59 protein-coding genes and 4 pseudogenes (2 of these 63 cut by a window edge) are annotated in these 54,976 nt (G+C 69.3%); 30 read left to right on the forward strand and 33 right to left on the reverse strand.

Annotation, left to right across the window (positions count from 1 at the left end):
• A protein-coding gene (mycP, locus tag G6N45_RS26215; protein ID WP_163726850.1) for a type VII secretion-associated serine protease mycosin crosses the window boundary here: on the forward strand, window positions 1-638 show its end. It extends 679 nt beyond the left edge of the window; only the last 638 of its 1,317 coding nucleotides appear in the window; the start codon falls outside the window, past its left edge; it ends in the stop codon at window positions 636-638.
• Here mycP and eccB read toward each other — a convergent pair.
• Together eccB and G6N45_RS26225 are read right to left on the reverse strand one after the other, a co-directional pair.
• Window positions 603-1,988 (reverse strand): type VII secretion protein EccB, encoded by a 1,386-nt coding sequence (gene eccB / locus G6N45_RS26220; RefSeq protein WP_163726853.1) that lies wholly within the window; start codon window positions 1,986-1,988, stop codon window positions 603-605. The two genes, mycP and eccB, sit on opposite strands and share 36 nt — an antisense overlap.
• Before the next feature lie 45 nt (window positions 1,989-2,033).
• Window positions 2,034-2,585 carry a CGNR zinc finger domain-containing protein gene (locus G6N45_RS26225; protein ID WP_057151072.1) on the reverse strand — a complete coding sequence of 184 codons (552 nt, stop codon included), beginning with the start codon at window positions 2,583-2,585 and terminating at the stop codon, window positions 2,034-2,036.
• A 94-nt stretch (window positions 2,586-2,679) separates the two neighbouring features.
• Here G6N45_RS26225 and G6N45_RS26230 point away from each other — a divergent pair, with 94 nt between their 5' ends.
• Genes G6N45_RS26230 through G6N45_RS26245 form a run of 4 tightly spaced genes read left to right on the forward strand, consistent with a single transcriptional unit; the run spans window position 2,680 to window position 5,787 of the window.
• Window positions 2,680-3,699, forward strand: a complete 1,020-nt coding sequence (locus G6N45_RS26230) for an EamA family transporter (protein ID WP_163726857.1) — start codon at window positions 2,680-2,682, stop codon at window positions 3,697-3,699.
• On the forward strand, window positions 3,696-4,355 hold the full coding sequence (locus G6N45_RS26235) for a cutinase family protein (RefSeq protein ID WP_163726860.1): 660 nt from the start codon (window positions 3,696-3,698) through the stop codon (window positions 4,353-4,355). The genes G6N45_RS26230 and G6N45_RS26235 overlap by 4 nt, the downstream gene beginning before the upstream one ends.
• 24 nt (window positions 4,356-4,379) lie before the next feature.
• A complete protein-coding gene (locus tag G6N45_RS26240; protein ID WP_407664254.1) occupies window positions 4,380-5,045 on the forward strand; it encodes a cutinase family protein in 666 nt (221 codons plus the stop codon).
• Window positions 5,046-5,085: 40 nt separating this feature from the next.
• A complete protein-coding gene (locus G6N45_RS26245) occupies window positions 5,086-5,787 on the forward strand; it encodes a cutinase family protein (RefSeq protein ID WP_163726863.1) in 702 nt (233 codons plus the stop codon).
• Here G6N45_RS26245 and truA read toward each other — a convergent pair.
• From truA to dosR, 9 genes are all read right to left on the reverse strand, one after another.
• Window positions 5,784-6,662: a tRNA pseudouridine(38-40) synthase TruA gene (gene truA / locus G6N45_RS26250; RefSeq protein WP_163726866.1), complete on the reverse strand. Its 879-nt coding sequence runs from the start codon at window positions 6,660-6,662 to the stop codon at window positions 5,784-5,786. The genes G6N45_RS26245 and truA overlap by 4 nt on opposite strands.
• 7 nt (window positions 6,663-6,669) lie before the next feature.
• On the reverse strand, window positions 6,670-7,260 hold the full coding sequence (gene rplQ / locus G6N45_RS26255) for a 50S ribosomal protein L17 (RefSeq protein ID WP_163726870.1): 591 nt from the start codon (window positions 7,258-7,260) through the stop codon (window positions 6,670-6,672).
• 60 nt (window positions 7,261-7,320) lie between these two features.
• On the reverse strand, window positions 7,321-8,373 hold the full coding sequence (locus G6N45_RS26260) for a DNA-directed RNA polymerase subunit alpha (protein WP_163726872.1): 1,053 nt from the start codon (window positions 8,371-8,373) through the stop codon (window positions 7,321-7,323).
• Window positions 8,374-8,447: 74 nt separating this feature from the next.
• Window positions 8,448-9,053, reverse strand: a complete 606-nt coding sequence (gene rpsD / locus G6N45_RS26265; RefSeq protein WP_043405921.1) for a 30S ribosomal protein S4 — start codon at window positions 9,051-9,053, stop codon at window positions 8,448-8,450.
• A gap of 17 nt (window positions 9,054-9,070) precedes the next feature.
• Window positions 9,071-9,484, reverse strand: a complete 414-nt coding sequence (gene rpsK / locus G6N45_RS26270) for a 30S ribosomal protein S11 (protein WP_043405918.1) — start codon at window positions 9,482-9,484, stop codon at window positions 9,071-9,073.
• A 6-nt stretch (window positions 9,485-9,490) separates the two neighbouring features.
• On the reverse strand, window positions 9,491-9,865 hold the full coding sequence (gene rpsM / locus G6N45_RS26275) for a 30S ribosomal protein S13 (protein WP_014814332.1): 375 nt from the start codon (window positions 9,863-9,865) through the stop codon (window positions 9,491-9,493).
• Between the two features lie 159 nt (window positions 9,866-10,024).
• Window positions 10,025-10,138: a 50S ribosomal protein L36 gene (gene rpmJ, locus G6N45_RS26280; RefSeq protein WP_003879483.1), complete on the reverse strand. Its 114-nt coding sequence runs from the start codon at window positions 10,136-10,138 to the stop codon at window positions 10,025-10,027.
• 32 nt (window positions 10,139-10,170) lie between these two features.
• Window positions 10,171-10,392: a translation initiation factor IF-1 gene (infA, locus tag G6N45_RS26285; RefSeq protein WP_003418601.1), complete on the reverse strand. Its 222-nt coding sequence runs from the start codon at window positions 10,390-10,392 to the stop codon at window positions 10,171-10,173.
• Between the two features lie 205 nt (window positions 10,393-10,597).
• Window positions 10,598-11,248, reverse strand: coding sequence for a hypoxia response regulator transcription factor DosR/DevR (dosR, locus tag G6N45_RS26290; RefSeq protein WP_163726875.1), 651 nt, complete (start codon window positions 11,246-11,248; stop codon window positions 10,598-10,600).
• Window positions 11,249-11,362: 114 nt separating this feature from the next.
• Between dosR and G6N45_RS26295 the strand changes: the two genes are divergently transcribed.
• The 3 genes from G6N45_RS26295 to G6N45_RS26305 are packed head-to-tail and all read left to right on the forward strand — an operon-like array spanning window position 11,363 to window position 15,098.
• Window positions 11,363-12,535 (forward strand): wax ester/triacylglycerol synthase domain-containing protein, encoded by a 1,173-nt coding sequence (locus tag G6N45_RS26295; RefSeq protein ID WP_246228803.1) that lies wholly within the window; start codon window positions 11,363-11,365, stop codon window positions 12,533-12,535.
• Window positions 12,536-12,578: 43 nt separating this feature from the next.
• On the forward strand, window positions 12,579-13,451 hold the full coding sequence (locus G6N45_RS26300; RefSeq protein ID WP_163726882.1) for a universal stress protein: 873 nt from the start codon (window positions 12,579-12,581) through the stop codon (window positions 13,449-13,451).
• Between the two features lie 9 nt (window positions 13,452-13,460).
• Window positions 13,461-15,098, forward strand: coding sequence for a cation:proton antiporter (locus tag G6N45_RS26305; RefSeq protein WP_163726885.1), 1,638 nt, complete (start codon window positions 13,461-13,463; stop codon window positions 15,096-15,098).
• Window positions 15,099-15,105: 7 nt separating this feature from the next.
• On the opposite strand, the gene G6N45_RS26310 is transcribed toward G6N45_RS26305, so the two are convergent.
• From G6N45_RS26310 to G6N45_RS26325, 5 genes and pseudogenes are all read right to left on the reverse strand, one after another.
• Window positions 15,106-16,515 carry a sensor histidine kinase gene (locus tag G6N45_RS26310; protein ID WP_163726888.1) on the reverse strand — a complete coding sequence of 470 codons (1,410 nt, stop codon included), beginning with the start codon at window positions 16,513-16,515 and terminating at the stop codon, window positions 15,106-15,108.
• Window positions 16,516-16,572: 57 nt separating this feature from the next.
• Window positions 16,573-17,775 carry an alpha/beta hydrolase family protein gene (locus tag G6N45_RS26315; protein WP_163726891.1) on the reverse strand — a complete coding sequence of 401 codons (1,203 nt, stop codon included), beginning with the start codon at window positions 17,773-17,775 and terminating at the stop codon, window positions 16,573-16,575.
• 93 nt (window positions 17,776-17,868) lie between these two features.
• The gene (locus G6N45_RS26320) at window positions 17,869-18,735 is read right to left on the reverse strand and encodes a universal stress protein (protein ID WP_163726895.1); all 867 of its coding nucleotides are present in this window, start codon (window positions 18,733-18,735) and stop codon (window positions 17,869-17,871) included.
• Window positions 18,736-18,803: 68 nt separating this feature from the next.
• Window positions 18,804-19,040 (reverse strand): rhodanese-like domain-containing protein, encoded by a 237-nt coding sequence (locus G6N45_RS28445; RefSeq protein ID WP_407664256.1) that lies wholly within the window; start codon window positions 19,038-19,040, stop codon window positions 18,804-18,806.
• An 8-nt stretch (window positions 19,041-19,048) separates the two neighbouring features.
• Window positions 19,049-19,515: pseudogene (locus G6N45_RS26325) on the reverse strand (MBL fold metallo-hydrolase); the annotation flags it as partial.
• Window positions 19,516-19,547: 32 nt separating this feature from the next.
• Here G6N45_RS26325 and G6N45_RS26330 point away from each other — a divergent pair.
• The 3 genes and pseudogenes from G6N45_RS26330 to G6N45_RS26340 all read left to right on the forward strand — a co-directional run.
• Window positions 19,548-19,979 (forward strand): annotated as a pseudogene (locus tag G6N45_RS26330) (rhodanese-like domain-containing protein); the annotation flags it as partial.
• Window positions 19,976-20,775 (forward strand): annotated as a pseudogene (locus G6N45_RS26335) (sulfite exporter TauE/SafE family protein). The pseudogenes G6N45_RS26330 and G6N45_RS26335, both read left to right, overlap by 4 nt.
• A gap of 31 nt (window positions 20,776-20,806) precedes the next feature.
• Window positions 20,807-21,199, forward strand: coding sequence for a DUF302 domain-containing protein (locus G6N45_RS26340; protein ID WP_163726901.1), 393 nt, complete (start codon window positions 20,807-20,809; stop codon window positions 21,197-21,199).
• On the opposite strand, the gene G6N45_RS26345 is transcribed toward G6N45_RS26340, so the two are convergent.
• From G6N45_RS26345 to G6N45_RS26390, 10 genes are all read right to left on the reverse strand, one after another.
• Window positions 21,196-22,542 carry an MBL fold metallo-hydrolase gene (locus tag G6N45_RS26345; RefSeq protein WP_163726904.1) on the reverse strand — a complete coding sequence of 449 codons (1,347 nt, stop codon included), beginning with the start codon at window positions 22,540-22,542 and terminating at the stop codon, window positions 21,196-21,198. The two genes, G6N45_RS26340 and G6N45_RS26345, sit on opposite strands and share 4 nt — an antisense overlap.
• 24 nt (window positions 22,543-22,566) lie before the next feature.
• Window positions 22,567-22,740: a hypothetical protein gene (locus G6N45_RS26350; protein ID WP_264059933.1), complete on the reverse strand. Its 174-nt coding sequence runs from the start codon at window positions 22,738-22,740 to the stop codon at window positions 22,567-22,569.
• Between the two features lie 81 nt (window positions 22,741-22,821).
• Complete coding sequence (locus tag G6N45_RS26355) at window positions 22,822-23,838, reverse strand: zinc-binding alcohol dehydrogenase family protein (RefSeq protein WP_163726908.1); 1,017 nt, start codon at window positions 23,836-23,838, stop codon at window positions 22,822-22,824.
• A gap of 12 nt (window positions 23,839-23,850) precedes the next feature.
• A complete protein-coding gene (locus G6N45_RS26360; RefSeq protein ID WP_246228804.1) occupies window positions 23,851-25,473 on the reverse strand; it encodes a GAF domain-containing sensor histidine kinase in 1,623 nt (540 codons plus the stop codon).
• 145 nt (window positions 25,474-25,618) lie between these two features.
• Entirely contained in the window at window positions 25,619-25,870 is a 252-nt protein-coding gene (locus tag G6N45_RS26365; protein WP_057151086.1) for an acyl carrier protein, read from the reverse strand.
• A 6-nt stretch (window positions 25,871-25,876) separates the two neighbouring features.
• Window positions 25,877-27,127 (reverse strand): dihydrolipoamide acetyltransferase family protein, encoded by a 1,251-nt coding sequence (locus G6N45_RS26370; protein ID WP_163726911.1) that lies wholly within the window; start codon window positions 27,125-27,127, stop codon window positions 25,877-25,879.
• Complete coding sequence (locus tag G6N45_RS26375; RefSeq protein WP_163726914.1) at window positions 27,124-28,104, reverse strand: alpha-ketoacid dehydrogenase subunit beta; 981 nt, start codon at window positions 28,102-28,104, stop codon at window positions 27,124-27,126. The genes G6N45_RS26370 and G6N45_RS26375 overlap by 4 nt, the downstream gene beginning before the upstream one ends.
• Window positions 28,101-29,075 (reverse strand): pyruvate dehydrogenase (acetyl-transferring) E1 component subunit alpha, encoded by a 975-nt coding sequence (gene pdhA, locus G6N45_RS26380; protein WP_163726916.1) that lies wholly within the window; start codon window positions 29,073-29,075, stop codon window positions 28,101-28,103. Before pdhA ends, G6N45_RS26375 begins: the two co-directional genes overlap by 4 nt.
• Window positions 29,072-30,874 (reverse strand): acetate--CoA ligase, encoded by a 1,803-nt coding sequence (gene acsA / locus G6N45_RS26385; protein WP_163726919.1) that lies wholly within the window; start codon window positions 30,872-30,874, stop codon window positions 29,072-29,074. The genes pdhA and acsA overlap by 4 nt, the downstream gene beginning before the upstream one ends.
• Entirely contained in the window at window positions 30,871-31,131 is a 261-nt protein-coding gene (locus G6N45_RS26390; protein WP_163726922.1) for a hypothetical protein, read from the reverse strand. The genes acsA and G6N45_RS26390 overlap by 4 nt, the downstream gene beginning before the upstream one ends.
• A gap of 159 nt (window positions 31,132-31,290) precedes the next feature.
• Here G6N45_RS26390 and G6N45_RS26395 point away from each other — a divergent pair, with 159 nt between their 5' ends.
• Both G6N45_RS26395 and G6N45_RS26400 read left to right on the forward strand, forming a co-directional pair.
• Window positions 31,291-31,719, forward strand: coding sequence for a nitroreductase family deazaflavin-dependent oxidoreductase (locus G6N45_RS26395; RefSeq protein ID WP_163726937.1), 429 nt, complete (start codon window positions 31,291-31,293; stop codon window positions 31,717-31,719).
• The gene (locus G6N45_RS26400) at window positions 31,709-32,842 is read left to right on the forward strand and encodes an Rv2629 family ribosome hibernation factor (RefSeq protein ID WP_163726940.1); all 1,134 of its coding nucleotides are present in this window, start codon (window positions 31,709-31,711) and stop codon (window positions 32,840-32,842) included. Before G6N45_RS26395 ends, G6N45_RS26400 begins: the two co-directional genes overlap by 11 nt.
• Before the next feature lie 8 nt (window positions 32,843-32,850).
• Here G6N45_RS26400 and G6N45_RS26405 read toward each other — a convergent pair whose 3' ends face one another.
• A complete protein-coding gene (locus G6N45_RS26405; protein ID WP_163726943.1) occupies window positions 32,851-33,693 on the reverse strand; it encodes a universal stress protein in 843 nt (280 codons plus the stop codon).
• Between the two features lie 207 nt (window positions 33,694-33,900).
• Here G6N45_RS26405 and G6N45_RS26410 point away from each other — a divergent pair, with 207 nt between their 5' ends.
• From G6N45_RS26410 to G6N45_RS26420, 3 genes are all read left to right on the forward strand, one after another.
• The gene (locus tag G6N45_RS26410; RefSeq protein ID WP_163726946.1) at window positions 33,901-34,371 is read left to right on the forward strand and encodes a DUF5709 domain-containing protein; all 471 of its coding nucleotides are present in this window, start codon (window positions 33,901-33,903) and stop codon (window positions 34,369-34,371) included.
• Window positions 34,362-34,640, forward strand: coding sequence for an ANTAR domain-containing protein (locus tag G6N45_RS26415; protein WP_163726949.1), 279 nt, complete (start codon window positions 34,362-34,364; stop codon window positions 34,638-34,640). The genes G6N45_RS26410 and G6N45_RS26415 overlap by 10 nt, the downstream gene beginning before the upstream one ends.
• Before the next feature lie 104 nt (window positions 34,641-34,744).
• Window positions 34,745-34,999, forward strand: a complete 255-nt coding sequence (locus G6N45_RS26420; RefSeq protein ID WP_163726952.1) for an Rv2628 protein family — start codon at window positions 34,745-34,747, stop codon at window positions 34,997-34,999.
• Window positions 35,000-35,002: 3 nt separating this feature from the next.
• Here G6N45_RS26420 and G6N45_RS26425 read toward each other — a convergent pair whose 3' ends face one another.
• Together G6N45_RS26425 and G6N45_RS26430 are read right to left on the reverse strand one after the other, a co-directional pair.
• Window positions 35,003-35,680: an SRPBCC family protein gene (locus tag G6N45_RS26425; protein ID WP_163726957.1), complete on the reverse strand. Its 678-nt coding sequence runs from the start codon at window positions 35,678-35,680 to the stop codon at window positions 35,003-35,005.
• 4 nt (window positions 35,681-35,684) lie between these two features.
• Complete coding sequence (locus G6N45_RS26430; protein ID WP_163726960.1) at window positions 35,685-38,279, reverse strand: cation-translocating P-type ATPase; 2,595 nt, start codon at window positions 38,277-38,279, stop codon at window positions 35,685-35,687.
• 98 nt (window positions 38,280-38,377) lie between these two features.
• On the opposite strand from G6N45_RS26430, the gene G6N45_RS26435 reads away from it, so the two are divergent.
• The 6 genes from G6N45_RS26435 (at window position 38,378) to G6N45_RS26460 (ending at window position 44,440) form a co-directional block, all read left to right on the forward strand.
• Window positions 38,378-38,719, forward strand: a complete 342-nt coding sequence (locus G6N45_RS26435) for an Hsp20/alpha crystallin family protein (RefSeq protein WP_163726963.1) — start codon at window positions 38,378-38,380, stop codon at window positions 38,717-38,719.
• A gap of 80 nt (window positions 38,720-38,799) precedes the next feature.
• Entirely contained in the window at window positions 38,800-39,483 is a 684-nt protein-coding gene (locus G6N45_RS26440; RefSeq protein WP_163726965.1) for a hypothetical protein, read from the forward strand.
• 39 nt (window positions 39,484-39,522) lie between these two features.
• The gene (locus G6N45_RS26445) at window positions 39,523-41,187 is read left to right on the forward strand and encodes an NAD(P)/FAD-dependent oxidoreductase (RefSeq protein WP_163726968.1); all 1,665 of its coding nucleotides are present in this window, start codon (window positions 39,523-39,525) and stop codon (window positions 41,185-41,187) included.
• Window positions 41,188-41,281: 94 nt separating this feature from the next.
• Window positions 41,282-42,742 (forward strand): ATP-binding protein, encoded by a 1,461-nt coding sequence (locus G6N45_RS26450; protein ID WP_163726971.1) that lies wholly within the window; start codon window positions 41,282-41,284, stop codon window positions 42,740-42,742.
• A complete protein-coding gene (locus tag G6N45_RS26455; RefSeq protein ID WP_163726974.1) occupies window positions 42,739-43,566 on the forward strand; it encodes an LLM class F420-dependent oxidoreductase in 828 nt (275 codons plus the stop codon). The genes G6N45_RS26450 and G6N45_RS26455 overlap by 4 nt, the downstream gene beginning before the upstream one ends.
• Before the next feature lie 19 nt (window positions 43,567-43,585).
• Window positions 43,586-44,440: an LLM class F420-dependent oxidoreductase gene (locus G6N45_RS26460; RefSeq protein WP_163726977.1), complete on the forward strand. Its 855-nt coding sequence runs from the start codon at window positions 43,586-43,588 to the stop codon at window positions 44,438-44,440.
• On the opposite strand, the gene G6N45_RS26465 is transcribed toward G6N45_RS26460, so the two are convergent.
• The gene (locus G6N45_RS26465) at window positions 44,431-45,099 is read right to left on the reverse strand and encodes an LpqN/LpqT family lipoprotein (RefSeq protein WP_163726981.1); all 669 of its coding nucleotides are present in this window, start codon (window positions 45,097-45,099) and stop codon (window positions 44,431-44,433) included. The two genes, G6N45_RS26460 and G6N45_RS26465, sit on opposite strands and share 10 nt — an antisense overlap.
• A gap of 92 nt (window positions 45,100-45,191) precedes the next feature.
• Between G6N45_RS26465 and rfbB the strand changes: the two genes are divergently transcribed.
• Window positions 45,192-46,187 (forward strand): dTDP-glucose 4,6-dehydratase, encoded by a 996-nt coding sequence (gene rfbB, locus G6N45_RS26470; protein ID WP_163726987.1) that lies wholly within the window; start codon window positions 45,192-45,194, stop codon window positions 46,185-46,187.
• Window positions 46,184-46,804, forward strand: coding sequence for a dTDP-4-dehydrorhamnose 3,5-epimerase (rfbC, locus tag G6N45_RS26475; RefSeq protein WP_163726991.1), 621 nt, complete (start codon window positions 46,184-46,186; stop codon window positions 46,802-46,804). Before rfbB ends, rfbC begins: the two co-directional genes overlap by 4 nt.
• 106 nt (window positions 46,805-46,910) lie before the next feature.
• On the opposite strand, the pseudogene G6N45_RS28270 reads toward rfbC, so the two are convergent.
• Window positions 46,911-47,726: pseudogene (locus G6N45_RS28270) on the reverse strand (copper resistance D family protein); the annotation flags it as partial.
• Window positions 47,727-47,873: 147 nt separating this feature from the next.
• On the opposite strand from G6N45_RS28270, the gene G6N45_RS26485 reads away from it, so the two are divergent.
• From G6N45_RS26485 to mmsB, 4 genes are all read left to right on the forward strand, one after another.
• Window positions 47,874-48,122, forward strand: a complete 249-nt coding sequence (locus tag G6N45_RS26485) for a hypothetical protein (protein WP_163726998.1) — start codon at window positions 47,874-47,876, stop codon at window positions 48,120-48,122.
• A gap of 353 nt (window positions 48,123-48,475) precedes the next feature.
• Window positions 48,476-49,996: a CoA-acylating methylmalonate-semialdehyde dehydrogenase gene (locus tag G6N45_RS26490; protein ID WP_163727001.1), complete on the forward strand. Its 1,521-nt coding sequence runs from the start codon at window positions 48,476-48,478 to the stop codon at window positions 49,994-49,996.
• A 5-nt stretch (window positions 49,997-50,001) separates the two neighbouring features.
• Window positions 50,002-51,165, forward strand: a complete 1,164-nt coding sequence (locus G6N45_RS26495) for an acyl-CoA dehydrogenase family protein (RefSeq protein ID WP_163727003.1) — start codon at window positions 50,002-50,004, stop codon at window positions 51,163-51,165.
• Window positions 51,166-51,178: 13 nt separating this feature from the next.
• Window positions 51,179-52,051 (forward strand): 3-hydroxyisobutyrate dehydrogenase, encoded by an 873-nt coding sequence (gene mmsB, locus G6N45_RS26500; RefSeq protein ID WP_163727006.1) that lies wholly within the window; start codon window positions 51,179-51,181, stop codon window positions 52,049-52,051.
• Window positions 52,052-52,055: 4 nt separating this feature from the next.
• Here the strand turns inward: mmsB and G6N45_RS26505 are convergent, their stop codons facing one another.
• On the reverse strand, window positions 52,056-52,805 hold the full coding sequence (locus G6N45_RS26505) for an HAD family hydrolase (RefSeq protein ID WP_179965246.1): 750 nt from the start codon (window positions 52,803-52,805) through the stop codon (window positions 52,056-52,058).
• A 106-nt stretch (window positions 52,806-52,911) separates the two neighbouring features.
• On the opposite strand from G6N45_RS26505, the gene G6N45_RS26510 reads away from it, so the two are divergent.
• On the forward strand, window positions 52,912-53,583 hold the full coding sequence (locus tag G6N45_RS26510; RefSeq protein ID WP_057151111.1) for a response regulator: 672 nt from the start codon (window positions 52,912-52,914) through the stop codon (window positions 53,581-53,583).
• Window positions 53,580-54,794: a GAF domain-containing sensor histidine kinase gene (locus G6N45_RS26515; RefSeq protein ID WP_057151112.1), complete on the forward strand. Its 1,215-nt coding sequence runs from the start codon at window positions 53,580-53,582 to the stop codon at window positions 54,792-54,794. Before G6N45_RS26510 ends, G6N45_RS26515 begins: the two co-directional genes overlap by 4 nt.
• An 80-nt stretch (window positions 54,795-54,874) precedes the next feature.
• Here the strand turns inward: G6N45_RS26515 and G6N45_RS26520 are convergent, their stop codons facing one another.
• A protein-coding gene (locus G6N45_RS26520) for a MarR family transcriptional regulator (RefSeq protein WP_057151113.1) crosses the window boundary here: on the reverse strand, window positions 54,875-54,976 show its end. The gene runs 402 nt beyond the window's last position; only the last 102 of its 504 coding nucleotides appear in the window; its start codon lies beyond the right edge, outside the window; its stop codon occupies window positions 54,875-54,877.

Below are 54,976 nucleotides of genomic sequence, written 5' to 3' on the forward strand. Positions count from 1 at the left end.
CGGCGGGCAACGTCGGCGCCGCGGGCCAGTGCCCCGGCCAGAACTTCCGGGATGCCGCAGGCAGGGACGCCGTCTCGGTGGTCGCCAGCCCCGCGTGGTACGACGACTACGTGCTGACCGTCGGTTCCGCTGCCGCCGACGGGTCGGCGTCCGACTTCAGCCTCGCCGGACCGTGGGTCGACGTCGCTGCGCCCGGCGAGAACGTCGTGTCGCTCGCGCCGGCGGGTGACGGACTGGTCGACTCCTCACCGTCGGGAAACGCGCTGTCGGGCACCAGCTATGCCGCCCCGATGGTCGCCGGGGTCGCGGCGCTGGTCCGCACGCGCCACCCGGAATTGACGGCGCGTCAGGTCATGGCGCGCATCGAGGACACCGCTCGGCACCCCGCCTCCGGGTGGGAACCTGCGGTGGGCCACGGTGTCGTCGACGTGCTCGCCGCAGTCGGCGACCTGACCCCGGGCTCCCCGCCGCGGGCCGCGACCTCGCTGTCGGACAGTCCCGGCGAGACCCGGCCGACCGCAGCCGCGGCACCGGTCAGGGGCGTCCTGCTCTGCGCGGGTCTGGTCGGCGGGGTGGCGGTGCTGTGCGCGGCACTGCGCCGGTCACGGCCGCGCGGCGACGACGTCTCTGCGGGTTGACGCGGCCCGGGTGCTGAGGTCGGGCCCGCGCGGCAGCACCGCGAGAACGGGCCATGGAGCCCGCGCCGCGGGCAGTGGCAGCCCCAGCCGCGCGGCGGTGTCGGTGTTCTCGAGGCCGAACAGCACGCCCGCATCGGTCAGCAGGAACAACGGTCCCACGCTGTCCGGACCACTTCCGAGCGCCACCGACTGGACGAACGCGCCGCGGCCCCTCGGCACGGCGACCGCGTCGACGGCCGGGCCGGGGCCGTCGGCCTGAGCCAGGGTGACCGCTTCGTCGCGCACCGGAACCGTGTCGCCGACCAGAACAGTTGTGTGTGAAGCGGGTTCGCCAGGTGCCGGTTGCCATCGAGCGCACACCGCCGATGCTCGGCTGACACCGGCACGGTCGGGATACGTGCCGACCGGCAGGCTGTCGACGACGGGAAGCTCGCCCACGAGGTCCGGGCTCACCACGGCGACTTCGCCGACGCGCTCATCGGTGTAGCGGATCAGGTCCGCGGCGACTTCGCCGACGCGCTGCAGTCCGCCGGCGAGCACGACGAACAGATCCGGCCCGCGTCCGGCACTTGGCACCGCGACGACGGTGCCGACGGGGCGGTCGCGCAGCCGCCCCGGCCCGGCGGTCCCCCGGTCCGGGATGTGCGGCGCCGCGATGGCCGGCGCCTCGGGAACGGCGGCCAGCACGGCGGGCGAGACGAGCTGTGGCTCAACGTGATCGAGGTGCAGCGCCCGGACGACGGCGGGATGCCGCAGGTCGACCCGGGCCCTGCGGCCGTCATAGAGCAGATAGGTCAGCGCCGCACCGGCGCCGAGCGGCCTGACGAGCACGCCGCGCTCCGGCGGCGCGACGCCGTCGGCGAGGGGCCCCGCGATCACGGTCGTCGCGGTGCCGTCGTCGCACACCGTCCACGACGACTCGGCGGACGGCATCGGGGCGGGGATGTGCTGCGGCGCACCCGGGATGCCCATCTGCGCGCCTCGCCGCGCCCGGTCCACCGCGTCCTGGGCCACCACCCTCGGTGGCGCGGCGTTGCCCGCGATCAGCCACGCGGACGTCAGGTTGGGCACGGGGTGCAGCGTGTCGTCGACCCGAACGTACAGCGCGCCGCTCTCCCGGGCCATGACCACTGCCGCGTCCCCGACGTCCCCTGCCGGCCGGAACACCGCCAGCACCGCACACGCCGCGACGGCGAGGGCCGTCAACACCGCACCGGCGGCCAGCGACATCGATTGCGCGCGCAGCGGATCGTCGAGCATTCGGGTGTCGCCGCGGACCAGCGCGTGCTCCATCCTGCGCACCAGGAACCGGTGACCGCTGACCTGCAGTCGCGTGGTCGGTTGCCGCATCACACCCCCTCGAGCGAGCGTAACGACGCCGCGCCGGGGGTCGGATCACCTGTTGGAGCGGCGCTCGCGGTAGGCGGCGACGTGCTGCCGGTTGCCGCAGTTGCCGGTGTCGCAGAACTTGCCCGACCGGTTGCGGGACAGGTCGATCAGCACGGCGTCACAGTCCGGCGCCGCACACACCTTCAGTCGGCGCAATTCGCCGGAGCGGATCAGGTCGGCCAGTGCCATCGCCATCTCGGCGCCCATGCGCTGCCACAGCGGATCGTGGATGGAGGCCAGGTGCAGATGCCACTCGGGCATCTCCGGGTGCCGGGTCAGCCAGGGCGCGGCGCGGGTGTCGGCCAGCAGCGCGTTCACCTGCCCCACCGCCCTGACCTCGTCGCCTGCGGTCTCCCAGATCGCACCGAGCCGGGCGCGCAGCCGGTGCACCGACTCGAGCTCGGCGGCGTCGTGATCCCGCCTGCCCGTCCATCCGAAGCTGTCCAGGTATTCGTCCAGCGCGGGAAGGTCACCGAGCTGTTCACCGTCTACCCGGTCGGAGTTGATCAGCACTCCCGCCGCCCGGAGAGTGAGCTCGGTGTCATGACTGAAAAGCATTTGACTCATGACTCCTTTCGGCGGTAGCGTCATGACCAAAGTTGATTTTACTCATGTCTTTGCTGTTGAGGCATCCGAACCCGGAGGCGCACCCATGACCGTGCTCACGCCCACGTCGCGGTTTCGTAGCGGTCTCCTCTTCGCGATCGGCTCGGCGTTCGCGTTCGGCTGCTCCGGGCCGTTCGCCAAGGCGTTGATGACCGCAGGCTGGAGCCCGACGGCCGCGGTCACCGCCCGGTTGGCCGGCGGGGCGTTGGCGATGGCCGTGTTCGCCACCGTCGCACACCCGGGCTGGGTGCGCGAGGCACGCCGCCACCTGCGCACCGTGATCGCGTACGGGCTGATCCCGATCGCGGGGGCCCAGCTGTTCTACTACAACGCCGTCGCCCATCTGTCGGTCGGCGTCGCGCTGCTGCTCGAGTACACCGCACCGATCCTGGTGGTCGGCTGGCTGTGGGCGACCACCCGGCGTCGGCCCACCGCGCTCACCCTCGGAGGTGTGGCGCTGGCGGTGGCCGGCATCACCGCGGTGCTCGGACTGGTCGGGCCGCACGGCTTCTCCGGTGTCGACATCAACCTGGTCGGCGTCGGGTGGGGCCTGGCGGCCGCCGTCTGCGCGGCCTGCTACTTCCTGATGTCGGAGAACGTCAGCGGATCGGGTACCGAATCCGGTGTGCATCCGATCACGCTGGCGGCGGCCGGCCTGATCGTCGGCGCGGGGGCCGTCGCGCTGCTCGGGATCACCGGGCTGATGCCGCTGACCTTCACCGCCAACGACACCGTGGTGGCCGGCTGGACCACGTCCTGGGTGCTGCCCGTCGTCGCGCTGGCCCTGCTTCCCACGGCGATCGCCTACACCCTCGGCATCGTGGGCATCGCCCGGCTCAAGCCGCGGTTCGCCTCGCTGGTCGGCCTTTCCGAGGTGATGTTCGCCGTGCTGGCCGCCTGGGTGCTGCTGGGCGAGGCCGTCACGGCCACCCAGGCTGTCGGTGGAGCGATCGTGCTGGCCGGCTTGGCGCTGGCCCGCCAGGGCGACCGCGGCGACCACCTCGACGAGGCCAACGCCGCGACGTGGCCGGATGCCCCGCTAGGTGAACTAACATCGTCGGGATGAAGATCGATCTTGATATCCGCCGCGGGCCGGCGCTCGTCGCGACGCTGTTGGCCAGTACGGCATTCGTGTTCGCGCCCGCCGTCGCGGCACCCGTCGCCCACGCGCAGGGCTGCCCCGACATCGAGGTCGTCTTCGCCCGCGGCACCGACGAACCGGCCGGTCTCGGCCGCGTCGGCTCGGCCTTCGTCGACTCGCTGAGCGGACGCGTCGGCGGCCGCTCGGTCGGCTCCTACGCGGTCGACTACCCGGCGACCTACGACTTCCTGAAGGTCGCCGCGGGCGCCAACGACGCCAGCAACCGCATCCAGTACATGATCGCGAACTGCCCGAACACCCGACTGGTGCTCGGCGGGTACTCGCAGGGCGCCGCGGTGATCGACGTCATCGCCGCGGTGCCGGTACCCGGCGCAGGGTTCACCGCCCCTCTGCCGCCCAACGCCCCCGACCACGTCGCCGCGATCGCCGTGTTCGGCAACCCGTCGGCCAAGATCGGCCTGCCGCTGACCTCGAGTCCGGTCTGGGGCCCGCGGTCGATCGACCTGTGCACCCCCGGCGACCCGGTGTGCTCCGGCGGCGACGACATCCCCGCCCACAGCAATTACGCCCAGTCCGGCCTCGCCGACCAGGCGGCCGGATTCGTCGCGGGACTTCTGTAGACCGGCTATGCGTTACGGTGTCTTGTGCGAATCGACCGACTGAGCCGCCTGCTGCGTGCCGCCGTTGCCGTCGCGGTGATCCCCGCGGCCGCCTCCGTTGTCCTGCCCGCGGCAGCGTCGGCCCAGCCGTGCCCGGATGTCGAGGTGGTGTTCGCCCGGGGAACCAGTGAGCCCCCGGGTGTCGGCAGGGTGGGCCAGGCTCTCACCGATGCGCTGTCCAACCAGCTCGGCGGCCGCACCGTAACGACCTACGGCGTCAACTATCCCGCCAGCTACGACTTCCTCAACACCTCGGTCGGCGCGATCGACGCCGCAGGCCGGATCGCGGCGATGGCCGCGCAATGCCCCGACACCCGGATCGTGCTCGGCGGGTACTCCCAGGGCGCCGCGGTCGTCGACATGCTGGCCGGAGTCCCCCCGCTGGGCAACAAGATCGGCGACATCGGATCGGCACCCCCGCTGGCGCCGGTTCTGAACGGGAACGTCGCCGCGGTCACGGTTTTCGGCAATCCGGCAACCAAGTTCGGGAATCCGGTCTCGGCGGCGGGGTCGTTCGCCGGCAAAGCGATCGACCTGTGCGCCGACGGCGATCCGATCTGCTCGGACGGTCGAAACCCCTTCGCGCACACCCGCTACGAATCGTCGCCGTTCGTCCCGCAGGCCGCCGGGTTCGCTGCGGGCCGGGTCTGACCGACTGCGAGAACCACGACGCCGGTCACCGCTGATCGCTATGATCGGCCGGGTGAATGTCTCGCTGAAGGGTCGACGCCGCACTCTGGGGTCCGTAGCCGCGGCCGCGGCGGTGGCCGCGGCCGCGGCGGTGGCCGCGGGACTGATCGGGCCGACCGCACCCGTCGCGTCGGCGGAGTCGTGTCCCCAAGCCGAGCTGATCTTCGCCCGGGGCCGTCTCGAATCGCCCGGCGCCGGCCAGATCGGGAACGCCCTGGCGTCGGCGCTGCGCGACAAGACCGGGAAGAACGTCCGGCTGTACGCGGTGAAGTACCCCGCCGACACCGAGGTCGACGTCGGCGCCAACGACATGAGCCAGCGCGTCTCCTACATGGCGGGCGCCTGCCCCGACACCCGGCTGGTGCTGGGCGGATACTCGCTGGGCGCGGCGGTGACCGACGTCGTGGTGGCCGTTCCGATCGCCGCCTTCGGGTTCAAGAACCCGATGGCCGACGGCGCAGACCGACAGGTCGCCGCGGTCACGCTGTTCGGCAACGGCAGCCAGTGGGTCGGCCCACTCGCGAACTTCACCAACCCGGCGCTGCGCGACAAGATCATCGAGCTGTGCCACGGGGACGATCCGATCTGCAATCCGACCGACCCCAACAACTGGCAGGACTACTGGCCCGACCACCTCGCCCCCGCCTACATCAAGGCCGGCATGGTGAACCAGGCGGCCGACTTCGTGGCCGGGCGGATCTAACGGATCTCGTCGGCGCTGCGCAGATCCCTGGTGATCACGGTGCGCGCGGCGAGCTCGTCGTCGGGTGGGTAGTCGACGCCGACGAGCGTCAGACCCCTCGCCGGCGCCGCCGCGAAATCGCTGGAGCGCCGCGTCTCGGTGAGCAGCGCCGCGCACCACGCGGCGTCGCGGCGATGCTCGCCCACCGCGAGCAGCGCGCCCACCAGTGACCGCACCATGTTCCAGCAGAATGCGTCGGCGCTGACGTGGATCGAGATACGTTCGGCTGCGCGCACGCAGTCGAGGCGCTGGAGATCGCGAATGGTGGTCGCGCCGTCGCGGTGCCGGCAGAACGCCGCGAAGTCGCGGAGCCCCAGCAGTCCGCGGGCCGCCGCGGACATGGCGTCCACGTCGACCGGCCGCGGCCAGGCCGTCACGAACCGTGCGTCCTGAGGTGTCACACCGAACGGTGCTGTCGACAACCGGTAGACGTAGTGCCGCCGCAGCGCCGAGAAACGGGCATCGAAACCCGCTGCGGCGCGCGAGATCTGCGTGATCCGGACGTCCTCGGGCAGCATCCGGCCCAGTCGCCGCACCAGGGGCCCGAACTCCGCATCCGCGGCCCGGCGGGTGCGCGGATAGGCATGCGGCAGCGCTGCAGCGGGAACATCGACGTGCGCCACCTGTCCGGTGGCATGCACCCCGGAGTCGGTGCGGCCGGCCGCACGGGTCAGCACCGTCGTGCGGAACACCGTGCCCAGCGCGTCGTCGAGCACCCCGGCCACCGTCCGCTGACCGGCCTGGGTGGCCCAGCCGGCGAAATCGGTTCCGTCGTAGGCGATGTCGAGCCTCAAACGAACAAGCCCGCCATCGGAATCGATGGCGGGCGTGTTCACCACGTCACTACTTCGAGTCGTCAGCCTCGGCCTCGGCGACCTCGTCGGCAGCCTCAGCCTCCTGGGCCTCCTCGATCGCCGTGTCTTCTTCGACGACCTCGGCCGGAGAGACCTCGTCGACCTCGTCGACCTCAGGGCCTTCGGTCTCCTCCGGCTCGACCGCAGCCTGCGGCGCGGCAGCGGCGGCGACCTTCTGGGCCCCCGCCGAGCGGCGCGCCCGGTTGGCCTCCGACGTCACGGTCTTCTCCCGCACCAGCTCGATGACCGCCATGGGAGCGTTGTCGCCCTTGCGGTTCTCGACCTTGATGATGCGGGTGTAGCCGCCGGCACGATCAGCGAAGAACGGGCCGATCTCGGCAAACAGCGTGTGCACGACGTCCTTGTCGCGGATCTTCTTCATCACCTCACGCCGGTTGTGCAGCGTGCCCTTCTTCGCATGGGTGATGAGCTTCTCCGCGTACGGCCGCAATGCCCGCGCCTTGGGCTCGGTGGTCTTGATACGGCCGTGCTCGAACAGCGAGGTGGCCAGGTTGGCCAGCAGCGCCTTCTGGTGCGAGGACGACCCGCCGAGGCGAGGACCCTTGGTGGGCTTGGGCATTGCGACTATCTCCTATGTGGGGCCGGCCCCCGTATCAGGTAGGGCCGGGACGGATGTTCTTTAGAGCTGTTCGGTTTCGGCGAAGTCCTGGCTGTCGTCCACGTCGTAGCCGGCATCGCTGTTCCAGGTGCCGGTTGCGACGTCGTAGCCGGCGACCTCGGACGGATCGAAGCTCGCCGGGCTGTCCTTGAGCGACAGGCCGAGCTGGTGCAGCTTGATCTTCACCTCGTCGATGGACTTCTGGCCGAAGTTGCGGATGTCCAGCAGGTCGGACTCCGTGCGGGCCACGAGCTCGCCCACGGTGTGCACGCCCTCGCGCTTGAGGCAGTTGTACGAGCGCACCGTCAGGTCCAGGTCGTCGATCGGCAGCGCGAAGCTGGCGATGTGATCGGCCTCGGCCGGCGACGGCCCGATCTCGATGCCCTCGGCCTCGACGTTGAGTTCCCTTGCCAGACCGAACAACTCGACCAGCGTCTTGCCCGCCGAGGCGAGCGCGTCACGCGCGCTGATGGAGCTCTTGGTCTCGACATCGAGGATCAGCTTGTCGAAGTCGGTGCGCTGCTCGACACGGGTGGCCTCGACCTTGTAGGTCACCTTGAGCACCGGCGAGTAGATGGAATCGACCGGGATACGGCCGATCTCCGCGCCGGACGCCTTGTTCTGCACGGCGGGCACGTAGCCGCGACCACGCTCGACGACGAGCTCGACCTCGAGCTTGCCCTTCTCGTTCAGCGTCGCGATGTGCATGTCCGGGTTGTGCACGGTGACCCCGGCCGGCGGGACGATGTCGCCCGCGGTGACCTCACCGGGACCCTGCTTGCGCAGGTACATGGTGACGGGCTCGTCCTCCTCGGAGGACACGACGAGACCCTTGAGGTTCAGGATGATGTCGGTGACGTCTTCCTTGACCCCGGGCACCGTGGTGAACTCGTGCAGCACACCGTCGATGCGGATGCTGGTGACGGCCGCGCCCGGGATGGACGACAGCAGCGTGCGGCGCAGCGAGTTTCCGAGGGTGTAGCCGAATCCGGGCTCCAGCGGTTCGATGACGAACTGGGAGCGGTCCTCGGCGATGACCTCTTCGCTCAGGGTGGGGCGCTGAGAAATCAGCATGGTGTTCTTCTCCTTCTCGGCAACCGCTATTTGATGCCGTTAGGTGATTCGCGGCCGGGTTCGGCCGTGAACGTTTACTTCGAGTAGAGCTCGACGATGAGCTGCTCGGTGAGCGGCACGTCGATCTGCGCGCGCTCGGGCAGCTGATGCACGAGGATGCGCTGACGTTCGCCGACGACCTGCAGCCAGCCGGGGATCGGACGATCGCCCGCGTTGGCCCGAGACAGCTCGAACGGCAGCGTGTTGATCGACTTGTCCTTGATGTCGATGATGTCGTACTGCGCGACGCGGTAGCTGGGGATGTCGACCTTCACGCCGTTGACGGTGAAGTGGCCGTGGCTGACCAGCTGGCGCGCCATCCGGCGGGTGCGGGCCAGACCGGCGCGGTACACGACGTTGTCGAGCCGGCTCTCCAGGATGCGCAGCAGGTTGTCACCGGTCTTGCCGGGGAGGCGGTTGGCCTCCTCGTAGTAGCGGCGGAATTGCTTCTCCATGACGCCGTAGGTGAAGCGGGCCTTCTGCTTCTCCTGCAGCTGCTGGCGGTACTCGCTCTCCTTGATCCGCGCGCGGCCGTGCTGGCCGGGCGGGTAGGGGCGCTTCTCGAACGACTGATCTCCGCCGACGAGGTCGACGCCGAGGCGGCGCGACTTGCGGGTGACGGGTCCGGTGTAACGAGCCATGAGTGTTTCTTCCTCCCCTAGACCCGGCGCCGCTTGGGCGGACGGCAGCCATTGTGCGGCTGCGGGGTGACGTCGGAAATGGCGCCCACCTCGAGGCCGGCGGCCTGCAGCGAGCGGATGGCGGTCTCACGACCCGAGCCCGGGCCCTTGACGAACACGTCGACCTTCTTCACGCCGTGTTCCTGCGCCTTGCGGGCAGCGTTCTCGGCGGCGAGCTGGGCGGCGAACGGCGTCGACTTACGCGAGCCCTTGAAGCCCACGTGACCCGACGAGGCCCACGCGATGACGTTGCCCTGAGGGTCGGTGATCGACACGATCGTGTTGTTGAACGTGCTCTTGATGTGCGCGGCGCCGTGCGGGACGTTCTTCTTCTCCCGGCGGCGGGTCTTGGCGGCACCCTTCTTGGGCGCGCCCTTCTTGGCTTGTGCCATCTCGGGTTACCTGGCCTTCTTCTTGCCGGCGATGGTGCGCTTGGGGCCCTTGCGGGTGCGCGCATTGGTCTTGGTCCGCTGGCCGCGCACGGGCAGGCCGCGACGGTGGCGCAGGCCCTGGTAGCAGCCGATCTCGATCTTGCGGCGGATGTCGGCCTGCACCTCGCGGCGCAGATCACCCTCCACCTTGAGGTTGCCCTCGATGTAGTCGCGCAGCTGGGTGACCTGATCGTCGGTCAGGTCCTTGGTGCGCTGGTCCCGGCTGATGCCGGTGGCTTCCAGGATCTCCTGGGAGCGGGTACGGCCGATGCCGTAGATGTAGGTCAGCGCGATCTCCATGCGCTTGTCGCGCGGGAGATCGACGCCCATGAGACGTGCCACAGGGTGTTTCCTTCTCTATGCGGAGGTCTGATCCCAGTCCGTTCCCGGGCTCGTGCCGGGGCCCGGCCTCCGTGCCGGGCGTGTTCGAGCGGCCTATCCGCTCAGTGGTACTGGGAGGTCAACATTGGAGTTGTGTGGGTAGAGCCGGCGGACCAGCCGCTAGCCCTGCCGCTGCTTGTGGCGGGGATCGGAGCAGATCACCATGACCCGCCCATGCCGGCGGATCACCCTGCACTTGTCGCAGATCGGCTTGACGCTCGGGTTCACCTTCACGGCTGTCGCGATCCTTCTTCTCGTCGGTGTGGTTACTTGTAGCGGTACACGATGCGGCCGCGGCTCAGGTCGTAGGGAGAGAGCTCCACAACGACGCGGTCCTCGGGGAGGATGCGGATGTAGTGCTGCCGCATCTTGCCGCTGATGTGGGCGAGCACCTTGTGTCCGTTCTCCAGCTCAATGCGGAACATCGCATTGGGCAGGGGTTCGACAACGCGGCCCTCGACCTCGATGGCACCGTCTTTCTTGGCCATACTCTTTAGCGATCCTTGCTTTTCGTTTCGTGTCGGCGTGTTGGCCTGGTCGGCGCAGCTTCGAGACTGATTGGCTCCGACTAGCAACGTGAGCCGGATCTCGGGAATTCCCGACAGGCACGCAAGAAGTCGGCGCGCAAACCGCACCGTCGATCCATACTACCTGCTCGGCAGGCAGCCCCAAAATCGCTGAATGCGCAGCGTGCTACTCGTCTGCGGACCGGTGCGGCCGGTCGAGCTTGGAGACGAACGCCGCGGCCTGAGTGCGCCGCTCCATGCCCAGTTTCGCCAGCAGCCGCGACACGTAGTTCTTCACGGTCTTCTCGGCGAGGAACATCCGGGCGGCGATCTGTTTGTTGGTCAGGCCCTCGCCGAGCAGATCCAGCAGCACCCGCTCCTGCTCGCTGAGCCCCGATAGCGGGTCGGTGCGCTCGGCGGCGTTGCGCAGCTTCGCCATCAGCGCGGCCGCGGCGCGGTTGTCGAGCAGCGACCGGCCCGCGCCGACCTCTTTGACGGCCTTGGCCAGCTCCATGCCCTTGATGTCCTTGATGACGTAGCCGCTGGCGCCGGCCAGGATGGCATCGAGCATGGCCTCGTCGGAGGTGAACGACGTCAGCATCAGGCATCGCAGCTCGGGCAACCGGGACAGCAGGTCACGGCACAATTCGACGCCGTTGCCGTCGGGCAGGCGCACATCGAGCACCGCCACGTCGGGTTGCAGGGCGGGAATGCGGGCCAGGGCCTCGGACACCGACCCCGCCTCGCCGATCACGTCGAGTTCCGGGTCGGCGCTGAGCAGATCGATCAGTCCGCGCCGCACCACTTCGTGATCGTCGACCAGGAACACGGTGACCATCTGTCCAGTATGGGGGCAAGACGGCTGCGCGGGGGCAAGGGCGCTTGCAAAGGTCCCGTTCGCAAGGGACCTCCGCCTCTGCCGCACCGGTCCGCCGGCGCTGATAGTGGGGGCGTGCACGCGCAGGACACCGACCGGACCACCGATCCCGCCGCCGGCGCCGTGCTGATTCTCGAGGGCCCGATCCCCGACGCCGACGCACTGAGCGAGGGACTCGGCGAGCGGCTGGCGGCGATTCCGCATCTGCTCGGGATCGGATCCGATGTTCCTGGCCGTCTCCGGCACGCTGCGCTGCAGCATCCCGGCGGCGACGAGGACCTGTTCGGTTACGTCGCGCAGGCGATCAGGACGCCGTCGGGCGACAGGCAACCGCTGTGGCAGTGCTGGGTGATCGAGGGTCTCGCCCACGACCGCTGGGCGGTCGTGCTCACAGTGGATCCGAACATCGCCGACAGCTCCGCGGCCGTGCGCATGCTCGCCGCTGCGACCGACCGCGGCGTGGGCGCCGCCGCGCCGCGCGCGGTCGACGACCCTGCACCATCGGGGTGGGTCCGCGCGGTCCGCGACATCGTCGAGGACGCGGCGCGGATGCTGGAGACCGGGATGCGGGCCGTGTCGAACCGGCTGTGCCGGCCCGTCGCCGGCATGCACCGCTACAGCGCGGTGGAGGTGCCACTGTCCGGGGTCGCACCGATCTGCCGGACCTTCGGCGTCGCTCTCGACGACGTCGCATTGTCTGCGATCACCGACAGCTTCCGCGCCGCACTGCTGCGCCGCGGCGAAGAACCCCGTCCCGACTCGCTGCGTGTCTCCGGGATGCTGCCCGCGCTGCCGGTGCACGAAGTGGATCGGGTCACCCAACTGCTCACCGTGCAGCGGCGACTCTTGGCGGCCAGGGGCCGCAGGCAGCGCTTCGGTGCCGGTGCGCTGCTCAGCGCGGTCGACCTGCTCACCGGCCTGCCGCAGCGCGGCGTGGTGGCGGTGACCATGGACACCGCTATGGACACTGCCGTCGCCGGGTGGCCGCAGACGCTGCAGGGCCGAGCGGTGGTCCGGGTGCTTCCCGTACCGGCCCTGACGTTGCGGCTGCGCACCGCGGTGGCCATCCTGAATGACGGCGACAACCTCGTGTTCGGGATCAGCAGCGACGACGACGGCGCGCCGGATGTCGACGAGATCGCGTTCGGCATCAAGAAGGCCCTGGCCTGTCTGGCGGCTGCGGCGCGCCGCCCCCGGTCGGGTCGCCCTGCGCTGGCGATGATCCATCCCAGCGTGGCGAACGGATGATCCGGCTGCCCGGGCCGGCCGCAACGAAAGAGGACGCCGCGACATGAGCACCGCAGTCAATGGCCCGGAAGTGGTTGTCGGCGTCGATGATTCACCGTCCTCGCAGGCGGCGCTCGAATGGGCCGCCGACGAAGCGGTGCGCCACGGCGCACCGCTGGCCGTGCTCTATGCGGCGACGCCGCCGATCGGCATGTGGCCGATCGCGCCGATACCCACCGGACTGCTGGAGTGGCAGCGTCAGATCGGCAAGGACATCCTCGACGACGCCGCGCGGATCGCCCGGGACCTCACTGATGGCGCCGTCCCGGTGAGGTCCGAGTTCGCCGTCGTCCCCCCGATGGCGGCGCTGGTCGAGGCGTCCCGGACGGCCAGGATCGTCGTCGTCGGATCGCGCGGACGCGGCGCGCTGGCCCGCACCGTGCTGGGCAGCGTCAGCACCGGACTGGTACACCGCGCGCACGGGCCGGTGGCGGTCGTCCACGACGGACCGCCCCCGGCCGCCGATGCGCCCGTCGTCGCCGGGTTCGACGGCTCGGCCGCTTCGCGGACCGCGATGGAGATCGCGTTCACCGAAGCCGCCCAACGGGGAGTCACCCTCGTCGCAGTGCACGCCTGGTGGTCCCCGGGAGCGTTCGACCTTCCCGGCTTCGACTGGGAGGAGCTGCGGCCGGGCGTGGAGCGCGAACTCGCCGAGCAGCTGTCGGGCTGGCGGCAGCGCTATCCGCGGGTCACCGTCGAACCGGTTGCGGTCGCCGATCAGCCCGCTCGTCGACTGATCGAACGCGCCGATGCGGCGCAGCTGCTGGTGGTGGGCAGCCACGGCGAGGGTGCCGTCGGGAGCGCGCTGCTCGGCTCGGTGAGCAGCGCGGTCGTGCAGGCCGCCCGCATCCCGGTGATCGTCGCCCGCTCAGCCTGACACCGGACCATGGACCTGCACCCGTTCCCCACCCTGGCGGTCATCCTGGTGATCGCGACGGTTGCCGGGCTCGCCGCGATCAAGCTCCGTCAACCTCTGATCGTCGCCTTCATCCTGGTCGGTGTCGGCGTGGGCCCGGTCGGTCTGGGGTGGGTGTCCACCGCCGACACGCTGGAGCTTCTCTCCGAGCTGGGCTTGGCGATTCTGCTGTTCCTCGTCGGTCTGCGCCTCGATCTGCACATGATCCGCAGCACGGGCCCGGTGGCCGTTGCGACCGGGCTGGGTCAGGTCATCGTCACGGCAGTGCTCGGCTACCTGATAGCACTCGCCCTCGGCATGGACACCGTGACGGCACTGTATGTGGCTGTTGCCCTTGCATTTTCGTCGACGATCATCATCGTCAAGTTGCTGTCCGACAAACGTGAGCTCGAACAGTTGCACGGACGGATCGCACTGGGACTGTTGATCGTGCAGGACATGGTCGTCGTGGTGGTGATGATCGGCCTGACGGCTTTCGGACAGGAACGGGCCGGCAGCGTTGGGTCCGGTATCGCGGCCGTTGTCGGCAAGGGTGTCGTACTGCTCGTCGCTCTCTGGCTGCTGATGCGCTTTCTGCTCCCGCGGCTGATGCCGCAGATTGCTCGCTCCCAGGAACTGCTGGTGCTCTTCGGGGTGTCGTACGCGGTATCGGTGGCCGCTGCCAGTGAGTGGCTCGGCTTCAACGCCGAGGTCGGCGCCTTCCTCGCAGGAGTCTCGCTGGCCAGTACCCCTTTCCGTGACGCACTGGGCGCCCGACTGTTGAGTCTGCGCGATTTCCTGCTCTTGTTCTTCTTCATCACGTTGGGGGCGGGGCTGGACTTCACCGATGCGACCCGACAACTGGCGCCGGCGGCAGTGCTCACCGTTTTCGTGCTGGCCGTCAAGCCGCTGATCATCATCGCGATCATGGCGGCATTGCGTTATCCGGTGCGGGTCGGCTTCTCGGTGGGCGTGCCCGCCGCGCAGATCTCGGAGTTCTCGCTGATCCTCGTGGCGCTGGGGCTGAGTCTGGGACACATCGACAACACCACGGTCAGCCTGATCACCGTGGTCGGGCTCGTCACGATCGCCGCCTCGACCTACATGACCACCTACGACCGCCAGATCTATGACCGCGCGCAGCGATGGCTGTCCGTTCTCGAACGACGGCACCTCGCGCGCGCGCAGCCCACCGCCGCCGGCGTTGACGTCGACGTGATCCTGTTCGGGCTCGGCCGGTTCGGAAGCCACCTCGCCGAGCGGCTCAGCAGCGCCGGTCACCGCGTCCTCGGCATCGACTTCGATCCGCACGGCGTCGCGGCGCACCGGGACCGTGGCGTCACCGCAACCTTCGGAAGCGCCGAGGACATCGGTCTGCTCGACGCGTTACCGCTCGATCAGGCGAAGTACGTCATCAGCGCCATTCCTACGCTGCGCACCAATTTGGCTCTGCTGCACGGCCTGCGGCACCACGGCTTCGTCGGCACCGTCGCGATGACCGCACACACTGGCCGCGATGCCGAGCGACTCCGTGCCGCCGGGGTCGACATCGTGCTCGAGCCGTTCGCCTCGGCGGCGCGAACCACGTCGGACGCCCTGCATCAGCTACTCGCCGACAACGACGGTTGAGAGCGAGTCAGTCGGCATTCAGCGGAACCACCCACTCGACGACGGCACCGGGTCCGGGACTGAGGTTTGCGATCGTCGCGCTGCCGCCCAGCGCCTCCGCGCGGGTCCTGATGTTGCGCCTGCCGTTGCCCATCACGTCGCCATCGGACACGCCGATTCCGTTGTCCCATACGGTGATCCGCAAATCTGAAGAGGTCACCGCGACGGTGACCCACGCGGCGGTGGCCTGGGCATGGCGCGCGACGTTGCTCAGCGCCTCACGGACGACGGCCAGCGCGGCGGCGTGCGCCTGCGGGCGGATGTTCGCGTCGTCGATCGGACCTTCGAACTGCAATGCGGGGGTGAAGCCGAGCGCCGCCACGCTGCCCTCGACGACGTCGATGATCGCCGAGCGCATCCGGGTGGAACGCACCGGCGCCGAGATCGTCTGGTGCAGGTTGAACACCACCTCGCGCAGGTCACGGATGATCGCATCGGTCTCGTCGATGAAACCCTCGAGGTCGGGATTGCGTCGGGCGGCCGCCGAGGTGAGGCCGAGCCCGAGCCCGAAGACGCGCTGGATCACCCGGTCGTGCAGGTCGGCAGCGATGCGGGCCTGTTCATCGCGCAGTTCGCTGTCGACGAGCCGGTCTGTACTGGCGCGCAGGCTCAGCCTCATCTGTTCCACGGCCCGGGCCAGTTCGGCGGTCTCGCGGGGCCCCGTGGGATGGATGGGCTGGTCGTAATCGCCGTCGGCGACGGCCTTCACCTCTACCAGGAGGTCCTCGACCGGCCGGCTGAGGCGGCGCTGCACGGCGACCAGGGCACCGATGACCAGCACCGCCAACACCACCACGCCGATACCCTGGATCAGGTTGGCCAGCCGCTGCGCCGATTCGATGCGTTGCAGCTGAGCCGTCGCCATCTCACTGGAGTAACCGGCCAGCGCGCGGAGGTGCCCGCGCAGATCGTCGAACAGCTCCTTCCCCCGCAGTTCCATTGCAGCTTGCTCGGCAGGCGCTATCGAACCGGCCCGCCGTGCCGCGATCTGCGGCTCTGCGGCCACCGACCGCCAGGTGTCCGCCGCGGCGGCCACACCGTCCAGGAGCGTGCGCGCCCGTTCCTCGTGCGCCAGGTCGTCACCGAGCGTGGCCATCAGCCGGACGGCGGCGGTGCCGCCGGCGTCGTAGGGTTCCAACGACGCAGGATTGCCGGTCAGCATGAAGCCGCGCTGCCCTGTCTCCTGGTCGGCGAAGGCGCGGCGCAGCGCCTCCACATCGTTTTGCACCGGCACGACGCGGCCACGCAACTCGTCGACGGCTCGTGCGACGGTGGCCCGCCCGGTGATCGACGCCGCCGACACGGCGAGGAACACGACGCTGAAGACGGCGAGGCAGAGCCACGTCAGTTGACGCAAGGAGTGCTGCCGGTGATCCATGCCCGCGGCTGCCGAGTTCCCGCGTGTGAGCGATCCAGTCACCTGCGAGGCCATCGTTCAGCCGATCGCGCTGTCTGGGGCCGGGGCGCCACTCGACGCCGCCAATCCCGATTGCAGGAGGGCGGCGTTCACGAAGCGCTGCACGGGGCGCGACTGGAAGAAGCCGGCGTGGCCGCCGCGGTACCACTCGATATCGGGTCCACCCCAGTGTTCCCAGAGCCGGTGCACCTGCTCCCGCGGGTGCACCACTTGATCGGCCAGCCCGGCGTAGATGAAGCGACCTGCCATCGGCACTCGCGGCGGCAGCGACAGCGGCGAGATCATCCGGCCGAGAGGGGCCGCCAGCGCGATCGTGTCGAGCCGCGGATCGTTTTGGCGCAGACCGGAATGCCGGCCCAGCAGCTCGATCAGGTCGGCCACGGGCACGCCGAGGATGGCGCACGCGAGGCGGTCGTCGAGCCCCGCGACGAGCGCGGCGACGAAGCCGCCCAGAGACAATCCGTACAGCCCGATCGCCGCCCCCGGCTGTCGGCGCCGGATCCAGCCCAGCACCGCACGGACGTCCCACACCGCCTGTGCGGTGGCGTGGATGTTGTCGAGTACGTCCTCCCCAGGGAACACCGCGCCCTTCGGCAAGCATTTCGAGCGGGGTCCGTGCATGGGCAGCACCGGAAGAACGACGTTGAGCCCGAGTTGCTCGTGCAACTGCCAGGCCCGGAACAGCGCGAGATCGAGCGCAGCGCGCCCCATCTCGGTGCCGTGGATGCACACCAGCCATGGCCGTGGCGCCTGGTGTCGCAGCATCAGACCGTAACCTTGTGCGGTGGCCCGATAACCCAGCCACCGGGCGGTACCGGGCTCACCCGGTCGCGGCCGGTAGGCGCTGACCCAGCGCAACCGTTCGTACGAGCGGTTGCCGCGCTGCACCGGATGGACCTCGAAGTCGATGAGCCGGCGCGGCGCGGTGAAGAAGCGGCGGGGATCATCGAGCAAGCCGTGACCATCGTAAAAGTCGAGAGCCGCAGAGACTTCTGCATCTATGCGCGCGAAGGCCGCCGGATCGCTCAGTGGGCGGCGGGCCCGCAGACCGAGAAGCACCACCTCGTCGCGCAGCGCTTCGGCAGCCAGGGCGAGCGTCGGCCGGGCAATCGGCATCTGATTCGGCGCAGATCCCAGGTAGTCCCGCCACGAGCGCGCGTAATAGCCGCCCGTCCTGGCCAACGGGCCTAGAGCGGCTCGCAGCGGCGCAGCGGGTTCCATGCTGGCGACGCTATCCGCGCCGACGAACCACCACAGGAGGCGTTGGTCACATGCCGGCGTGGCACAACGGCACCGAGATCCCCCTGCAGCGTGTTACGGACGTACCACCGTCACCGGAACGTCGACCGACTGCGCCACCGTCGAACTCACCGATCCCAGCAGCATGCCGGCGAACCCTCCGCGGCCGTGGCTACCGACGACCACCAGTTGCGCGCGCTGCGACTCCACGATCAACCACCTTGCGGGCGCGTCGTATTCGAGCCGGCGACGCACCCGGACATCGGGATAGCGTTCCTGCCAACCGGCGAGACGTTCGGCGAGGACCTCGGCGGCCGACTCCTCGTACGAGGTCCACTGGGCACTCTCGTACGGCAGCGCCGCGATATCCGACCAGGCATGGACCGCAACGAGATCCACGCCGCGCACGGCCGCCTCGTCGAAGGCCAGCGCCGTGGCCGCTTCCGAGGCGGGCGAGCCGTCGATGCCGACCACGACCGGCGACGCCGGGGCGGGCAGCCGCCCGTACCGACTGTTCACCACGGTCACCGGACAGTGCGCGTGGTGTAGCAGACCTGTGCTGACCGAACCCATGAGCAGCCGGCCCAGCGCGCCGCGGCCCCGGCTGCCGACCACCACCATCCATGCGTCCCGGGATGCCGCGACGAGGGTCGACAGGGCTGTGTCGTAGCGGACTTCGGTGCGGATGTCCGGAACGCCGGCGGCATCGGAGTCGGCCGACACCAGCGCTCGGGCATGCGCCAGGGTGTCCTCGGCGTTCTCCCGCTCGCACTCCGCAACGGTTTCCTGAAGCGGGCGCATGGGCCAGGTGACGACCGCAGGTGTCACCACGGTCATCAGGGTGAGGGGCACGCCGTGCCGACGGGCCTCGTCGGCGGCCCAGCACACCGCGGTGCTCGACTCCTGTGACCCGTCGAGCCCGACGAGGATCCCGTGGTCCATGGCACTCAACGCTAGGACTCCGGCGCGGACGGTTTTAGGGCCGTTGGTCATCGCGGAAGGCCATCACCTCAGATCATGCGGGCACGATCAGGCAGGGACATGGCCATCGGCCCACGCGTGGTAGCCGCCCTCGAGGTCCGACACGTCGTCGAAACCCTCGGCGCGCAGCAGTGAGGCCGCGACGCTGGAGCGCCACCGCCCGCGCAGTGCACGACGATCGGCCGGCCGGCGGGGAGCCGGCCCAGCCGGACACGCAGTTGCGCCAACGGCAGGTGGATCGCGCCCGGGATGCTGCCGGACGCCACCTCCGCGGGATTGCGGAGTCGTGGACGGTGCGGTAGATCGCCCGCGCCAGGTCGCCGGTGGAGCTGTCGCCGATGTTGACCAGGTCCGGCCGGCCGACGTCGCCGATGAACAGCGAATCACCGGTGAGCACCGCTGTCGGCTCGGCATCGGGACGCTCGCGCACCAGCACACTGATCGATTCCCAGGTGTGACCGGGAGTGGAGAGCATCTCCAGGTCCACCTCGCCGAGGCTGATGTGCTCCCCGTCGGCCAGGCAGCGGATCGGGTAGTCCGTCTGCGCAGCCTCCCCGAAGCCGATCCACGCCCCGGTCGCATCGACGAGTTCCAGATGGCCTGACACGAAATCGGCGTGGAAGTGCGTGTTGATGACCCTTCGATGCGCAGCCCGTATCTGCGGGCGTCGGCCAGATACTCGGTGATGTCGCGGCGCGGGTCCACCACGATCGCGCGTCCGGTCGTGTGGTCGCCGATCAGTTACGACGCGTGCGACAGGCACTCGATGTAGTTTGCTGCGGGAGCACCGGGACGAGATCCTCTCGCACGTCGACGACGACGTGGTGCTGGTGTGCCGGTCGGGGCAGCGCGCCGCGCAGGCCGAGGAGACGCTGCGCCGGGCCGGCCTGCCGAACGTGCACATTCTCAACGGCGGCATCACCGCCTGGCAGGCCGGTGGCTTCGCGGTGAACCGCGGTGCGCAGAAGTGGGACCTCGAACGCCAGGTGCGGCTGGTCGCCGGGCTCATCGTCGCCCTCAGCGTGCTGGGCAGTCTCGTCGTGCCCGGCGCGCAGTGGGTGGCGTTCGCGATCGGGGCGGGTCTGACGTTCGCAGATGTGAGCAACACCTGCGCCATGGGCATGCTGCTCGCCAGGCTTCCGTACAACCGTGGGGCGAAATGTGATGCGCAGACCGTGGTCTCGCAATTGGCGAGCGCGAAATGATCGGTTTGACGATCGCGCTCGCCGTACTCGTCGGCGTCACCCTTGGCCTGCTCGGCGGCGGTGGCTCCATTCTCACGGTGCCGCTGCTGGCCTACGTGGCGGGCATGCGCGGGGCGCGTCCAAGTGGCGCACCGCCCTGATCTTCGGCGCAGCCGGCATGGCCGGCGCGTACGCCGGCGGTGTGCTGGCCCGATTCATCCCCGGCACCGTGCTGTTGATCGGTTTCGCGGTGATCATGATCGCCACCGCGTTGGCCATGCTGCGCGGCCGCAGAGATATCGATGCCGGCGCCGCGCCCCGCGCGATCCCCGTCGGCAAGGTCGTTGCCGAGGGCCTCGTCGTCGGTCTGGTCACCGGACTGGTCGGCGCCGGCGGCGGCTTCCTCGTCGTGCCTGCGCTCGCACTGCTCGGTGGGCTGCCCATGCCGCTGGCCGTCGGCACGTCACTGGTGGTCATCGCGATGAAATCGTTTGCCGGACTGGCCGGTTACCTGTCCAGCGTGCAGATCGACTGGGCGCTGGCCGGCGCGGTCACCGCGGCTGCGCTGATCGGCGGCCTGATCGGCGCCCGGTTGACAGCCGTCGTCAACCCCGACGCTTTACGCAAGGCGTTCGGCTGGTTCGTGTTGACGATGTCGTCGGTCATCCTCTGGCAGGAGGTCCACCCCACGGTCGGCGGCGCTGCGGCCGGCATGACCGCACTCGCCGCGGGGCTGACCTTCGCCTGCAGCCGCTATCCGCGGTGCCCGTTGCGGCGATTGGCCCGACCCGCCGTCACGGCAGCGACCGGGACCTAGGATCGACTGACACCCAACGGAAGGACGCGACATGGGATTCGCACTGTCGACGGTGTTGCACACCTCGTTCGATGACGCGCTCGCCCGCACCCGAGAGGCCCTCGCAGAACAGGGCTTCGGCGTGCTGACCGAGATCGACATGCAGGCGACGCTGAAAGCCAAACTCGGTGAGGACATGGAGCAGTACGTGATCCTCGGTGCATGCAATCCGCCGCTGGCCCACCGGGCCGTCGAGGTCGACCGGCAGATCGGGCTGCTGTTGCCGTGCAACGTCGTCGTGCGCGCAGATGCCGGCACCGAAGGCGACGTGCTCGTCGAGGCGATGGATCCGCAGGTGCTCGTCGACGTCAGCGGTGAGGCCGAATTGCGGCCCGTCGCCGACGAGGTGGCCGCCAAGCTGCGGGCGGCGATCGACGCGCTCTAGGTCGTCAGCCCGAGCTTCTCGGCGTTCTCGTAGCTGTCGTCGACGAGGGTGACCGCACGGTCACCGCAGCGATCGACGATGGACGCCGCGATCGACGATCGGTACCCCGAGGCGCAATGCACCCACACGTGCGCGCGCGGCACCTCGTCGATGCGCTCGATGAGTTCGTGCAACGGGATGTTGAGCGCACCGGGGAGGTGACCGTCGGCGAACTCGCCGCTCTGCCGGACGTCGAGGATCGCGATCTCGTCGGCCTGCAGGGACTCGGCCAGGTCCTCGAAGGTGGCGACGCCGTAGGAGCGCACCTCACTCCCACTCCACGCCCGCGGGTCACCGATCGCGGCGCCGTCGATCCGATCGACGCCGATCCGAACGAGTTCCCTTCTGGCGTCCGCGATCTGGTCTTCGCTCTCACCGATGAGCGTCAGCGGGGCACCCCACCTGTGCAGCCAGCCCAGATAGGTGACGAACGACTCCGACAGCTCGAAGCCCAGTGTGCCGCAGACATGCCGGGCCGCGAACGCCCGGCGGTGCCGGAGGTCGACCACCCATTCCCCGGCATCGATCCGCCGCCTCAGCTCGTCGGGATCCGCCGGTTCGGGCATCGACAGATCCACCGGTGCCGGCCCCTGCGCATTGATCACGCCCATGTGCGCGTAATAGGCGGGATACGCGGACAGCCCGGCGAGCAGCGTGGCCACATAGGTCTGTTCGTCCTGCGTCAGCGCCGGGTTGGTGCGCCGCTCGTCGCCGATGGTGGAGGCATCACCGCTGGCCGGTGTCGCCGAACAGAAGCTGCCGAACCCGTGGGTCGGATAGACCTCGGCGTCGGCGGGCAGTTCGGCAGCCAACCGCCGCACCGAGTGGTACTGGGCGCGGGTGAGATCGTCGGTGTGATCGGCACCAAGCAGATCGGTGCGGCCGGTGGTGCCGTGCAACATCGAACCGCCCGTGAACACACCGACGACCGTGCCTGCGGAGTCGTGGAGGGCGTAACTCATGTGGTGGTGGGTGTGGCCCGGGGTGTGCATCGCCTGTAGCCGGAACACTCCGGCGTCGATCCAGTCACCGTCTGCGATGGCGCGGCGCGGGTAGTCGACGTCGTCGCCGCCGGGCACCACGTACTCAGCGCCGACGATCCCGGACAGTTCGAGACCACCGGTGACGTAGTCGTTGTGCAGATGAGTCTCGAGCACATGGGTGATTCTCACGGCGAGATCGTCCGCGAGACCGAGGACCCGGTCGATGTCGCGCTGGGGGTCGACGACGACGGCCGTGCCGTCGTGACTGACGAGGTAACTGCGGTCGCCGAGACCCGAGGTCTCGATGATCGAAATGTCCATGATGTGCCTCCTTGCGTTGGGGAATCAGCGGATGACGAGGGCGTAGCCGGCGACGGCGAACACGAGATAGGCCTGGTCGATGGGGACGCCCAGACCGTAGACCAGCGCGGGGACGGCGAGGATCGAACCGCCGCCACCGAGGAATCCCAGCAGGACGCCGATGACGACTCCAAGCGCAAGCGCAAGCGCGGTGGTCACGGCACCCCTTTCCTCGATACCCAGGTGGGTATACCCGACAGGGGTCGACCGTACACAACGAAGAGCGCCCGGCGCGATCCGCTAAACCAGCAGGACCGCCGCCCCGGCGATACGGCCCGAGCTCAGATCGTCCAGCGCGACGTCGGCCTGGTCCAGCCGGTACTCCGGGGTGGTCACCTCGATGCGGTGACGCCCCGCGAACTCCAGGAACTCACGTGCGTCGGCCCTGGTGTTCGAGGTGACCGACCGGACCTGCCGTTCCTGGAACAGATGAGCCTGGTAGTTCAGCGGCGGGATGTCGCTGAGGTGGATCCCGGCGATCGCCAGCGTTCCGCCGCGATCGAGAGCCTCCAGGGCGGGCAGCACCAGGTCGCCGACCGGCGCGAAAAGGATTGCCGAGTCGAGCTTCACGGGAGGAGGGTCGGCCGCGCCCTGCGCGGATGCCGCCCCGAGTGCCAGCGCCAGTTCACGGGCGCTCTCACCACGCGTCATCACGTGCACCTCGGCACCCCGGGCCAGCGCCACCTGCGCGGTGATGTGGGCGCTGCCGCCGAAGCCGTAGATGCCGAGGCGGCCTCCGGCGGGCAGGTCGGCCCGCAACAGCGAGCGGTAGCCGATGATGCCCGCGCACAACAGCGGCGCGAGCTCGCTGTCGGAATACCCCTCTGGCAGGTGGTGCACGAAATCAGCCGGGGCGGTGACGAATTCGGCGTAGCCGCCATCGGCGTCCCACCCGGTGTACTGCGACTCCGGACACAGGTTCTCCTGCCCGCGCAGGCAGAAACGGCACCGCCCGCAGGTGTGCCGCAGCCACGCCACCCCGACCCAGTCGCCGGCCCTGAACTCCTCGGCGGTGTCCGGACCGACCGCAACGACCTCGCCCACCACCTCGTGGCCGGGGGTGACGTGCGGCCGGTGCACGGGCAGGTCCCCCTCGGCGACGTGCAGATCGGTGCGGCACACCCCGCACGCGTGGACGGCGATCAGCAGCTCGCCCGATGCGGCCTCGGGAACATCGGCGTTGACGAGTTCGAGCGGACGGGTGCGCACCGGCCCGGGAGTACGGACCCGCCATGCGCGCATCGTCGGAGACGTCATGTCCGGAGTTTGTCAGAGGTCCGAGAGCGGGGCGCTCCACGTCAGGCACGTGCCGCCTTCCGGCGGAGAGGTGAGCGCGAAGTCTCCACCGGCGCTGTGGGCACGTCGGCCGAGGTTGGCCAACCCGCTGCGCCGCTGGTTGTCCGCCGGTATCCCACGCCCGTCGTCGGTCACCTCGACACGCAGGTCGTCGCCGACGGCCACCTCCACCGTGACCGCGTGCGCACCGGAGTGCCGCACTGCGTTGCTGAGCGCTTCGACGACGACGGCCTCGGCGTGATCGGACAATGCCTCCGGGACCACGCTCATCGGTCCCGACATGATCAGCGTCGCACCGATCTCCCGGTCCTCCGTGAGACGCGCGACGGCGTCCTGGATGCGCTTGGCGAATCCCCCGTGCGCTTCCCGCGGATGCCCGAGGTCGAAGATCGTCGACCGGATGTCGTTGATGACGGCCTGCAACTCGTCGACCGAGCGGTTCACCCGGCCGGCCAGCTCGGGTGAGCGCAGCCGGGCGATGACGCCTTGCAGGTCCATGCCGACGGCGAACACCCGCTGGATCACCTGATCGTGCAGGTCACTGGCGATCCGCTCCCGGTCGGCGAGCATGGCCAGCTCGGTGCTCGACCGCCGGGCCCGCGCGATCGTCAAGGCGATCGTGGCGTGATTGGCGAAATCCTGTACCAGCTCGAGATGACTTTCGTCGAAGCGAGGCGCCGTCGCATCGCGCGCCACTGCGATGACTCCGAGGGTGTCTTCGTCCGAACGCAGCGGCACGACGATGACAGACCGCTCACCGAGCTCGGTGAAGGCCTGGATCGGACGTCTGAACGTCTCCGTGATCACGGGCTCCCCGGATCGGAACACTGCACCGGTCGTCGATCCGTCGACCGGAATATGTTGTCCCAGAACGTCATCGGCGTATCGGCCAGAGGCGGCGGAAACCACCAGCGTGTCCACTGACCCGACGTCCCGCTCTGTGTCGTTCGGGACCAGCACGATCACCTGTTCGGCCAGGGCCAGGTGGCGCGCGCGGCTCGCGATGAGGTGCAGGGGCCGCACCTTCGGATCCTGGTCAGAGAGCAGCGCTGCGGTGATCTCCCGGCTCGCCCTGGTCCAGCGCGCGGCCTCGCGAACCTGATCGAACAGCCGCGCGTTGTCGATGGCGACCGCCGCGATCGACGCCAGCACGCGCCCCGTGGTCTCGTCGGCTTCGGTGAACGCGCGGTCGGGACGATCGTCGGCGACGTAGAGACCGCCGTACGGCTCTCCGCGGATGACGATCGGCACGCCGAGGAACGCCCGCATGTCCGGGTGGTGCTGCGGAAATCCCCCGGACTCGGGGTGCTCGCTGAGGTCGGCGATACGCAAGGCCTGAGGATGCTCGCGCAGCAGTCCGAGCAGACCCTTACCCGCCGGCAGGTGGCCGATCATCCCGACGGCGTCATCGTCCATCCCGTCGTAGACGAACGAGGCGAGCATGCCGCCGGCATCCCACACCCCGATCGCGCCGAACCGCGCCTGGGTCATGTCCATCGCCGCGCGGACGAAGCGTTGCAGGGTGGCATCGAGGTCGGAGTCGAGGTCGAATCCGATCTCGAGGGCCGCGTGCAGCAGCGGCGGGTCGGTGTTCACTAGTGATCAAACCTTCCGAGGCGACCGGGCGACGGCGCACGGAGGCGTCATTCACCGGTCACCCCGAGTCTCCCCCTCAGCGCGCACACGAACAAGCGATGCCGCTGTGAATTCGCCGTAAGTGCATCCGCGGTGGCGTTCGCGATCAGGACGCGGCTTTGGCCTCGACGTAATTCACCAGGTCATTGAGGGTGCGTAGCCGTTGGTAGTCGGCCTCGGGGATGTCCACGTCGAGTCTCTTGTGGATTCCGAGAAGGAAGTTCAGCCAGTCCATCGAGTCCAGATCCACCTGGTCGCGCAGGAGCGCGTCGTCACTGATCTCGTCGGGCTCGACTTCGGGTGCGATCGCGGTCAGCACCGAAAGCACGTCGTCGCGGATCTCATGGGTCGTCTTCATGGGTTCTCAGTTCTCGAGCAGGTCGGGTTGTTGAAGGAGGTCGTTGATCGCGGCCAGGAACAGCGCACCGCGGTGGCCGTCGCTGGCGCGGTGATCGGCGGCAAGGCTCGCCTGTACCGTCGTCGCGATCCGGATTCCGCCGTCGACGGCGCGCACGCGCTGCGCGGGTCTGCCGAATCCGACCAGGGCAACCTGCGGCGGGTAGATGACTCCGAAGACGGTGTCGACGCCCTGATCGCCCAGGTTCGTCACGGTGATGGTGGGATCCGACATCTCTGAGCTGCGCAACGATCCGGCGCGGGCCCGTGCGACGAGGTCGCTCAAATCGGCCATCAGCTCGTCGAGCTTCTTGCCTGCCACATCGTGAATCGCCGGCGCGACCAGACCGCCGCCGCGCAGTGAGATCGCGACCCCGACGTGCACCGCGTCTGCGGGTGCGAAGCCGGTGTCGCGCCAGAACCCGTTGAACTCCCCGAACCGGTCCGCGGCCAGCGCGACGGCCTTGAGCTGCATTACCGCCGGGAGTACCCGCTCGGTGATGGAGCGCGCCGCGTTGCGCTCGGCGAGCCAGCCCAGCGCCGGGTCGAGGACGACCTCGTCGGCGAGGTAGTAGTGCGGGATCTCTCGCTTGGACCTGCTCATCGCCGCCGCAATCGACTTGCGCATCTCCGCACCGCGGCGGGCGGCGACCTCCTTGGCCGACACCGGCGGGCTCGGCATCACCGGCGCCACTTGCGGGGCGGCGGCCTGCACGTGCGCGGCGGCGTGTTCGACGTCGCTGATGACCACCGCACCCTGCGGCCCCGTACCGGTGAGCGACTCGACGTCGACACCGATCGACACGGCCAGCCGGCGGGCCGCAGGAGACACCCACCGGCGGTGGGACGCGTCGGCGGTTGGCGGGGACGGTACCGGAGCCGGGGCGGGGGCCGGCGCCGGGGCCGGCGCCGGGGCCGGCGCACTCTGCGGAGGCGCTTCGACGGCCGGCACAGGCGCGGCGGGGTGTTCGGTGGGCGCCTCACCGGGAGCCAGCAGGGTGGCCAACGGCGTTCCCACCGAGACGGTCTGACCCACCGGCACGAGCAATTCGCCGACGACGCCCTCCTGCCAGCATTCGATCTCGACGGCGGCCTTCGTGGTTTCGACGACCGCGACGATCTGGCCGCGGGAGACGGTGTCGCCCGGCTTGACCAGCCACTCGTTCAGCGTGCCCTCGTCCATGTCGGCGCCGAGGGCCGGCATCGCGAACTCGATCATGAGGGCTGTCCCACAACAGATTTCACTGCGGCGACGATCGTCTCGGGCTGCGGTAGCGCGGCCTGCTCGAGGTGCTTGGCGTACGGGATCGGCACCTCGGCGGAGCAGACCCGCGCGACGGGAGCGTCGAGATCGAAGAAAGCGTTCTCCATGATCTGCGCGCTCACCTCACCCGCCAGGCTGCCCGTGCGCCAGCCCTCGTCGACGACGACCGCGCGATGTGTCCGGCGGACCGACTCGACGAACGTGCCGGTGTCCAGCGGGCGCAGCGAACGCAGGTCGATCACCTCGCAGTCGATGCCGCCCAGCGAGAGTTCGTCGGCGGCATCGAGGACCTTGGGCAGGCAGCCGCCATAGGTGATCACCGTGACGTCGGACCCGGCGCGGCGGATCGCGGCCCGCGTGAGGTCGGTCGGCGCCAGGGTCTCCACGTCGGCGGAGGCGTTGTAGAGCTGCACGTGCTCGAAGATCACCACCGGGTCGGGGTCGGCGAGCGCAGAGCCGAGCATGCCGTAGGCATCCTCGACCGTCGCCGGGGCCACCACCTTGATGCCAGGGATGTGCGCGAACCAGCACTCCAGACTGTGCGAATGCTGCGCGGCGAGTTGGCGTCCCGCGCCGGTGGCCATCCGGACCACCAGCGGCACCGAGAACTGACCCCCCGACATGTGGCGCAGTGCCGCAGCGGTGTTCACGATCTGGTCGAGCGCGAGCAGGCTGAAGTTGACGGTCATCACCTCGACGATGGGCCGCAGCCCGCCCAGCGCGGCGCCGATGCCGATACCGACGAAGCCGAGTTCCGACAGCGGGGTGTCACGGATGCGGTCCGGGCCGAACTCGGCCAGCAGCCCTTTGGACGCGGCGTATGTTCCGCCGTACGCGCCCACGTCCTCCCCCATCAACAGCACCCGCTCGTCGGCGGTCATCGCGTCGCGGATCGCGTCGTGCACCGCGGTCCGGTAGCTCGTCTTGGTCATCGGAGGGCCTCCGCCGGGGTCAGGACATCACGGGTGAGATCTTCGACCGGTTCCCACGTACCGGCCTCCGCGTAGGCCACAGCGCCGGCCACTTCGTCCTCGGCGGCCGCACGGATGTCGGCCACGTCGTCGTCGCTGAGCGCACCTGCTGCGATGCACCGTTCGGTGAAAACACGGATAGGATCCCGCTCCTTGGCGTGCTCGACTTCCTCCTTCGAGCGGTACAGCTCGGGATCGAACATCGAATGCGGCCGGAACCGGTAGGTGCGGAACTCCAGGAAGAACGGACCGCCCCCGCTGCGTACGTGGTACGCCCCTTCCTCGGCGGCAGCCCGACAGGCCAGCACGTCCATGCCGTCGGCGGCCAGCGCCGGGATGCGGTAGGACGCCGCCTTCTCGGTCATGTCGGTCTGCGCCTGCTCGTGTGCGAGTTCGGTCCCCATCGCGTAGAAGTTGTTCTCGCAGCAGAACAGCACCGGCAATCGCCACAGCGCCGCCAGGTTCATCGACTCGTGGAAGGCTCCCTCGGCAACCGCGCCTTCGCCGAAATAGCATGCGGTGACCCGGGATCGGCCCAGCTGCGCGTCGGCCAGCGCCAGACCCACCGCCAGCGGCAGCCCGCCTGCGACGATGGCGTTGCCGCCGTAGAATCGGGTCCGCGCGTCGAACAGGTGCATCGAGCCGCCCCGGCCGCGCGAGCAGCCTTCCTGCTTGCCGAACATCTCGGCCATGATGTTGGTCATCGGGATGCCCCGCAGCAGCGCGTGGGCGTGGTCGCGGTAGGTGGCCACCACCGCGTCCCCGTCCTCCAGTGCGCGCAGCGACCCGGCGGCGACCGCCTCCTCACCGACGTACAGGTGCAGGAAGCCGCGGATCTTGGCCGCGCTGTAGAGCTCGGCGCACTTCTCCTCCATCAGCCGCACTCGCACCATGTCGGACAGCAGCAGGGTCGCGACATCGTGGTCGATCATGAGGCGGTCTCCATCGTCCCCGTCGTTTCCATGGTTGACGTGTCACCCTCGGGCAGACCGAGTTCGCGCGCTTTGAGCAGCCGCCTCATGATCTTTCCGCTGCGGGTGTGCGGCAGCGAGTCGGTGAACTCGATCACCTTGGGCGCCACCGCGGCTCCGAGTCGCTTACGCGCGTGCGCCATCAGCGAGCGCATCGTGTCGTCGTCGGCGGGGTAGCCGTCCTTGAGCGCGACGAACGCCTTGACCACCTCACCGACTGTGGGGTCGGGCACCCCGATCACCGCCGCCTCGGCGACCGCCGGATGGTCGGTGAGAGCGTTCTCCACCTCGAACGGGCCGATCAGATGGCCTGCGGACTTGATCACGTCGTCGGCGCGCCCGACGAACCAGAAGTATCCGTCGGCATCGCGCTTTACCAGGTCACCGGTCAGGTACAGACCGTCGGCGAAGCTGTTGCGGTACCGCTCTTCGGCATGCAGATAGGTCCGGAACATCGAAGGCCACCCAGGCGTGAGCGCGAGCTCGCCCTCGATATCGGGTTCGTCGATGACCGACACCGTGCCGTCGTCGTGCCGGCGCACCACACAGGCGGTGACCCCGGGCAGCGGCCGCCCCATGGAACCGGGCTTGATGTCGAACGCAGGCGTGTTGGCGATCATGATTCCGCCGGTCTCCGTCTGCCACCAGTTGTCGTGGATCGGCAGACCCAGCACCCGTTTGCCCCACCACACCGCCTCGGCGTTCAGCGGCTCGCCCACGCTGGCCACGAAACGCAAACTGGGAAAACGGAACTGGGACGCAAGCTCCGGCCCCGCCTTGATGAGCATCCGGATGGCCGTCGGCGCGGTGTACCAGACCGTCACGCCCTGACTGGCCAAAATGCGGTACCAGCGCTCGGCATCGAAGTCCGCTTCGTCGACGATCGACGTAACGCCGTGCAGCAGCGGCGCGATCACCCCGTAGGACATCCCGGTGACCCATCCGGGATCGGCTGTGCACCAGTAGATGTCGTCGGCGTGCAGGTCCAGGGCGTACAGGCCTGTCACGTAGTGCATCGTGACGGCGCCGTGCACGTGCAGCGCTCCCTTCGGAGTTCCGGTGGTCCCGCTGGTGAAATGCAGGAGGGCCGGGTCGTCGGGTGTGGTGTGGGTGATCGGCGCCTCATCGGAAGCGGCAGCCATGCACCGCCAGAACCCCAGCGTGCCGGGCTCGTCGCCGTCTGCGGCGCCGTCGTCGATGAGAAGCACGTGTTTGAGCGACGGAAGCTGGTCCCGGACCTTGGCCACCTTGCGCACGTAGTGCGCCCGGGTGGTCACCAGCACCTCGGCCTCCCCGAGGGAGAGCCGAGTGGCGATCGGTTCGGGCCCGAACGCGGAGAACAGTGGGGAGACGACGCTGCCGTTGCGCAGCGCACCCATGATCGTCACGTAGAGCTCCGGGCACCGACTCATCATCGTGAACACCCGGTCGCCCTTACCCACGCCCAGCTCCCGCAGCACGTTGGTGAAACACCGTGCGAGCCGCGCCAGTTCGGCGTAGCTCAGATCGCGGGTGGCAAGGTCTCCGTCCCAACCGTCGGCGGTGACGAACCGCAGTGCGGTGTGTGAGGCCATCGGCCCGTGGGCGTGCCGGTCGAGCGCCGCGTACGCGATGTTGCACCCGCCGTCGGGCATTCCGGCACACACCCGCGGGGCTGCGGCCCAGCTGAACGTGGCGCGCGTGCCGTCGTAGTCGGTGAAGTTCGGGTGAACCCGCCAGTCGTCGGCCGTCTTGCGGATCAGTGACGTCGCGGCGGTCATTGCCGGCGCGCCGTCACGGGAAGCGTGCCGGTGCGGATGGCCACCGAGATGTTGTCCATGACGCGGTCGAGCAGGTCCCCGTAGGCCGACCCGTCGTCGTGCAGCGCGCGGTATCCGCGGTGGCGCAGGAACGCGTCGAGCCGGCGGTCCAGCGGCCAATCCGCGTAGGTCCGGCCGGCGAACTCGGACGAGAGGAACTCCCAGGCGATGTCGTCGAGTGCGGCCGCGGGCGTGTCGAGGGGTTCCGTCGGTGTCATGGCAGGTCCTTTCGGCAGGCGTTCGAGCCCATCGTTTGCCACCGCCCATGCCGGAAATAGAGACCAAGGTCACACAGTCGCTCAAAGGGGCCCTAAGTCCCCGACGCCTCGGTCCGCTCGGCCCTGTATCGAGGCCTATCGGACCCGCAGCATGGGTCCATGCCTGCCATCACCGAGCCCGCCCGCGACGCGATACGGCAATTCAACAAATATGTGCTGAATCCGGCGATGCTGTTGGTGGCGGGCCGCAGGCACTGGTACGCGGCGGTGATCCACCACACCGGACGCCGCACCGGTCGGTCGTACACAACGCCGGTGGTGGCCGAGCGCACCCCCGGCGGCGTCATCATCCCGCTGCCGTACGGCACAGGGGTGGACTGGTTGCGTAACGCCAGGGCGGCCGGCCGGGCGACCATGACCGTCCACGGGGAGTCCTTCGACGTCGTCGACCCGAAATTGATCGACGCGGCAACCGCGTCCACGCAGCTGTCGGCGCGTCGGCGGCGCGCTTTTCAACGCTTCGGCATCGATCACTTCGCCGCGTTCACCGCGGCGACCCATACAGATGAGGACAACCATGAGCACTGAGCACCTCCGCGTTCTTGCCGACGCGCCGGGCCCATTCGTGTCGCTGTATATCGACGGCACCGGGGACACCCAGAACGATGCGGCGCGGTGGAGCGCCATCCGTGAACATCTGGAGGACTGCGGCGTCACCGGGCGCACGATCGAGGCGGTCGAACGGGCGGTGTTGACGTACCAGCCCGCACCGCATCGGCGCGGACATGCGGTCATCGCGGGCGGGGAGGGGGTGCTGGTCGACGAGCCGCTCATCCGCCCCCCGGCGGTGACCGTGTTGCGGGTCTCTGTCTACCCCTACGTGGTGCCGCTGCTCAGCTCTGAGACGGCCCGGCCGCCGTACATCTTCGCGGCGGTAGACCACCTCGGCGCAGATCTGACGGTGCACCGCGATCGCGCCGTCGAACACGAGACCGTGCAGTGCGGGGGCTTCCCTGTGCACAAGCCCGCCAGCGCAGGCTGGAACGGCTACGGCGACATGCAGCACAGCGCCGAGGAGGCGGTCCGGATGAACGTGCGGGCCATCGTCGACCGGATCACCAAACTGGCCGACCAATCCCATGCCGAACTCGTGTTCGTGTGCGGCGAGGTCCGGTCGCGGTCCGATGTGCTGTCAGAATTGCCGCACCGCATCGCCGCGCGAGTCGTCTCGCTGCCTGCCCACGCGGAGGGCGGCCGCGCTGACGAACGAAAGTTCGCCGTTCTGGTCGACAGCGAATTCGCCCAGCGCGGGCGCGACCGGGTCGCCATGGTCGTGGCCCGGTACCAATCGGAGACCGGGCGTCGTTCTGACCTCGCCGTCCAAGGGCTGCCCGCTGTGTGCACCGCGCTGCGCGACGGCGCCGTCGACACCCTGATCATCAGCGACCTCGGCAGCGCGACCGTCGTGTCCGGCGACGACCGGACCATGGTGGCGGCGGACGCGGACGCGCTGTCGATGTTCGGGGAGGCGCCGCGTCGGGTCGCCCTGGCCGACGAGGTCCTCCCGTTCGTCGCGATCGCCACCGACGCGTCGGTGGTCATCGCAGAGCATGAGATCGCCGTTGCCGACGGGGTCGCCGCTGTGCTGCGGTATCCGCAGACCAACGTGACCGGCGCGGCGGGATCCTCGCAGCGATCCGTGCCATCCTGACCTGTCGCTCAGCTGCGGCGCGCGACGATCACCGGGGCGCGCACCTCGCGCGCCACCGCGGTGCTGACCGAACCGAGCAGAACGCCGGCCAGCGCGCCGCGGCCGTGACTGCCGACAACCACGAGTTGCGCCCGCTCGCCCTGGATCAGCAGCTGGCGGGCCGGGCTCTCGAAGCGGATCAGCCTGTGCACCGCCACGCCCCGGTGACGTTCACCCAGGGGCGCCAACGCCGTGTCGAGCCGGTATTCCGCCTCTGCCTGCAGCGCCGCCGCCTCGGCCCGGTTGGCCGACGGGCCACCGCCTCCGTCACAGACGTACAGCGCGACGACGTCCACGCCCCGCCACGACGCTTCGTCGAATGCGATCTCCGCGGCCAGCGCCGAGCAGCGTGACCCGTCGACGCCCACCAGGACCGGCTGGCGTCGGGTCCGCGCCGACACGGTGGGATCGACGTGGACCACCGCAACCGGACAGCGGGCGTGGTGCAGCACCCCCGTGCTCACCGACCCGAGCAGTCGGTGCATCCGCGTGGTGTCGCCGTGGCGCCCGAGGACGATCATCGCTGCGGTCCGCGACAGATCGGCAAGCGTCGACACCGGGTCCCCGGCGAGCCGCGAACTGCCGATCTCGATGTCCTCGCCGGCCGGTTCCGCCGAGGCGGTGGACACCGCGTCGGTGAGGATGTCGTCAGCGTCGCGGTCCGTGGCCGTGTCGCCGGCGGCGACATGCACCACGCCGAGCGCGACCCGACGCATCCGCGCCTCGGCGACGGCCCACCCGACCGCCGCCGTAGCCGACGGTGATCCGTCCGTACCGACGATCACCCCCGTAGAGCAGATCCCTTCGGACATGACCGTCTCCTGACGCAGTTGCTGCCAACGAGATTACGAATCAACCGCGCTTGACGCAGGAGTCAAGAGCTGGCTCAAAGAGTGCCGATAGTCCCTATCTCAGGGCGGATCACACGGCCACAGTGGATGCATGACGCTGACACAACGTCGTGCCGAGGACGTCGCGGTCCACGCCACCGGCGCGCATAGCGGGACAGGAAGAAAGTCATGAACGCCAGGAACTACGCGACCGGACCCGCGCCCGGTGAGTACAGCATCGATCCGGAGAATCAACTCGAGCCGGAGGACACGCTGATTGACCGGGGTGGCGCCGATCTCCTCGACGAGGGTTACTCACCGCCCGAACAGCCCTATGCTCCAGGAGCTTTCGGCCCCTTCGAGACGCTCGAACAACGACTCGCCGAGGAGGAACCGGACCCGGCGGCACGGGTGAACGTCTTGATCGACGACGCCGAACAGCAGCTCTCGGACGAGTCCGAACGCGCCGATGAGTTCCCGCGCCGCGACGAGGTGGGCCGCAGACGGGCAGGCCGGCTGCTGGCGCCGGACCGAGGTTTCGGGGAGGACGACGACGCGGAGCTGGTGGCCGAGGACGTCGGCCTCGACGGCGGTGCCGCGTCGGCCGAGGAGGCCGCGGTGCACCTCATCGACGACGATGCGGACAGCTCATGGCGGTGATTCCGACGCGTCGCGACGGGCGCCGCACCCTCTGCGCGGCCGAGGGCGTGTTGGCGGTCCTGCGGCACTGCAGTCTCGACGACGCTTTCGCCGACATCGTGCGTACCGCGCAGCGCCACAACGTCGCCCCGTTACGGCTGGCTGAGGCCCTCCTCGCCGCGATCCAGTGCGATACCGTCGCCGACACCGATCACGCGGCGATGAGCGTGGTCGAGCAGACGTGGGGCGAGCTCCTTCGAACCGCCCGGCTACTCGCCCCGTGTCTATAGACAGCACCGAAGGACCAAAGCACTCACCGATAGGGCTATTTCGGCCTTAACGTGGGCGCCGGCCCGGTGGTGTGATCGAAGAATCGCACCGAGGGGAGCCGACGATGAGGACTATGAGCCGACTGGCCCGCCACCCGCACCCCGCCTGCCCGACCTATGTGCTGACCGACCGGCTGCACCGCGAACGCACCGTGTGCGTGACCGCCGAGGAGATCACCGACACTGTGTCTACGTGGCTTGCCACGCTGGGTGTGCAGACTCCCCTGGTGGACGAGCTCTGTCGGATGATCCGCGACGGCGCCTGGGCACAAGCCCACGCGATCGCCGACATGCTGTCGGTCGACGTCACGGTGGCCTGACGGTCAGCTGACTCCATGCAGGCGCGCAGCGGCCGTCGCGGCCGCCGTCTCGGCCTGTCGCCGCTGTTCGGCCCGCCGCTTGATGCCGATCAGCATGCCGCGCGTCACCAGCGCACGCGGCGGCCCGATCAGCTCCGCGAACACCACCTCTCCCGGATGACGCAGAGCCAGCCGGGATCTGATCAGCAGGCGGCACTGGTTGTCCCCGTGCGGAACCAGGTGAAACGACCACACGAGGTCCCAGTTCCCCCGCGCCGGATCGGCGCGCAGCACGATGGAACGTCCGTCGGCGATGGCGACGACCCGCAGCGTCACCCCGTCGCTGAGGCCGAGCCAGCGCTTGGGCACCAACCGAATCGCGTCACCGACCGCGAGATGCTGCCATTCCGGGTGGATCGCATCGGCGTTGCGGTAGTGCAGGCCAACGAGATTCTCGATCTTCTCGAAGCTGTACAGGCCGCCGCGGTCCTGGCCCATCTGCACCAGCCAGGGCCACACCTGCTCGGGGGACGCGTCGATCCAAACTCCCTCGGTGGCCTGCAGCACCGGAGGTCGGACCAGTTCGTCACCCGGCAGGGCATCACCCGATTCGGCTTTCGTCGTACCCCAGTCGCGGAAGTATCGGCGGGCCGCGTAGAGCACCCCGGCTGCGGCGAGCATCGTCACCAGTCTGTCGGTCATGTCCTCAGCGTCGTCCGCTGCCGAACGTTCCCGATAGGGCCGGTGGTCCCTTCGGGAGACCCCGGGCCCACTTGTATGCCCCATCGGCCGCCAGGACCGCGGGGACCGCCGTTGCGGCGACGGCGAAACCGGCGAGCGTGGGCCCGGTGTGGGTGAGCCATCCGGCGATCGCGGGCACGTAGAGCAGCACGAGGAGCAGCACCAGTTCCACGGCGACGGCGGCGATCAGAAGCGGGTTGGTCCATGCGCGGAGCCGCCACGCCGGGCGGGTCGAGCTGCGGCAGGCGAAGGCGTTGGCCGCCTGTCCCAGCACGATCGCCGTGAAGGCCGCCCCGGACGCGGCCAGCGGGACATGGCCGCCCGGCATCGGCTCACCGGGCCGCCAACCGGCGGCGAGGAACGTGACGACGAACGCCAGCAGCGCCATCACCGCCTCGGTGCACCCGAGCACCGCGAAGGCGCGCACCATCACCTCGCGGTCCAGCAGATGACCCCGCACCGGCGGCCCGGCCAGCGTTCGCTCGTCCGGCGGCTCGGCGCCCAGCGCCAGCGACGGGAACACGTCGGTACCGATGTCGAGGGCGAGCACCTGCAACACTCCGATGGCCAGCGGGAAACGTCCCGCCGTCAGCGCCCACACGATGAACGGGGCGAGCTCGGCCACGTTGTCGGCGAGGTGGTAGGTCAGGAAACGACGGATGTTGGTGAACGTCGAGCGGCCCTGCTCGATGGCGATGACGATGGTTTCGAAGTCGTCGTCGAGCAGCACCACGTCGGCCGCCTCCCGCGCAACGTCGGTGCCGCCCCTGCCCATCGCGACGCCGATGGCGGCCTCCTGCAGGGCGGGTGCGTCGTTCACGCCGTCCCCGGTCATCGCCACCACATGACCGCGACGCTGCAAGGCCCGCGCGATGGACAATTTCGTCTCGGGGTCCACCCGTGCGACAACCAGACCGTCGTGGTCGAGGAGTGCGCCGAGTTGGTCGAGATCGGTCGGCAGCTGCGAACCCAGCAGCGCGGCGCCGTCGCTCATCAGCCCGATGTCACGAGCGATGGCTTCGGCCGTGTCGGGGTGATCGCCGGTGACCATCGCCACCTTGATCCCCGCGGCGCGGCACACGCGCAGGACGCGGCCGACACCCGGACGGGGTGGATCCTCCAGAGCGATCAGCCCCAGCAGGGTCAAGTCCGTCTCAGCCGTCTCCGACGAGCCCGGCACCGCCCCCGGTCCGACCGTGCGCGTGGCGACCGCGAGCACCCGCAGTCCGCGTCCGGTCATCCGGTTCAGCGCATCGTCGGCGCCGGGCACGACTCCGCACCGCGGCAGGACCGCATCCGGCGCGCCCTTGACGAAGACCGTCCCGTCGACCACCACCGACATCCGCCGACGCCGCGCATCGAAGGGAAACCGGCGCTCCTCGGTGCCCTCGTCGCGGTCGCCGGCGCCGACCCGGCGCGCGAACGCATCGAGAGCCGCCTCCATCGGATCGCCGCGGGGGCACCACGCGGCGTCGACGAGTTCGATCCGGCCCGTCGAACACCGCCGTGCCGCCGACGCCAAGGCCTTTGCGGCGCAGAGGGATTCGGGGTCGGCGGTCACCTCGGCCTGCGGGCGGTAGCCCTCCCCGACGACGGTGACCGCACCGGTCGGCGTCCACGCCTCGACCACCGACATCTGGTTCTGCGTCAGGGTTCCGGTCTTGTCGGTGCAGATGTAGGTGGTCGAGCCCAGCGTCTGAACCGCTTCGAGGTGGCGCACCAGGGCGTGCCGGCGCGCCATCCGTTGAGCGCCGATGGCAAGCGACAACGTCACGGTGGGCAACAACCCCTCCGGAACCACGGCGACGGTCACGCCGACGGCGAACAGAAACCCGTCGGACGGCGGCATCCCCACCACGAGCGCGACGCCGAAGAACACCGCGCCCACTACCATCGCCACCACCGCGATGACGCGAGAAACCCGCGTCAGCTCACGCCGCAGCGGCGTCGGCGCGTGCCCCTGCCCCGAGGTGAGTTCGGCAATCCCGGCAAGCCTTGTCCGCGCGCCGGTGGCGGTCACCGCTACGCGGGCCTCCCCTTCGACCACGAAGCAGCCGGCGTGAAGCATCTCTCCCTCGCCCGGATGCTCGGCAACGCTCTCCCCCGTCATCGCCGACGTGTCGACCGACAGCGCATCGGCGCGCAGGACGGTGCCGTCGGCACAGACGCGGTCACCTTCCGCCAGCAGCATCACATCACCGGCCACGAGGTCGTCGGCGGAGACGTCCACCGCCACGCCGTCGCGCAAAACCGTTGCGCGCCTGGGCAACATCTGCCGTAGCCGATCAGCGGCATGCTGGGCACGTTCTTCCTGCGCGAAGGCGAACAGTCCGTTCAGCACGACCACGACGAAGATCGCGACGCCGAGTTGCGGCATGCCCGCGACGAACGCCAGCGCGCCGGCCACCCAGAACAACAGGGCGAAGAAATGGGCCATCTCCGCGGCGAGCCGCTGCCACCACGGCCGGCCGCGCCGTACCGGAAGGCGATTAGGGCCCTGCTCGGCCAGCAGACGAAGCGCCTCAGCCGTCGTCAGCCCCTGCTCATCGCCGCGCCGCACGACATCACCGTAGGCAGAACAGGAGAAAGGCTCGCCGGACCAACGACCTCCCTCCAGGGGACTTCAGTCCCTAGTACGCCGGGGCGCGCGGTGGTCGGATGAACGACATGAGCGATGCGTGGGACATCAAAGTCGAAGACGACATCGCTGACGGCACATACAAACTGCACGCCGAGCTTCCCGGTGTCGACGCCGAGGACGTTGACGTCACCGTGCACGACGGCGTGCTCACGATCACGGCCGAGCGCACCGACGAGAAGGTATCTCACGGGCGCTCGGAGTTCAGCTACGGCTCGTTCGCCCGCTCGGTGACATTGCCGTCCGGCGCCGACGAAGCGGCCATCACCGCCAGCTACGACAAGGGCATCCTCACTGTCACGGTTCCACTCGAGGAACCGGTGACGCCCGAGAGGCATGTGGCGGTCGAGTCGGCCGGGTGACCTGGTCGCGGTCCCGGGTGCGTCCCACACCCCGCCCCGGGGCCGCGGCCTCCCCCGACGCGGAGGAAGCGGAGCTCACCATGGGAAAGCAACGACCGGCTCTCGCCGACGTGATGGCGGCCGTCGGTGTCGCGGCGCTGTACCGGCGCCACGTCGCGCCCTGGATGTACACCTGGGGTGCGCGCCCCGACGAGGTGCGAGCCACCCTGCCCGGCGACGACCTCGTCGTACCCGACGCGTGCCGGACCACCAGGGCGGTCACGATCGACGCCCCGCGACGCGACGTGTGGGCCTGGTTGATTCAGCTCGGCGAGGGCCGCGGCGGGTTCTACAGCTACTCGCTGCTCGAGCGCGCGGTCGGCGCGGACATCCACAACGCCGACGAGATCCGCCCCGAATGGCAACGGCTGGACGTCGGCGACACCATCTGGCTGGCGCGCCGCTACGGACCCGCGGCGAGCCAGATCGTCGCGGCGGTCGAGCCCGCATCGCATCTCGTCCTGGTCTCCCCCGCCGACTACGCGCGGCTGCAGCGCGGCGAAAAGGCATCAGGGTGCTGGTCCTTCGTGCTGCGCCGCGAGCAGGACTGGACCCGGCTGCTGGTACGCGGCAGCGGCAGACCGGTCGGGCACTTCTGGTTCGACATCCCGCACTTCGTCATGGAGCAGAAGATGATGCGCGGTATCGGCGCGCGCGCTCAGCGCACGCGCCGCAGCCAGGTCGTCGACGCGATCCGCACCGAGCATCCGGCGGGAGTGGGCTGACCCGATATCGGCTGGACAGCGGGCGCATAATTGGTCACGATGACAGGCCCTGCCGCAGCGCCCCGTAAACCCGTGATCCTGACCGTCGACGACGACCCCGCGGTCTCCCGCGCGGTAGCCCGCGACCTTCGCCGCCACTACGGTGAGAAGTTCCGTATCGTCCGCGCCGAATCGGGTCCCGACGCGCTGGAAACGCTCAACGAACTCAAGCTGCGCGGCGAGACCGTCGCGGTGTTCGTCGCCGACTACCGGATGCCGCAGATGAGTGGCATCGAGTTCCTCGAGGCCGCGATGGACATCTTCCCGATGGCGCGCCGCGTGCTGCTCACCGCGTACGCCGACACCCACGCCGCCATCGACGCGATCAACGTCGTCGACCTCGACCACTATCTGCTCAAGCCGTGGGATCCGCCGGAGGAGAAGCTCTACCCGGTCATCGACGCGCTGATCGAGGCCTGGCGTGCCACCGGCGAACGCGCGATCCCGCACACGAAGATCATCGGTCACCCCTGGAACGCCCGGTCCTCCGAGGTGCGCGAATTCCTCGCCCGGAATCGCTTGTACTACAGCTGGTTCCGATCCGACGAGCCCAAGGGTGCGGCGCTGCTCGAGGCCGCTGGCCAAGACGGGATGACGCTGCCGGTGGTGATCACCGAGCAGGGCGAGACGCTGATCGACCCCACCGACGCCGAGCTGGCCGCCACGCTGGGACTGACCACCACACCGTCGGGCGACTTCTACGACCTGGTGGTAATCGGCGGCGGTCCGGCGGGGCTGGCCGCGGCGGTGTACGGCGCGTCCGAGGGCCTCAAGACGGTGCTGATCGAGCGCACCGCCACCGGCGGGCAGGCCGGCCAGAGCTCCCGCATCGAGAACTACCTCGGTTTCCCCGACGGCCTGTCCGGTGCGCAGCTCGCCGAACGGGCCCGCCGCCAGGCGGAGAAGTTCGACGCCGAGCTGATCACCGCCGCCGAGGTCGTCGCCCTCGAGGTCGACGGTGTCGCCCGCACGGTGCATCTGTCCGACGGTCGCGCCATCGGCACCCGGGCGGTCATCCTGGCGATGGGCGTGGAGTACCGGCAGCTGCCCGCGGACGGATGCGCGGATCTGACCGGGGCCGGGGTCTACTACGGCGCGACGACGTCGGTGGCCTCCGAATGCGACGACGACGAGGTCTACGTCATCGGCGGCGCGAACTCGGCCGGTCAGGCCGCGATGTACCTGTCGCGCACCGCGAAGTCGGTGACCCTGGTGATCCGGCGCACGCTCGAGGACTCCATGTCGCACTACCTGATCCAGCAGATCCGGGCGCGCGACAACATCAAGGAGATGCCGAACACCGTCGTCCACGCGGTGAAGGGCGACGGCCACCTGGAGGGCATCTGCCTGGAGCACACCGACACGGGTGAGCGCGAGGAGTTCGCGTGCGGGCGCATGTTCATCTTCATCGGCGCCGAACCCCGCACCGACTGGCTCGACGGTGTGGTGGTCCGTGACGACCACGGGTTCATCGTCGCCGGTCCGGACCTGCGCGACATCAGCGGCTGGACGCTGGATCGCCCGCCGCACCACCTGGAGACGAGCGTGCCCGGCGTCTTCGTGGCCGGCGACGTCCGCGCCGAGTCGGCCAAACGGGTGGCCGCAGCCGTCGGCGAGGGGTCGATGGCCGTCATGCTCGTGCACCGCTACCTGGCCGAGACCTAGGCCTACACCGGGGCAGCCTCTGGGCGGAATCAACACCGGGCGATACGCGTTTCATTACTTCACTGCCGATCAGGGCACCACGGAAGGATCCGACATGGGCGAGAAATGCCTTCCCGACGAGTTGCGCACGCTGTTCCTCTTCGAGGCCCTCAACGACGAACAGCTCGCGACGCTGTGCGCCAACGGCCACATCGCCACCTTCGAGCCGGGGCCGATCCACACCGAGGGTGACCCCGCGACCTGCTTCTACGTGCTGATCGACGGTGAGCTCGTGATGTCGAAGCGCTCGGGCGGCGTGGACATCGAGACCAACCGCACCTCTCAGCGCGGCGTGTACTGCGGCGCGTGGTCTGCCTACATCCCGGGTGAGGAGCACGTCTATCAGGCATCGGTGCGGGTCACCCGGCCGTCGCGGTTCTTCGTACTCGATGCGAACGCGTTCGCCGAGTTCATGCAGAAGGAATTCCCGATGGCGGTGCACCTGCTGGAGGGGCACATGGTCGGCGGGCTGCGCCAGCGCCAGATCCTCGGGCAGCGGGAGAAGCTGCTCGCCCTCGGTCAGCTGTCGGCGGGCCTGACCCATCAGCTCAACAACCCGGCCGGCGCGACGGCGCGCGCGGTGGCCGACCTGCGCGAAGGCGTGGGCAAGATGCGGCACAAACTCGCGATGCTCGCCGACGGCAAGTTCACCCCGGCCGCGCTCAAGGTGCTGGTGAGTATCCAGGACGAGGTGGCCGAGCAGGTGGCCAAGTCGAAGTCCCAGGAGCTCACCGCGCTGGAGACCTCCGATCGCGAAGACCAGATCGGCGACTGGCTCGACGAGCACGGCATCGCCAGCGCCTGGGACTACGCGCCGACGTTCGTCGAGGCGGGCCTGGACGTGGATTGGCTGGAGCGGGTGGAGGCGTCCATCGACGACGTCGACTGCTCGGCCACCCTGCCCGGGGCGATCGGCTGGCTGAAGTACACGATCGACACCGAGCTGCTGATGAACCAGATCGCCGAGGCGAGCAAGCGGATCTCGGCGCTGCTGGCCGGCGCCAAGCAGTACTCGCAGATGGACCGCGCGGAGTACCAGAGCGCCAATGTGCACGAGCTGCTGTTCAGCACGATCAAGACGATCTTCGGCGACAAGCTCGGTAAGGACAAACCGGTCGCGCTGCACTGGGAGAAGGACACGACGCTGCCCGAACTCCTCTGCTATCCGGGCGATCTGAACCAGGTGTGGACGAACATCATCGACAACGCGATCCAGGCGATGAACGGCCACGGCAACCTGACGATCCGGACGATGCGGGAGAACGAGACCACCGTGCGGGTGGAGATCTGCGACGACGGCCCGGGTATCCCCGAGGACATCGTGGAGCGGATCTTCACGCCGTTCTTCACCACCAAGCCGTTCGGCGAGGGCACCGGCCTTGGCCTGGACCTGGCGTGGCGCATCGTCGTGGAGAAGCATCACGGCAACCTGTCGGTGCAGTCGCGGCCCGGGGACACCCGGTTCATCGTGTGCCTGCCGCTGCAGGCACCCGCCCCGGCGGAGGCGAGCGCGTGAAGCCCGCGCTGGGCCGGTTCGGATCGTTCGGCCGCGGCGTCACGCCGGCGCAGGCCGCCGAGATCGAGGCACTCGGCTACGGCGCCGTCTGGGTCGGCGGCTCCCCGCCCGCGGAACTCGACTGGGTGGAGCCGCTGCTGGAGGCGACCACCACGCTGCAGGTGGCCACCGGCATCGTGAACATCTGGACCGCCGCGCCAGGCGCCGTCGCCGAGTCCTTCCACCGCATCCAGGCCGCGTATCCGGACCGCTTCGTGCTGGGCATCGGCGTCGGCCACCCCGAGGCGCACCAGGAGTACCGCAAGCCGATCGACGCGCTCACCGAGTACCTCGACAAGCTCGACGAATACGGGGTGCCCCGGCACCGGCGCGTGGTGGCTGCGCTCGGCCCCAAGGTGTTGCAGCTGTCGGCGGCGCGCTCGGCAGGTGCGCACCCGTACCTGACGACCCCGGAACACACCGCCCGCGCCCGCGAGCTGATCGGGCCGGAGGCGTTGTTGGCGCCGGAGCACAAGGTGGTTCTCACGACCGATCCCGAGCGCGCCAGGGAGGTCGGCCGCAGGGCCCTGGCCATCTACCTGAACCTGGCCAACTACGTGAACAACTGGAAGCGACTCGGCTTCGATGATCAAGACGTCGCGAAACCGGGTAGTGATCGACTGGTGGATGCCGTGGTCGCCTACGGCACCGCCGACCAGATCGCCGCGCGCCTGACCGAACATCTCGACGCCGGCGCCGACCACGTGCCCGTGCAGGTGTTGACGTCGGCGGACGAGGTGGTCGGCGCGCTGGCCGACCTGGCCGGTCCACTGGGACTGACATGAACCGATGCGAGGAGCAGAAATGACCGAAGGTCCGTCGCTCAAGCCCGCTCTGGGGCGCTTCGGCGTGTGGACCGGCGCGCCGGTCACGCCCGAGCAGGCCGCCGACATCGAGAAGCTCGGCTACGGCACGGTGTGGGTGGGCGCCTCGCCGGCCGCCGACCTGGCGTTCGTCGAACCCATCCTGGAGAAGACCGAGACGCTGCAGGTGGCCACCGGCATCGTCAACATCTGGACCGCCGACGCGAGCGAGGTGGCCGACTCCTACCACCGCATCGAGAAGGCGTTCCCCGGCCGGTTCCTGCTCGGCGTCGGCGTCGGCCATCCCGAACACACCCAGCAGTACACCAAGCCGTACCAGGCGCTGGTCGACTACCTCGATGTGCTCGACACCGCCAAGGTGCCCACGAGCCGTCGGGTTCTCGCCGCGCTCGGACCCAAGGTGCTCAAGCTGGCCGCACAGCGCAGCGCGGGGGCCCACCCGTATCTGACCACTCCGGTGCACACCGGCCAGTCTCGCGAACTGCTGGGCCCCACCGTGCTTCTCGCGCCGGAGCACAAGGTGGTGCTGACCGACGACGCGGAGAAGGCCCGCGAGATCGGCCGCCAGACGGTGGACTTCTACCTCGGCCTGTCGAACTACGTGAACAACTGGAAGCGGCTCGGGTTCACCGACGAGGACCTCGAACGGCCCGGCAGCGACCGCTTCATCGACGCCGTCATCGCATACGGCTCGCCGGACCAGATCGCCGCCCGCTTGACCGAGCATCTTCAGGCCGGCGCCGACCACGTCGCGATTCAGGTGCTCGGCGGCGCCGACGAACTGTTGTCGACGCTCGAGGAGCTGGCCGGCCCGTTGGGCCTGGATCAGGGCTGAATCGTCGTCTGTTCGTCGATCAGCGTCATCGCCTTCACCAGCGCCGACTGCTGATCGACCGGTCCCTGCGCGTCGAGCGCGAGCAGGTAGACGTTCTCGGGCGCCGTGATCACGACCGTCTTGCGCGCGACGAACGTCTGGGCGCCGTCGATGGTCGCGGTCCCGGCGATCTGCACCGCGTCGAAGCCGCCGAGGGTGCTCGGTCGGCCCGTCGTGGGACCGTCCCACCCGGGCGCCCGCGTCACCGCCGTCGGCGCGTACTCGAGCAGCTTGGCCACGTCGACGTCACCGTCCAGCCGCGCCATCCGCGCGATGATCGCCGGCGGGTTCGGCGTCTGTCCCCCGGCCTGCAGGTAGATGGCGCCGTAGGCGTCCGGCGGGGTGTCGCGGCCGACGTTCGCCCAGCCGGGTGGCATCGGCAGGTTCAGTTGCGGTGCCCCCGGGTCGCCGCGCTTGACCATCGTCTGCCGGATGTTCTTCTGCCTCAGGTACTCGGCGATGGTGAGCTTCGCCCCGGTCGATGACGTGGTGCTCGCCGGCGCCGACGATGACGCGGCCGACGGTGGCGACGTGGCGGAGTCGGTCTTCTCGCCCGACCCGCAGCCGGTCAGCCCGATCGTCACCGCCGCGACTACACAGATCAGTGCCGGTGTGCGCATGTCGTGTTCCCCTTCGTCACGCTGCCGTCGGTGACAGCAGACCACAGACGGCGGCCGGTCAAGATCGATTGCGCCCGATAGGGTCAACAGTCATGCGATTGCTGGTCACCGGAGGCGCCGGCTTCATCGGCGCCAACTTCGTCCATGCCACGGTGCGGGAATGCCGCGACGTGCGTGTCACGGTGCTCGACGCGTTCACCTACGCGGGTAGCCGCGAGTCGTTGGCCCCGGTGCACGACGACGTGCGGTTGGTCGAAGGCGACATCACCGACGCCGCGCTCGTCGAGAAGCTCGTCACCGAGTCCGACGCCGTCGTGCACTTCGCCGCCGAGACCCACGTCGACAACGCCCTGGCCGACCCGGAACCGTTCGTCCGGTCGAACGTGCTGGGCACCTTCACGGTGCTCGAAGCGGTGCGGCGCAACAATGTTCGGCTGCACCACATCTCGACAGACGAGGTGTACGGCGACCTGCCGCTGGGCGATCCGGTCCGATTCACCGAGGCGACGCCGTACAACCCGTCGAGCCCGTACTCGTCGACCAAGGCCGCCTCCGACATGCTGGTGCGCGCCTGGGTGCGCTCCTACGGCGTGGCCGCGACACTGTCGAACTGCTCGAACAACTACGGCCCGTATCAGCATGTGGAGAAGTTCATCCCGCGCCAGATAACCAACATCCTGACCGGGCGTCGGCCCAGGCTCTACGGGGCCGGGGCCAACGTTCGCGACTGGATCCACGTCGAGGACCACAACAGCGCGGTGTGGCGCATCCTGACCGACGGCGCGATCGGCCGCACATATCTGATCGGCGCCGATGGTGAGCGGGACAACTTGACGGTGATGCGCACGATCCTTCGGCTGATGGACCGGTCCCCCGACGACTTTGACCACGTCACCGATCGCGCCGGGCACGACCTGCGGTATGCGATCGACCCGTCGCCGCTGCGCGACGAGCTGGGCTGGGCCCCGTCGCACACCGACTTCGAGGCGGGGTTGCGCGACACCATCGCGTGGTACCGGGACAACGAATCCTGGTGGGCGCCTTTGAAGGACGCGGTGGAGGCGCGCTACCGGGTGCGTGAGGGATGAGGGTGCGCGAACTCGCCGTCACCGGCGCGTGGGAGCTGACGCCGGCGGTGCACGCCGATTCGCGCGGCGCGTTCTTCGAATGGTTCACCGATGCGGAGTTCACCGCGATGACCGGGCACCGGCTGGATCTGCGGCAGGCCAACTGTTCGGTCTCGCGGGCCGGGGTGCTGCGCGGCGTGCATTTCGCGCAGGTTCCGCCGGGCCAGGCCAAGTACGTGACGTGCGTGCGGGGCGCGGTGTACGACGTGGCAGTCGACATCCGGGTCGGCTCAGCCACGTTCGGCAGCTGGGACGCGGTGCGGCTGGACGACCAGACGCACCGGGCCGTCTACCTGTCCGAGGGGCTGGGCCACGCTTTCCTTGCGTTGCAGGATGATTCGGTGGTGACCTATCTGTGTTCCGCCGGGTACGACCCGGCGCGCGAGCACACCGTCAACGCGCTTGACCAGGCACTGGGCATCGATTGGCCGTTCGACGGCGAACTCATCCTGTCCGACCGCGACCGGGCGGCGCCGTCGCTGGCGCAGGTGCGCGAGGCCGGGCTGCTGCCGACGTTCGAGGAGGCCCGGGAGTTCGTGTCGGGACTCGGGTCCCGGCCCACAGCGCCGCCGCGGTGAGCGCGACAAGGACGGCGCCGCAACCGAACACCGTGAGATCGAAGGGGCCGGCCGCCGCGCCGCCGGCCTGGCTGCGGGCCGACCCGCGCAGGAACGGCACGACGGTCAGGATCGCGATGGCGACCGCCGACTCGGCGGCGACCACCGCCGGGAAGTGGTGTACGGCCACCCGGAGTGCCGTCCGGGTGTCGCCGTCGGCCTGCGCGGCGCGGATGCGAGGCAACAGCACTCGGGTGTTGTAGGCACCCGCTGCCAGCAGCGCGCCGACGAGCACGAGCTTGAGGGACAGGTGCCGCCCGTACGGCGTGGTCAACAGCTGCGCCGGCGAGCCGACATGCGTCCATGCGAGCCACGCCCCGGAGACGATCATCGCACCGACGCACCACAGCGCCAGCACGCTGAAACGTTCCCACGTCCGCGCCCAGTCGCGGGTGGTGTCATCGGCGTCGGTTGGGCCACGCCGGCAGAGCAGGCCCGCGGCAGCGAGCACGACCAGGCCCCCGACCCAGATCAGCGCCCCGAGGACATGGGTGGCGGTGAGCAGCGTGCGCGGCAGACCGCTGAGGGACGACGGCACCGCCGGAACGAGCGCGCCGAGAGCACCGGCGAGCGCGGTGCCACCCGCCAGCCACCGCGACGGCCGGCACCGCAACAGGACGAGACCGGCCACGGCCACCGCGAACATCGCGGCCTGACCCGGGGACGGCGTCCGCGCGGTGCAGAACTGGAGCACCGCGCCGCCCGTCAGCACCACCGCGGCAGGCACCGCCAGCGTGCGTATCCGCGCTGCGACGGGGCCGTCGCGCACGGCCAGGAACGCCACCCCGATGCCGATGGCCACCGGGAGTGACGCGGCGAGTGTGAACAGGACCGCGGTGAGGACCTCGATCAGCGTCGGATCGGGCGGGACGGTGCCGGGCATGGTCCTCGACGGTAGGAACCGGGGATGAGAGCGGCGTTTGTGCCGGCTGTGAATCGCTGTGCATCACCGGATAGCACAGCAGTGAACCGAATGGCACGGTCATTCGTTTACTCTTTGTAGGGGGTCCATCCGCCGGAGGTATCGAACATGTTCGACGCGACCCGCTCACTCGTCTTCGCTACCGCAGCAATGCTGACGCTGGGCTTCGGCACCCCCATCGCCAATGCCGACCCGCCAGCACCCGGCTCCGTGTGCGGCCCCGACAAGGTGATTACGTCCATCAACACCTGTGAGCCGCTCAACTCATCGTGCACGGGGTATGACGGCATGCTGATTGGGCGAGTGGCTGCTGACGGGCGATGCGTGATTCCGGGGCTCGACGGCACTCGGTGGTAGCTGGAGAGTGCCGGTAGTCCGAAGCAGAGAGATGACCGCACGACCGCCCGTACGTGGACTACCTCGCTGCCGCTGGCATGTGCACAAGGCCGCTGGCATGTGCACAAGATCGCCAAGCAGGTCGGTATGACACTTCGGGGGTTTCCCGCGCCCTGGCCAGAATCGCGGAGGGCCGCGATACCGGCTATGCATCCGGCGTCTAAATGTGACTAGGCGGCAGTGCGTCCACCCTTCACGCCGCCGACGTACGTCGAAACGCTAGTTCGAAGGTCCGACAGGTCCTCACACCTCTTGCCAGAGCCCGCGCCGGATTACTAGGATATGCAAGTATCGACCAGTTGGAAGGCACCAGCATGACCACACGTATCCCGCACTTCATCGACGGCAAGCGCAACGAGCTGGCCTCCACCCGGACGGCCGACGTGATGAATCCCAGCACCGGCGAGGTGCAGGCCCAGGTGCTGCTCGCCAGCGCCGCCGACGTCGACACCGCGGTGGCCTCGGCGGTCGAGGCACAGAAGCAGTGGGCCGCCTGGAACCCTCAACGCCGCGCCCGCGTGATGATGAAGTTCATCGAACTGGTCAACGCGAACACCGACGAGCTGGCCGAACTGCTCAGCATCGAACACGGCAAGACCGTCGCCGACTCCAAGGGCGACATCCAGCGCGGCATCGAGGTGATCGAGTTCGCCATCGGGATCCCGCATCTGCTCAAGGGGGAATTCACCGAGGGCGCCGGCTCCGGCATCGACGTGTACTCGATCCGCCAGCCCCTCGGCGTCGTCGCCGGCATCACGCCGTTCAACTTCCCCGCGATGATCCCGCTGTGGAAGGCGGGTCCCGCGCTGGCATGCGGAAACGCGTTCATCCTCAAGCCTTCCGAGCGCGATCCCTCGGTGCCGCTGCGGCTGGCCGAGCTGTTCCTGGAAGCCGGCCTGCCCGCCGGGGTGTTCCAGGTCGTGCAGGGCGACAAGGAGGCCGTCGACGCGATCCTCACCCACCCCGACATCCAGGCCGTCGGCTTCGTCGGCAGCTCCGACATCGCGCAGTACATCTACGCCACCGCTGCCGCCAACGGGAAGCGCTCGCAGTGCTTCGGCGGCGCCAAGAACCACATGATCGTGCTGCCCGACGCCGACCTCGACCAGGCCGTCGACGCACTGATCGGCGCGGGGTACGGCAGCGCGGGTGAGCGCTGCATGGCGATCAGCGTCGCCGTGCCGGTGGGCAAGGAGACCGCGGACCGGCTTCGAAACCGCCTCGTCGAACGCATCAACCAACTCCGCGTCGGCCACAGCCTGGACCCGAAGGCCGACTACGGCCCCCTGGTCACCGCCGCCGCCCTCGAGCGCGTCAAGAGCTACATCGCCCAGGGCGTGGACGCCGGCGCCGATCTCGTGGTCGACGGCCGCGAGCGGACCACCGACGAACTCAGCTTCGACGACCAGAGCCTCGAAAGTGGCTACTTCATCGGGCCCACGCTGTTCGACCACGTCACCTCGGACATGAGCATCTACACCGACGAGATCTTCGGCCCGGTGCTGTGCATCGTGCGCGCCGCCGATTACGAAGAGGCCCTGAGCCTTCCGACCAAGCACGAATACGGCAACGGCGTGGCGATCTTCACCCGCGACGGTGACGCCGCCCGCGATTTCGTGTCCCGGGTGCAGGTCGGCATGGTCGGGGTCAACGTGCCGATCCCGGTTCCGGTGGCCTACCACACGTTCGGCGGCTGGAAGCGGTCCGGCTTCGGCGACCTCAACCAGCACGGCCCCGCCTCGATCCAGTTCTACACCAAGGTCAAGACCGTCACCGAGCGCTGGCCGTCCGGCATCAAGGATGGCGCGGAGTTCGTCATCCCCACCATGAAATAGCACCGGTGGACCTCATCAGTCTCGACGCCGACGACCGGGTGATCGCCGAGACGGCGGCCGCCTTCGCCGAGAAACGGCTGGCGCCTTACGCATTGGAGTGGGACGAGACGCACCACTTCCCCACCGAGGTGCTGCGCGAAGCGGCTGAACTGGGCATGGCCGCGATCTACTGTCGCGAAGACGTCGGCGGCAGCGGGTTGCGGCGCATCGACGCCGTGCGCATCTTCGAGATGCTCGCAACCGCCGACCCGACCGTCGCCGCGTTCCTGTCGATCCACAACATGTGCGCCTGGATGGTGGACAGCTTCGGCACCGAGGAGCAGCGAAAGACGTGGGTGCCGCGACTGGCGTCGATGGACGCGATCGCCAGCTACTGCCTCACCGAACCCGGCGCAGGCTCGGACGCAGGGGCGTTGCGCACCAAGGCAGTTCGGTCCGGCGACGAATGGGTGCTCGACGGGGTCAAACAGTTCATCTCCGGCGCCGGCGCGTCCGACGTCTACATCGTGATGGCGCGCACCGGAGCTGAGGGGCCGAAAGGCATCTCGGCGTTCGTCGTCGAGAAGGACGCACCGGGGCTGAGTTTCGGCGCCGAAGAACAGAAAATGGGCTGGAACGCCCAACCCACCCGGCAGGTGATCCTCGACGGCGCCCGGGTGCCTGCCGAGGCGATGCTCGGCGGAACCGACGGCGAGGGCGCCGGCTTCGGCATCGCGATGAAGGGCCTCAACGGTGGCCGCATCAACATCGCCGCCTGCTCGCTGGGCGGCGCCCAGACGGCCTACGACAAGGCCGTCGGCTATCTGGCCGACCGGCAGGCGTTCGGGGGTGCGCTACTCGACGAGCCGACGATCCGGTTCACGCTCGCTGACATGGCCACCTCGCTGGAGACCTCGCGCATGATGCTGTGGCGGGCCGCGACCGCACTCGACGACGACCACCCCGACCGGGTGGAGTTGTGTGCGATGGCCAAGCGGTACGTCACCGACGCGTGCTTCGATGTCGCCGACCAGGCGCTGCAGTTGCACGGCGGTTACGGCTATCTGCGCGAATACGGGCTGGAGAAGATCGTCCGCGACCTGCGGGTGCATCGAATCCTGGAGGGCACCAACGAAATCATGCGCGTGGTGATCGGGCGGGCAGCCGCCGCCCGGGCCCGCGCCTCATGACGGGAGAGCTCAGATGACGACGATCGCGTTCCTGGGATTGGGCAACATGGGCGGGCCGATGGCGGCGAACCTGGTGGCCGCAGGGCACACCGTGCACGGGTTCGACCCGGTGGTCACGCTGCGCGACGCCGCGGCGGAAAAGGGTGCGGCGGTGTACACCAGCGGCGCCGAGGCGGCCGCCGGCGCCGACGTGGTGATCACGTCCCTCCCCAACGGTGACATCGTCAAGGCCGCGTACGCCGAGGTGCTGCCGGTCGCCAAGGACGGTGCCCTGCTGATCGACACCTCGACGATCTCCGTCGACGACGCCCGCACGATCCATGCCCAGGCCGGCGAGCGCGGGCTCGCACAGATCGACGCGCCGGTGTCGGGCGGTATCAAGGGAGCCACGGCCGGCACGCTGGCGTTCATGCTCGGCGGCACCAAAGAGGCAGTCGACGCCGCCCGACCGGTACTGGAACCCATGGCGGGCAAGATCATTCACTGCGGAGACTCGGGGGCCGGGCAGGCCGCCAAGCTGTGCAACAACATGGTGCTCGCGGTGCAGCAGATCGCGATCGGTGAAGCGTTCGTGCTGGCCGAAAAGCTCGGCCTGCCCGCGCAGTCGCTGTTCGACGTGATCACCGGGGCGACCGGGAACTGCTGGGCGGTGCACACCAACTGCCCTGTGCCGGGCCCGGTTCCGGCCTCACCGGCCAACAACGATTTCAAGCCGGGGTTCGCGACCGCGTTGATGAACAAGGATCTCGGGTTGGCGATGGCCGCGGTGGCGTCGACGGGGTCGTCGGCTCCGCTGGGCAGCCACGCCGCCGAGATCTACCGGAGCTTCAACGAGGACCACGCCGACAAGGACTTCAGCGCGGTCATCGAGATGCTGCGCGGCTGAGGGATCAGGCGGCGGTGACCGGGTGCGCGACGCGCCACTGGTCGCGCACCCGCTGACAGTCGACGACGCGCAGCGGGGCGGCCTCGGCGGTGGCACCCGTCAGCACCGTCGGCAGGCCTGCGGCCGCGGCCATGCGCTGACTGGCCGGCGACCCCGCGAACGCGAGCGCCTCCTGCGGGGCGGCGCCCAACTCGGCCAGGGCAGCCCCGTAAAGATCGGTGCGGGGTGCGTCGTCCGCAGTGACGATCGCCGCGACGACGCCCTCGCCGACGAGCTGACGCACCAGCGGCTCGACCCAGGAGTGGGTGCCCGAGCTGACGATGCCGACACTGATCCCGGCCGCGTAGGCCTCGGTGATCAGATCCACCACACCCGCCCGGGCGGTGATGTCGGCGTCGAGGATCGTCTCGGCCACGATCATGTCCTTGGTCGCGCAGATCTCGTCGACCAGCAGTTCGGCGAGCACGTCGCACTCGGAGCTGACCCCCCGTTTGCGCAGCTCCGCGGCCACCCGGCGGCGCTCGTCACTGAGCGCCATCAGCTGCCGGTAGCGCGCCTCGGACCACACGATGTCCAGGCCGAGCTCGGCGAACGCCTTGTTGAAGGCCGGCCGGTGACCGGCGCACTCGATGTCGGCGATCGCGTCGAGGTCGAACACGACCGCGCGCAGCGACGGCACTGTGGCGTCGCTGGGGCGCGGCCAGTCCCACCAGAATCGACCGGCTCGCCATGCCTTCTGCTGCGTGGGCTGCATGACGAGAATCGTGTCTCACGTCACATGCTGTCCGCCTCCCCCATGTGGGGGATTCGCCGCGCCAACTTGGCCGGAAGCGGCGGGGTGCGCCTCTAAGGTGAGGGCCATGACCACCCGTCTGGATCGCGAACCGGTGCGGATCGTGCTGGTCGACGACCACGAGATGGTCATCGAGGGACTCAAGGCGATGCTCGCCGCGTTCGACAGCAGGGTGACCGTCGTCGGGCAGGCGGTCGGCGCCGACAAGGTGATGAGCGTGGTCGCCGACCTCGACCCCGACATCGTGCTGTGTGATGTCCGGATGCAGGGCTCCAGCGGGCTGGACGTCTGCCAGCAGCTGCGCCAGCGCGACCCCGACCGGCGGGTGGTGATGCTGTCGGTCTACGACGACGAGCAGTACCTGTTCCAGGCCCTGCGCGTCGGCGCGTCGGGGTATCTGCTCAAGAGCATCAGCAGCGAGGAGCTGGTGCGCCAATTGGAGTTCGTGCACAGCGGTGCGACCGCGATCGACCCGGGCATGGCCGCCCGCGCGGTGGACACCGCGGCCCGGCTGCAGCGCGACGAGTTCTGGCCCGGCGCGCGGCAGGGCCTCACCCAGCGCGAAAGTGAGATCCTGGCGCTGGTGGTCAACGGGCTCTCGAACCGCGCGATCGCCGCCAAGCTGGTGATCGGCGACGAGACCGTCAAAACCCACCTCAGCTCGATCTACCGCAAGCTCGGCGTCAGCGACCGGACCGGCGCGGTGGCGACCGCTCTGCGCGAAGGCATCTACCAGTGAGCACGCCGTCGCGGGCGGTGCTGACCGCCGACCGGGAACTCGCGCTGCTGCGCGAACTCATCCAGGCAGCGTCGCGCGGCCCCGGCGTCGAGCCACTGGCCGCCGCCGCTGCGCGGATGATCACCGCGGCCACCGACAGCGACGTCTGCTTCGTGCACGTCCTCGACGACACCGAACGCTCGCTGACGCTGGCCGGCGCCACCCCACCGTTCGACTCGGAGGTCGGCAAGATCAGACTGCCGCTGGGACAAGGCATTTCGGGCTGGGTGGCCAGCCATCTGGAACCGGTGGTGATCCGCCGCGACAAGGAGTCCGACCCGCGGTATCTACCATTCCAGTCGCTTCGCGGCCGTGACTTCACCTCGATGGTGTCGGTGCCGATGGAGTCGACGCCCGGCGGGCTGGTCGGCGTGCTCAACGTGCACACCGTGGCCGAGCGTGACTTCGGCGACCGCGACGTCGAACTGCTGCTGGTGATCGGCCGGCTCATCGCCGGGGCCATGCACCAGGCCCGGCTGCACCGGCAGCTGGTGGCCCGCGAACGCGCGCACGAGAACTTCGTCGAGCAGGTGATCGAGGCCCAGGAGATCGAGCGGCGGCGGCTGGCCGGCGACATCCACGACGGCATCTCCCAGCGGCTGGTGACGCTGTCCTACCGGCTCGACGCGGCCGCGCAGGCGGCGAAGTCGCCCGACGACCGCGCCGCACTCACCGAGCAGCTCGACCGAGCCCGCGAGCTGGCCGAGCTGACGCTGCAGGAAGCCCGCGCCGCGATCAGCGGTCTACGGCCCCCGGTGCTCGACGACCTCGGGCTCTCCGGCGGGCTGGCCAGCCTGGCCCGGTCCATCCCGCAGATCGGCATCGACGTGGATCTGGCCGACACCCGGCTGCCCGATCACATCGAGCTCGCGCTGTACCGGATCGCCCAGGAGTGTCTGCAGAACGTCGTCAAGCACGCCGACGCGACGCGGGCCCGGTTGACCTTCTCGCTGGACCGCGGCCCGCACGGTGACGTCGCCCGGCTCGAGATCGTCGACGACGGAGTCGGTTTCGACACCCTGGAGCGTCCGCTGGGCAGCGACGAGATGGGCGGCTACGGCCTTTTGTCGATGGCCGAGCGCGCCGAGATCGTCGGCGGCCGGCTCAACATCCGGTCGCGCCCCGGCGCGGGCACCACGGTCACCGCGAGCATCCCGGTGCCTGCCCGCTGAAAGTCGCGTCCCGCCGCGAACGTGCACTCCTCGTCGTGACCGCGCGAACGAAGCTACAAGGAATGCACGTTCGCGAGCGGTCAGAAGTCGCCGGCGCTGTGGCGCAGTGCGCGGATCGACTCGGCCAGCGCGCGCGACTGCGCGTCGGAGACACCGATGTCGGCGAACACGTCGCTGTTGAG

Source organism: Mycolicibacterium psychrotolerans, assembly GCF_010729305.1.
Classification (GTDB): Bacteria; Actinomycetota; Actinomycetes; order Mycobacteriales; family Mycobacteriaceae; genus Mycobacterium; species Mycobacterium psychrotolerans.

Coding starts and splice junctions, on each gene's coding strand:
- pdhA (WP_163726916.1), bottom strand. CDS start 29,075: ATGATCGACCACGATGTCGCGACCCTGCTGCTGTCCGACATGGTGCGA.
- G6N45_RS26425 (WP_163726957.1), bottom strand. CDS start 35,680: ATGACCGACAGACTGGTGACGATGCTCGCCGCAGCCGGGGTGCTCTAC.
- G6N45_RS26445 (WP_163726968.1), top strand. CDS start 39,523: ATGACAGGCCCTGCCGCAGCGCCCCGTAAACCCGTGATCCTGACCGTC.
- G6N45_RS26510 (WP_057151111.1), top strand. CDS start 52,912: ATGACCACCCGTCTGGATCGCGAACCGGTGCGGATCGTGCTGGTCGAC.
- acsA (WP_163726919.1), bottom strand. CDS start 30,874: ATGACCGCCGCGACGTCACTGATCCGCAAGACGGCCGACGACTGGCGG.
- rplQ (WP_163726870.1), bottom strand. CDS start 7,260: ATGCCCAAGCCCACCAAGGGTCCTCGCCTCGGCGGGTCGTCCTCGCAC.
- G6N45_RS26420 (WP_163726952.1), top strand. CDS start 34,745: ATGAGGACTATGAGCCGACTGGCCCGCCACCCGCACCCCGCCTGCCCG.
- G6N45_RS26245 (WP_163726863.1), top strand. CDS start 5,086: ATGATCGGCCGGGTGAATGTCTCGCTGAAGGGTCGACGCCGCACTCTG.
- G6N45_RS26235 (WP_163726860.1), top strand. CDS start 3,696: ATGAAGATCGATCTTGATATCCGCCGCGGGCCGGCGCTCGTCGCGACG.
- G6N45_RS26355 (WP_163726908.1), bottom strand. CDS start 23,838: ATGACGTCTCCGACGATGCGCGCATGGCGGGTCCGTACTCCCGGGCCG.
- G6N45_RS26485 (WP_163726998.1), top strand. CDS start 47,874: ATGTTCGACGCGACCCGCTCACTCGTCTTCGCTACCGCAGCAATGCTG.
- G6N45_RS26370 (WP_163726911.1), bottom strand. CDS start 27,127: ATGATCGAGTTCGCGATGCCGGCCCTCGGCGCCGACATGGACGAGGGC.
- dosR (WP_163726875.1), bottom strand. CDS start 11,248: ATGGTCACCGTGTTCCTGGTCGACGATCACGAAGTGGTGCGGCGCGGA.
- G6N45_RS26345 (WP_163726904.1), bottom strand. CDS start 22,542: ATGGACATTTCGATCATCGAGACCTCGGGTCTCGGCGACCGCAGTTAC.
- mmsB (WP_163727006.1), top strand. CDS start 51,179: ATGACGACGATCGCGTTCCTGGGATTGGGCAACATGGGCGGGCCGATG.
- rfbC (WP_163726991.1), top strand. CDS start 46,184: ATGAGGGTGCGCGAACTCGCCGTCACCGGCGCGTGGGAGCTGACGCCG.
- G6N45_RS26230 (WP_163726857.1), top strand. CDS start 2,680: ATGACCGTGCTCACGCCCACGTCGCGGTTTCGTAGCGGTCTCCTCTTC.
- G6N45_RS26320 (WP_163726895.1), bottom strand. CDS start 18,735: ATGGACCACGGGATCCTCGTCGGGCTCGACGGGTCACAGGAGTCGAGC.
- G6N45_RS26305 (WP_163726885.1), top strand. CDS start 13,461: ATGGACCTGCACCCGTTCCCCACCCTGGCGGTCATCCTGGTGATCGCG.
- rfbB (WP_163726987.1), top strand. CDS start 45,192: ATGCGATTGCTGGTCACCGGAGGCGCCGGCTTCATCGGCGCCAACTTC.
- G6N45_RS26505 (WP_179965246.1), bottom strand. CDS start 52,805: ATGCAGCCCACGCAGCAGAAGGCATGGCGAGCCGGTCGATTCTGGTGG.
- G6N45_RS26225 (WP_057151072.1), bottom strand. CDS start 2,585: ATGCTTTTCAGTCATGACACCGAGCTCACTCTCCGGGCGGCGGGAGTG.
- G6N45_RS26365 (WP_057151086.1), bottom strand. CDS start 25,870: ATGAAGACGACCCATGAGATCCGCGACGACGTGCTTTCGGTGCTGACC.
- G6N45_RS26440 (WP_163726965.1), top strand. CDS start 38,800: ATGGGAAAGCAACGACCGGCTCTCGCCGACGTGATGGCGGCCGTCGGT.
- G6N45_RS26415 (WP_163726949.1), top strand. CDS start 34,362: ATGGCGGTGATTCCGACGCGTCGCGACGGGCGCCGCACCCTCTGCGCG.
- G6N45_RS26450 (WP_163726971.1), top strand. CDS start 41,282: ATGGGCGAGAAATGCCTTCCCGACGAGTTGCGCACGCTGTTCCTCTTC.
- G6N45_RS26300 (WP_163726882.1), top strand. CDS start 12,579: ATGAGCACCGCAGTCAATGGCCCGGAAGTGGTTGTCGGCGTCGATGAT.
- G6N45_RS26340 (WP_163726901.1), top strand. CDS start 20,807: ATGGGATTCGCACTGTCGACGGTGTTGCACACCTCGTTCGATGACGCG.
- G6N45_RS26400 (WP_163726940.1), top strand. CDS start 31,709: ATGAGCACTGAGCACCTCCGCGTTCTTGCCGACGCGCCGGGCCCATTC.
- G6N45_RS26435 (WP_163726963.1), top strand. CDS start 38,378: ATGAACGACATGAGCGATGCGTGGGACATCAAAGTCGAAGACGACATC.
- rpsK (WP_043405918.1), bottom strand. CDS start 9,484: ATGGCACAAGCCAAGAAGGGCGCGCCCAAGAAGGGTGCCGCCAAGACC.
- G6N45_RS26310 (WP_163726888.1), bottom strand. CDS start 16,515: ATGGATCACCGGCAGCACTCCTTGCGTCAACTGACGTGGCTCTGCCTC.
- infA (WP_003418601.1), bottom strand. CDS start 10,392: ATGGCCAAGAAAGACGGTGCCATCGAGGTCGAGGGCCGCGTTGTCGAA.
- G6N45_RS26315 (WP_163726891.1), bottom strand. CDS start 17,775: ATGGAACCCGCTGCGCCGCTGCGAGCCGCTCTAGGCCCGTTGGCCAGG.
- G6N45_RS26465 (WP_163726981.1), bottom strand. CDS start 45,099: ATGCGCACACCGGCACTGATCTGTGTAGTCGCGGCGGTGACGATCGGG.
- G6N45_RS26460 (WP_163726977.1), top strand. CDS start 43,586: ATGACCGAAGGTCCGTCGCTCAAGCCCGCTCTGGGGCGCTTCGGCGTG.
- G6N45_RS26490 (WP_163727001.1), top strand. CDS start 48,476: ATGACCACACGTATCCCGCACTTCATCGACGGCAAGCGCAACGAGCTG.
- G6N45_RS26410 (WP_163726946.1), top strand. CDS start 33,901: ATGAACGCCAGGAACTACGCGACCGGACCCGCGCCCGGTGAGTACAGC.
- G6N45_RS26405 (WP_163726943.1), bottom strand. CDS start 33,693: ATGTCCGAAGGGATCTGCTCTACGGGGGTGATCGTCGGTACGGACGGA.
- G6N45_RS26260 (WP_163726872.1), bottom strand. CDS start 8,373: ATGCTGATTTCTCAGCGCCCCACCCTGAGCGAAGAGGTCATCGCCGAG.
- G6N45_RS26375 (WP_163726914.1), bottom strand. CDS start 28,104: ATGACCAAGACGAGCTACCGGACCGCGGTGCACGACGCGATCCGCGAC.
- rpsD (WP_043405921.1), bottom strand. CDS start 9,053: ATGGCTCGTTACACCGGACCCGTCACCCGCAAGTCGCGCCGCCTCGGC.
- G6N45_RS26395 (WP_163726937.1), top strand. CDS start 31,291: ATGCCTGCCATCACCGAGCCCGCCCGCGACGCGATACGGCAATTCAAC.
- G6N45_RS26390 (WP_163726922.1), bottom strand. CDS start 31,131: ATGACACCGACGGAACCCCTCGACACGCCCGCGGCCGCACTCGACGAC.
- eccB (WP_163726853.1), bottom strand. CDS start 1,988: ATGCGGCAACCGACCACGCGACTGCAGGTCAGCGGTCACCGGTTCCTG.